46 protein-coding genes and 2 pseudogenes are annotated in these 49365 nt (G+C 67.6%); 25 read left to right on the forward strand and 23 right to left on the reverse strand.

Going from position 1 to position 49365, the window contains the following annotated elements:
- Positions 1-32: 32 nt before the first annotated feature.
- The 4 genes from ACLBYD_RS21840 to ACLBYD_RS21855 form a co-directional block, all read right to left on the reverse strand.
- The gene (locus ACLBYD_RS21840; protein WP_447818087.1) at positions 33-836 is read right to left on the reverse strand and encodes an SDR family NAD(P)-dependent oxidoreductase; all 804 of its coding nucleotides are present in this window, start codon (positions 834-836) and stop codon (positions 33-35) included.
- A 314-nt stretch (positions 837-1150) separates the two neighbouring features.
- Positions 1151-2374, reverse strand: a complete 1224-nt coding sequence (locus ACLBYD_RS21845) for a Rieske 2Fe-2S domain-containing protein (RefSeq protein ID WP_447818088.1) — start codon at positions 2372-2374, stop codon at positions 1151-1153.
- A gap of 167 nt (positions 2375-2541) precedes the next feature.
- A complete protein-coding gene (locus ACLBYD_RS21850; protein ID WP_447818089.1) occupies positions 2542-4221 on the reverse strand; it encodes an AMP-binding protein in 1680 nt (559 codons plus the stop codon).
- Positions 4222-4247: 26 nt separating this feature from the next.
- Complete coding sequence (locus tag ACLBYD_RS21855) at positions 4248-5057, reverse strand: MaoC/PaaZ C-terminal domain-containing protein (protein WP_447818090.1); 810 nt, start codon at positions 5055-5057, stop codon at positions 4248-4250.
- Positions 5058-5293: 236 nt separating this feature from the next.
- On the opposite strand from ACLBYD_RS21855, the gene ACLBYD_RS21860 reads away from it, so the two are divergent.
- Positions 5294-6973, forward strand: a complete 1680-nt coding sequence (locus ACLBYD_RS21860; protein ID WP_447818091.1) for a class I adenylate-forming enzyme family protein — start codon at positions 5294-5296, stop codon at positions 6971-6973.
- 72 nt (positions 6974-7045) lie between these two features.
- Here the strand turns inward: ACLBYD_RS21860 and ACLBYD_RS21865 are convergent, their stop codons facing one another.
- Positions 7046-8263 carry an acetyl-CoA C-acetyltransferase gene (locus ACLBYD_RS21865; RefSeq protein ID WP_006550414.1) on the reverse strand — a complete coding sequence of 406 codons (1218 nt, stop codon included), beginning with the start codon at positions 8261-8263 and terminating at the stop codon, positions 7046-7048.
- A gap of 124 nt (positions 8264-8387) precedes the next feature.
- Here ACLBYD_RS21865 and echA20 point away from each other — a divergent pair.
- From echA20 to ipdC, 4 genes and pseudogenes are all read left to right on the forward strand, one after another.
- Positions 8388-9153, forward strand: a pseudogene (echA20, locus tag ACLBYD_RS21870) ((7aS)-7a-methyl-1,5-dioxo-2,3,5,6,7,7a-hexahydro-1H-indene-carboxyl-CoA hydrolase).
- 30 nt (positions 9154-9183) lie between these two features.
- Positions 9184-10062 (forward strand): cholesterol ring-cleaving hydrolase subunit IpdA, encoded by an 879-nt coding sequence (gene ipdA / locus ACLBYD_RS21875; RefSeq protein WP_183070638.1) that lies wholly within the window; start codon positions 9184-9186, stop codon positions 10060-10062.
- Positions 10059-10817 carry a cholesterol ring-cleaving hydrolase subunit IpdB gene (ipdB, locus tag ACLBYD_RS21880; protein ID WP_447818092.1) on the forward strand — a complete coding sequence of 253 codons (759 nt, stop codon included), beginning with the start codon at positions 10059-10061 and terminating at the stop codon, positions 10815-10817. The genes ipdA and ipdB overlap by 4 nt, the downstream gene beginning before the upstream one ends.
- Positions 10814-11893 (forward strand): (3aS,4S,5R,7aS)-5-hydroxy-7a-methyl-1-oxo-octahydro-1H-indene-4-carboxyl-CoA dehydrogenase, encoded by a 1080-nt coding sequence (ipdC, locus tag ACLBYD_RS21885; RefSeq protein WP_447818093.1) that lies wholly within the window; start codon positions 10814-10816, stop codon positions 11891-11893. The genes ipdB and ipdC overlap by 4 nt, the downstream gene beginning before the upstream one ends.
- A 91-nt stretch (positions 11894-11984) precedes the next feature.
- Here the strand turns inward: ipdC and ACLBYD_RS21890 are convergent, their stop codons facing one another.
- A complete protein-coding gene (locus ACLBYD_RS21890) occupies positions 11985-12902 on the reverse strand; it encodes a TIGR03564 family F420-dependent LLM class oxidoreductase (RefSeq protein WP_447818094.1) in 918 nt (305 codons plus the stop codon).
- 90 nt (positions 12903-12992) lie between these two features.
- On the opposite strand from ACLBYD_RS21890, the gene ACLBYD_RS21895 reads away from it, so the two are divergent.
- From ACLBYD_RS21895 to ACLBYD_RS21910, 4 genes are all read left to right on the forward strand, one after another.
- The gene (locus ACLBYD_RS21895; RefSeq protein ID WP_447818095.1) at positions 12993-13826 is read left to right on the forward strand and encodes a TauD/TfdA dioxygenase family protein; all 834 of its coding nucleotides are present in this window, start codon (positions 12993-12995) and stop codon (positions 13824-13826) included.
- The gene (locus ACLBYD_RS21900; protein ID WP_447818096.1) at positions 13823-14380 is read left to right on the forward strand and encodes a nuclear transport factor 2 family protein; all 558 of its coding nucleotides are present in this window, start codon (positions 13823-13825) and stop codon (positions 14378-14380) included. Before ACLBYD_RS21895 ends, ACLBYD_RS21900 begins: the two co-directional genes overlap by 4 nt.
- A gap of 38 nt (positions 14381-14418) precedes the next feature.
- Positions 14419-15999 carry an ABC transporter substrate-binding protein gene (locus ACLBYD_RS21905; RefSeq protein ID WP_447818097.1) on the forward strand — a complete coding sequence of 527 codons (1581 nt, stop codon included), beginning with the start codon at positions 14419-14421 and terminating at the stop codon, positions 15997-15999.
- A 185-nt stretch (positions 16000-16184) separates the two neighbouring features.
- Positions 16185-18152 (forward strand): CocE/NonD family hydrolase, encoded by a 1968-nt coding sequence (locus ACLBYD_RS21910; RefSeq protein ID WP_447818128.1) that lies wholly within the window; start codon positions 16185-16187, stop codon positions 18150-18152.
- An 8-nt stretch (positions 18153-18160) separates the two neighbouring features.
- On the opposite strand, the gene ACLBYD_RS21915 is transcribed toward ACLBYD_RS21910, so the two are convergent.
- The 3 genes and pseudogenes from ACLBYD_RS21915 to ACLBYD_RS21925 all read right to left on the reverse strand — a co-directional run bounded on the left by ACLBYD_RS21915 (position 18161) and on the right by ACLBYD_RS21925 (position 20990).
- Positions 18161-19093 carry a DUF5996 family protein gene (locus tag ACLBYD_RS21915; RefSeq protein WP_447818129.1) on the reverse strand — a complete coding sequence of 311 codons (933 nt, stop codon included), beginning with the start codon at positions 19091-19093 and terminating at the stop codon, positions 18161-18163.
- 100 nt (positions 19094-19193) lie between these two features.
- A pseudogene (locus ACLBYD_RS21920) lies at positions 19194-19893 on the reverse strand (ABC transporter ATP-binding protein).
- 29 nt (positions 19894-19922) lie between these two features.
- Positions 19923-20990 carry an ABC transporter permease gene (locus tag ACLBYD_RS21925; RefSeq protein ID WP_447818098.1) on the reverse strand — a complete coding sequence of 356 codons (1068 nt, stop codon included), beginning with the start codon at positions 20988-20990 and terminating at the stop codon, positions 19923-19925.
- A gap of 126 nt (positions 20991-21116) precedes the next feature.
- Here ACLBYD_RS21925 and ACLBYD_RS21930 point away from each other — a divergent pair, with 126 nt between their 5' ends.
- Positions 21117-22331, forward strand: a complete 1215-nt coding sequence (locus ACLBYD_RS21930; RefSeq protein WP_447818099.1) for a sensor histidine kinase — start codon at positions 21117-21119, stop codon at positions 22329-22331.
- Positions 22328-22954 carry a response regulator gene (locus ACLBYD_RS21935; RefSeq protein ID WP_447818100.1) on the forward strand — a complete coding sequence of 209 codons (627 nt, stop codon included), beginning with the start codon at positions 22328-22330 and terminating at the stop codon, positions 22952-22954. Before ACLBYD_RS21930 ends, ACLBYD_RS21935 begins: the two co-directional genes overlap by 4 nt.
- Before the next feature lie 18 nt (positions 22955-22972).
- Here ACLBYD_RS21935 and ACLBYD_RS21940 read toward each other — a convergent pair whose 3' ends face one another.
- Genes ACLBYD_RS21940 through ACLBYD_RS21950 form a run of 3 tightly spaced genes read right to left on the reverse strand, consistent with a single transcriptional unit; the run spans position 22973 to position 26250 of the window.
- A complete protein-coding gene (locus ACLBYD_RS21940; RefSeq protein ID WP_447818101.1) occupies positions 22973-23746 on the reverse strand; it encodes a crotonase/enoyl-CoA hydratase family protein in 774 nt (257 codons plus the stop codon).
- Positions 23747-23761: 15 nt separating this feature from the next.
- Positions 23762-23944, reverse strand: a complete 183-nt coding sequence (locus tag ACLBYD_RS21945) for a YbdD/YjiX family protein (RefSeq protein WP_016694713.1) — start codon at positions 23942-23944, stop codon at positions 23762-23764.
- Positions 23941-26250, reverse strand: coding sequence for a carbon starvation CstA family protein (locus ACLBYD_RS21950; protein WP_447818102.1), 2310 nt, complete (start codon positions 26248-26250; stop codon positions 23941-23943). Before ACLBYD_RS21950 ends, ACLBYD_RS21945 begins: the two co-directional genes overlap by 4 nt.
- A gap of 211 nt (positions 26251-26461) precedes the next feature.
- On the opposite strand from ACLBYD_RS21950, the gene ACLBYD_RS21955 reads away from it, so the two are divergent.
- Together ACLBYD_RS21955 and ACLBYD_RS21960 are read left to right on the forward strand one after the other, a co-directional pair.
- Positions 26462-27118, forward strand: a complete 657-nt coding sequence (locus ACLBYD_RS21955; RefSeq protein WP_447818103.1) for a TetR/AcrR family transcriptional regulator — start codon at positions 26462-26464, stop codon at positions 27116-27118.
- 29 nt (positions 27119-27147) lie between these two features.
- Positions 27148-28350: a hemerythrin domain-containing protein gene (locus ACLBYD_RS21960; RefSeq protein ID WP_447818104.1), complete on the forward strand. Its 1203-nt coding sequence runs from the start codon at positions 27148-27150 to the stop codon at positions 28348-28350.
- 16 nt (positions 28351-28366) lie between these two features.
- Here ACLBYD_RS21960 and ACLBYD_RS21965 read toward each other — a convergent pair whose 3' ends face one another.
- From ACLBYD_RS21965 to ACLBYD_RS21985, 5 genes are all read right to left on the reverse strand, one after another.
- Complete coding sequence (locus ACLBYD_RS21965) at positions 28367-28636, reverse strand: DUF2277 domain-containing protein (protein ID WP_447818105.1); 270 nt, start codon at positions 28634-28636, stop codon at positions 28367-28369.
- A 132-nt stretch (positions 28637-28768) separates the two neighbouring features.
- On the reverse strand, positions 28769-29917 hold the full coding sequence (locus tag ACLBYD_RS21970) for an acetyl-CoA C-acetyltransferase (RefSeq protein WP_447818106.1): 1149 nt from the start codon (positions 29915-29917) through the stop codon (positions 28769-28771).
- A gap of 9 nt (positions 29918-29926) precedes the next feature.
- On the reverse strand, positions 29927-30538 hold the full coding sequence (locus ACLBYD_RS21975) for a TetR/AcrR family transcriptional regulator (protein ID WP_447818107.1): 612 nt from the start codon (positions 30536-30538) through the stop codon (positions 29927-29929).
- Between the two features lie 33 nt (positions 30539-30571).
- Positions 30572-31387, reverse strand: a complete 816-nt coding sequence (locus ACLBYD_RS21980; RefSeq protein ID WP_447818108.1) for an SDR family oxidoreductase — start codon at positions 31385-31387, stop codon at positions 30572-30574.
- A complete protein-coding gene (locus ACLBYD_RS21985; RefSeq protein ID WP_447818109.1) occupies positions 31384-32592 on the reverse strand; it encodes an acyl-CoA dehydrogenase family protein in 1209 nt (402 codons plus the stop codon). Before ACLBYD_RS21985 ends, ACLBYD_RS21980 begins: the two co-directional genes overlap by 4 nt.
- Positions 32593-32636: 44 nt before the next feature.
- On the opposite strand from ACLBYD_RS21985, the gene ACLBYD_RS21990 reads away from it, so the two are divergent.
- The 8 genes from ACLBYD_RS21990 to ACLBYD_RS22025 all read left to right on the forward strand — a co-directional run bounded on the left by ACLBYD_RS21990 (position 32637) and on the right by ACLBYD_RS22025 (position 40618).
- Positions 32637-34184: a FadD3 family acyl-CoA ligase gene (locus ACLBYD_RS21990; protein ID WP_447818110.1), complete on the forward strand. Its 1548-nt coding sequence runs from the start codon at positions 32637-32639 to the stop codon at positions 34182-34184.
- The gene (locus ACLBYD_RS21995) at positions 34181-35050 is read left to right on the forward strand and encodes an enoyl-CoA hydratase (protein ID WP_447818111.1); all 870 of its coding nucleotides are present in this window, start codon (positions 34181-34183) and stop codon (positions 35048-35050) included. The genes ACLBYD_RS21990 and ACLBYD_RS21995 overlap by 4 nt, the downstream gene beginning before the upstream one ends.
- Complete coding sequence (locus tag ACLBYD_RS22000; RefSeq protein ID WP_447818112.1) at positions 35050-36210, forward strand: acyl-CoA dehydrogenase family protein; 1161 nt, start codon at positions 35050-35052, stop codon at positions 36208-36210. Before ACLBYD_RS21995 ends, ACLBYD_RS22000 begins: the two co-directional genes overlap by 1 nt.
- Entirely contained in the window at positions 36207-37178 is a 972-nt protein-coding gene (locus tag ACLBYD_RS22005; protein ID WP_447818113.1) for an acyl-CoA dehydrogenase family protein, read from the forward strand. Before ACLBYD_RS22000 ends, ACLBYD_RS22005 begins: the two co-directional genes overlap by 4 nt.
- Complete coding sequence (locus ACLBYD_RS22010) at positions 37175-38224, forward strand: acyl-CoA dehydrogenase family protein (RefSeq protein WP_447818114.1); 1050 nt, start codon at positions 37175-37177, stop codon at positions 38222-38224. The genes ACLBYD_RS22005 and ACLBYD_RS22010 overlap by 4 nt, the downstream gene beginning before the upstream one ends.
- Before the next feature lie 38 nt (positions 38225-38262).
- Complete coding sequence (locus ACLBYD_RS22015; RefSeq protein WP_447818115.1) at positions 38263-38841, forward strand: AAA family ATPase; 579 nt, start codon at positions 38263-38265, stop codon at positions 38839-38841.
- 93 nt (positions 38842-38934) lie between these two features.
- A complete protein-coding gene (locus tag ACLBYD_RS22020) occupies positions 38935-39810 on the forward strand; it encodes an aldo/keto reductase (protein WP_033096902.1) in 876 nt (291 codons plus the stop codon).
- 70 nt (positions 39811-39880) lie between these two features.
- Complete coding sequence (locus tag ACLBYD_RS22025; RefSeq protein ID WP_447818116.1) at positions 39881-40618, forward strand: acetoacetate decarboxylase family protein; 738 nt, start codon at positions 39881-39883, stop codon at positions 40616-40618.
- Positions 40619-40631: 13 nt separating this feature from the next.
- Here the strand turns inward: ACLBYD_RS22025 and ACLBYD_RS22030 are convergent, their stop codons facing one another.
- Complete coding sequence (locus ACLBYD_RS22030; protein WP_447818117.1) at positions 40632-41255, reverse strand: hypothetical protein; 624 nt, start codon at positions 41253-41255, stop codon at positions 40632-40634.
- Between the two features lie 82 nt (positions 41256-41337).
- On the opposite strand from ACLBYD_RS22030, the gene ACLBYD_RS22035 reads away from it, so the two are divergent.
- Positions 41338-41943, forward strand: coding sequence for a TetR/AcrR family transcriptional regulator (locus ACLBYD_RS22035; protein WP_447818118.1), 606 nt, complete (start codon positions 41338-41340; stop codon positions 41941-41943).
- A 6-nt stretch (positions 41944-41949) separates the two neighbouring features.
- On the opposite strand, the gene ACLBYD_RS22040 is transcribed toward ACLBYD_RS22035, so the two are convergent.
- Genes ACLBYD_RS22040 through ACLBYD_RS22050 form a run of 3 tightly spaced genes read right to left on the reverse strand, consistent with a single transcriptional unit; the run spans position 41950 to position 44113 of the window.
- Positions 41950-42645: a GntR family transcriptional regulator gene (locus tag ACLBYD_RS22040; protein ID WP_447818119.1), complete on the reverse strand. Its 696-nt coding sequence runs from the start codon at positions 42643-42645 to the stop codon at positions 41950-41952.
- The gene (locus tag ACLBYD_RS22045; protein ID WP_447818120.1) at positions 42632-43372 is read right to left on the reverse strand and encodes a maleate cis-trans isomerase family protein; all 741 of its coding nucleotides are present in this window, start codon (positions 43370-43372) and stop codon (positions 42632-42634) included. Before ACLBYD_RS22045 ends, ACLBYD_RS22040 begins: the two co-directional genes overlap by 14 nt.
- A complete protein-coding gene (locus tag ACLBYD_RS22050) occupies positions 43373-44113 on the reverse strand; it encodes a maleate cis-trans isomerase family protein (RefSeq protein ID WP_447818121.1) in 741 nt (246 codons plus the stop codon).
- Positions 44114-44253: 140 nt separating this feature from the next.
- Here ACLBYD_RS22050 and ACLBYD_RS22055 point away from each other — a divergent pair, with 140 nt between their 5' ends.
- Both ACLBYD_RS22055 and ACLBYD_RS22060 read left to right on the forward strand, forming a co-directional pair.
- Positions 44254-45168, forward strand: coding sequence for a D-2-hydroxyacid dehydrogenase (locus ACLBYD_RS22055; protein ID WP_447818130.1), 915 nt, complete (start codon positions 44254-44256; stop codon positions 45166-45168).
- Between the two features lie 32 nt (positions 45169-45200).
- Positions 45201-46571 (forward strand): amidase, encoded by a 1371-nt coding sequence (locus ACLBYD_RS22060; protein ID WP_447818122.1) that lies wholly within the window; start codon positions 45201-45203, stop codon positions 46569-46571.
- Positions 46572-46640: 69 nt separating this feature from the next.
- On the opposite strand, the gene ACLBYD_RS22065 is transcribed toward ACLBYD_RS22060, so the two are convergent.
- Both ACLBYD_RS22065 and ACLBYD_RS22070 read right to left on the reverse strand, forming a co-directional pair.
- Positions 46641-47135 (reverse strand): DUF3830 family protein, encoded by a 495-nt coding sequence (locus ACLBYD_RS22065; protein ID WP_016694735.1) that lies wholly within the window; start codon positions 47133-47135, stop codon positions 46641-46643.
- A 22-nt stretch (positions 47136-47157) separates the two neighbouring features.
- Positions 47158-48399: an aspartate aminotransferase family protein gene (locus ACLBYD_RS22070; protein WP_447818123.1), complete on the reverse strand. Its 1242-nt coding sequence runs from the start codon at positions 48397-48399 to the stop codon at positions 47158-47160.
- A 181-nt stretch (positions 48400-48580) separates the two neighbouring features.
- On the opposite strand from ACLBYD_RS22070, the gene ACLBYD_RS22075 reads away from it, so the two are divergent.
- A partial coding sequence (locus ACLBYD_RS22075) for a PRC-barrel domain-containing protein (RefSeq protein ID WP_447818124.1) occupies positions 48581-49365 on the forward strand: 785 nt, incomplete at its 3' end.

A 49365-nucleotide genomic window follows, 5' to 3' on the forward strand; every position in this document is an offset into this window, starting at 1 on the left:
GCACCCGGGGACGAGTAGGTGGGATCTGCGGATCAGCGGTTCAGCAGGGCCCGCATCGCTGCTGCCGCGCCCTCGACGAGCTTGTTCCGCGGGAAGCCACTGCGCTTGACCGCAGCTTCGTAGTTGCCGCCGGCGACCCACACCGGGCCGTCCTGGAGGTGCTCGAGACCCTCACGTGCGACGTCCTCCGGCTCGGCGACGAGCATCCCCGGGATGTCGAAGTTCAGGCCCGCGCGCACCATCGCCGGGGTGCGGGTGACACCGAGTACGAGTTCGACCACGTGCACGCCGTGCGGTGCGAGCTCGAGCCACAGACTTTCGGCGAAGACGCGGCTGAACGCCTTCGAGGCCGCGTAGATGCTCTGGTGTTCAGCACCCATGTAGCCGGAGAGCGACCCGAGCAGCATGATGCCGCCGCGCCCGCGCTCTTTCATCGGTCCACCGAACAGGTGCGACAACTCGATCTGCCGGTGGACGTTGAGTTCGATCACGCCGCGGAACCCGTCGAGGTCGCCGGTGACGAACTCGTGGCCGTAGCTGTTCGCGCCGGCGTTGAAGATGAACAGGCCGACCTCGATGTCCTCGGTCGCCTTGCGGATCTCTTCCACGGCATCGTCGTCGAGCAGATCCAGCGCGAGGGTGCGCACCTGCACGCCGTTGCTCCGTGCCTTGTCCGCCGTCTCCTCCAACGGGCCCGGCTTACGCGCGATGAGCACGAGATCGAAACCCGCGCGGCTCAATTCGTCGGCGAATGCCGCGCCGACGCCTTCGGAGCCCCCGGCGACGACGGCCCACGGGCCGTAGTACGAGCGGTCGAGATCGAGGGTTTCGGTCATCACTGGTCCTTCGGGAGGTAGTCGGAAGCTGAAGAGGTCACTGCACGATGGGGGCTCGGATCGGGGTGTCGTCGAAGACCTCGATGACTCCCGAGGCGGCCGCCTTGGCGATCGCGGCGTCGAGGTGCGTGCACGACATCCGGGGCGCACCGGGGCGGNGCGCCCGTCGTCGTCCCGGACGACGGGACAACGACGGTGCGCGTCGGTGTTCCACTGGATGGACGTGTGCTCCCAGCTGTTCTTCTGGACGAGCACCTGCGCGGCGCATTCGCCGCACCGCAACGGTTCCATCCGGTTCTGCATGTTCTTCGCTCCTACCCCGCCGTGGTGGGCTGCTGCGCGCTGCCCGGCTGCTCCGCAGCGCCGCTGCCAGACTGCTCCGCAGCGCCGGCCTGTTCTTCGAGGGCGGCGTTGCGGGCGATGTTCTCCTCGACCTCCTTCATCCACGCGGCCACCGGACGGGTGGTGTCCATCTCGAACTCGAAGCGGTCGGTCATCGCCGGCTCGACGTCCTCGACGTCGACGTAGAACTGCTCGTACCAGCGTCGCAGCTGGTAGACGGGGCCGTCCTCCTCGCACAGGAGCGGGTTGTCGATGCGGGTCTTGTTCCGCCAGATCTCGATGTCCTGTTCGAAGCCCTTCGCGATGAAGTTCCCGAACTGCTGGGCGGTCTGCAGGGCCTGCTCGCCTTCGAGGCGATCGGACTTCTTGACGATCATGCCGTACATCAGGACGAACTTGTCCTGGGAGACCGGGTAGTGGCAGTTGATGAGGACCGACTCGACGTCGTAACCCTCGTACTGGTAGACGAGATCGTCGATCATGAAGGACGGTCCGAAGTAGCTCGCGTCGGAGCGGCTTCCGAGCATCTTCGGCTGTCCGTCCGCGTGCGGACGAGCGTCCATACGAGCCTGACCACGCATGAACTGGCTGGCCACGTGGCCTTCGAAGACGTTCTTGAAGTAGACCGGGAAGGAGTAGTGCACGTAGAAGAAGTGCGCCATGTCGACGATGTTGTCGATGATCTCCCGGCAGTTCGTGTCGACCTCGGTGGTGTACCAGACCCAGTCGGTCCACTCGTCGCTCGTCGCACCTTCGATGCGCGGGATGGTCACGTCGGCCGGCGGCGGGTTCCCTTGCGGGTCGTGCCACACGAAGAGCATGCCGTCCTGATCGAGGGTGTGCCATGCGCGGGTCTTCGCGATCGGAGGAACTCGCCGCGCATACGGGATGTTCTTGCAGCGACCGTTGCCGCCCCAGCGCCAATCGTGGAAGGGACACGCGATCTCGTCGCCCTTGACGGTGCCCCGGCTGAGGTCCCCGCCCATGTGCCGGCAGTACGCGTCGAGGATCTTGATCTCGTCGTTGCTGTCGGCCCACACCACGAGCTTGGTCCCGAAGGCCTCGATCGAGTGCGGCTTGCCGTCCTTGAAGTCCTTCGACAGGCCGAGGCAGTGCCAGCCCCGGGCGAAGCGGGCGGGAGCCGACCCGGCGACGATCTCGCGGATCTCGGATTGTTCGGAAGTGCCGATGCTCACGGTCGTCCGTCCTTTCGGGAGGGAAGCGTTGAGGAGGTCAGGCGGCGGAGTCCGCTGGAGCATTCCGTCGCGATACGACCGAAACGCTAGGTGATCGGTATCACCCCTGATGAGGACATCTCACTGGTCGAGACCTTCCGATGTCGTGAGACCGGGCCGGACCGCGATCATGCAACCGGCGCAGGTTCGGTGGTCGGCAACAGGGCCGCCCGGCCGTTGGCCACGAACTCCCGCTCGATGCGCGTGCGTTCCGCGTCGTCGAGCAGGACGTACTCGGAGGTCCGTCCGACACGCACGTAGACCGTGTCGGGGGTGCTCCACGCAACCGCCCGCAGCGGGGCCTTGTTCACCTTGTTGCTGCCCGTCAGCGGGATCTGCGCGGTGACGCGCACGAATCGCGGCCACCACTTGTCTCCCATGTCGGGCTGCTCGGCGAGGGTCGCCCCGAACACCGCCGGGTCGAACTCCGCGCCGGGCTCGAGTTCGACGGCGCACATGACCTGATCCCCGGTCGTGGGATCGGGCACGGCGAAGACCGGGGCGGACAGGATGCCCGGCACCCGCAGGATGATGCGCTCGACGGGAGTGGCGGAGAAGTTCTCGCTGTCGACGCGAAGCCAGTCGGAGGATCTTCCGGCGAAGTAGAAGAAGCCGTTCTCGTCGCGGTACCCGAGGTCCCCCGACCAGAAGTCGTCGCCCTTGACCCGATCGGCCATCGCCTCGGGATTCTTGTAGTAGCCCTCGAAGGTGTGGGCGGCACCGCACGCGACGATCTGTCCGACGGCGTCACTGTTGAGGAGGCGACCGGTCTCGTCGAAACGGGCGCGGGGGCACTCCTGCCCGGTGTCCTCGTCGAGGATCCGGACATCGACGCCTCCGACGGCGACCCCGAGCGATCCGGTCGGGGTGTCGGGGGTGCGGTTGATGCGGAAGACGCCTTCGCTCATCCCGTAGCCTTCGACGACCGTGCAGCCGAAGCGTTCGGAAAAGCGGGCCACGTCGGCTTCGGATGCCTCGGTGCCGAACGCGAGTTCGAGGGTGCTCGCGCGGTCGCGGGGGTCTTCCGGCCGGCTGAGGATGTACGACAGGGCCCGGCCCACGTAGTTGACGAAAGTGGCGCCGTAGCGGTGGATGTCGTCGGAGAACCGGCTCGCGGAGAACCTCCGGATCAGGCAGACGGTCGCGCCGGCCCGCATGGCCGTGCCGAGGTTGAGCATGAGTGCGTTTCCGTGGAAGAGCGGCATGCACAGATAGGCGACCGAATCCTCGCGCATGCCAACACGTTCGGTGAGCGTACCGAGGAGGCGCGCGAGCCGGCCCTGGCCGACGATCACGGCCTTCGGAGCGCCGGTGGAACCGGAACTGAACAGCAACAATGCGATGTCGTCGGTGGACGGGATCGTCTCCGGCAGATCCGCGCCGCGGAACGGCGCGAGGAACTCCGCGTAGCGATCGCCGTCGATGTCGAGGATGCGGTCGGCCGGCAGTCCGTGGCCGGTGTCCTCGAGCAGATGGGCGAGGCGGGATTCGGTGACGACGAGGTCGATGTCCGCGTGCGCGATGTCGCGGGCGATCTCGGGGCCGCTGCGGCTGGCGTTGATGCCCACGACGGCTGCTCCGGCCAGGGCACCGGCGCCCATCCAGAAGACGAAGTCCGGGACGTTCTCGAGCAGCACCCCGATGTGGCGCTGCCGATCTGCGGGAGCAGGCACGGTCGCGACGATCGCGGCGGCACGATCGGCGCTTTCCTGAACCACCTCGCCCCAGGTCCACTGCTGGTCCTCGAAACGCAACCCTACCTTCGGGTCACCGTGACGAGCGCGCACTACTTCTGCGAACGTGTCCAAGTCTTTCCTCCAGACGGTTGTGGCGATCAAGCAAAAACGGCGCGACCGCCGGACAGGACGGCGCCGGTCGCCGTGACGACGTCGAACCGGACGTCCACTGCGTCACCCCAGGCGCGGACCTGTGCCGCATCACCGGGGAAGACGGGGGCCGCGAACCGCCCGAACAACGTCTTCAGGTCGGCGGGGTGCGCCCCGAGCATGTCGGCCAGAGGCAGGGTCGCGGCCGCCAGCGTGCACAGGCCGTGCAGGATGGGGCGGGGTTGCCCGATTCGCGCTGCAGCCTCGGGATCGATGTGGATGTGGTGCCGGTCGCCGGTCAGCCGGTAAAGCGCCGCCTGGTCGGCGCGGGTGGCGAGCGTGCCGACCACGTCGGCATCCCCCTCCGGTGCGGACGGCGCCGACGGTCCGCGCTCGCCGCCGAAACCTCCCGCTCCCGGTGCGAACAACGACCACGTCGCGACGAAGAACTCGCTCTCGACGACGACCTCGAAGACCGCTGCCCGGCCCTTGTCCCAGACCTCACCGACGCGCGCCGACATCGCGATCTCCCCGGAGCGTGGCAACGGTGCGAGCACCTCGAGGCTCTGGGAACCGTGGAGCGCGGTGGCCGTGTCGAAGGCACCGAGCGCACCGAGCGCATCCGGTGCCCACTGGGCCAGCGTCAGGGCGAACGTCGGCAACACCCGCAGCCGGTCCTCGAACACGAGATCGAGGTCCGCCGCGCCGGCGCCCACCGCGAGCGCGTACAGGATCGCGTCCCGCTCGTCGTAGCGGATCGTGCGGGCACCCAGGTCGTGGCCTCGCCACTGCGCGGGCGTCGACGTCGTTGCGGTCATTCGTCTTCGGTCCTTTCTCACAGGGGCGCCGGGCGGCGGCCCGACGGAGACAGGACCTCGCTTTTCCACAGACGCCCAGGTCACAGGCTAGGGAGAGCGATGGTGACCGTCACCGCCCGTCCCACTCACCGGTACATTCGGAGTCGGGGTGACCCGTCGTGAGATTCTGGCGGTACGCACTCGATGGAGGAGGGGACGTTCGTGAAGCGTGCAGGGGCACCGGTGGGATACAGGCGATGACCATCCCCTCCGATCCCTCCCATTTCCTCGATCAGCTGGTATCGCGACTCACCGGTCCGGGCGGCGAGTTCGAGATCGTCGTGCAGGACGTCCTGGGCACCGAGATGCCCGTCATGCGCAGACGCGACGTCGCCGTGGCGGATCTGCTCTCGCAGTCCCTCGCCTGGGGCGACCGCGAGTATCTGGTCACGACCGATCAGCGGATCACCTTCGCCCGGAACGCGCGCATGTCGTACGCCCTCGCCGCGGCGCTCCACGAGCGGTACGGGGTGGGCGTGGGCGACCGGGTCGCGATCCTGTCGGCGAACCGGCCCGAGTGGGTCACCGCCTTCTGGGCGACGCAGGCCCTCGGTGCGATCTCGGTGGGCCTGAACGCGTGGTGGGTGCAACCGGAACTCGAATTCGGTATCCGTCATTCGCGGCCCCGGGTGCTCTTCGTCGACGGTCCGCGTGCTGCGGCCGTGGCCGGCATCGACCGTGCGCAGACGGTGGTGCTGTCGATCGAGGAGGATCTGCCGCGCCTCATCGCCGAATTCGACGGCGCGCAGCCGCCGCCCCCGAGGGTCGCCGAGGACGATCCGGCCGTCCTCCTGTACACCTCGGGCACGAGCGGGGATCCGAAGGGTGCGTTGCACTCGCAGCGGAATCTGCTGGCAGTGGTCGACTACCACCGGTACCTCGACGCGATCGCGACGATCTGGACGGGGGCCGCGTACGAGCGGTCGGTGCCGTCGGATTCGCGGTACCTGCTGACGTCGTCGCTGTTCCACATCACGAGCCTGCACAACACGATCGTTCCGCGCCTGGCGACCGGCAGCACCGTGGTGATGAACCAGGGCTGGTTCGGTGTGCGTCCGGTGCTCGAGCTCATCGAGGCGGAGCAGGTGACGCACTGGATGGCCGTGCCGTCGATGGCGGCGCGGATGCTCGAGGACGAGGATCTCGACCGCTACGACCTGACCTCCCTGAACCGCTTCACGTTGTCCTCGGAGCCGTCGACGCCGGAGTTCAAACAGCGCCTGCGCGAAGGGCTCCCGTTCGGCAAGCACGCGATGGTCGACAGTTACACCATCACCGAGTGCAGCACGTCGATCGCCGTGGCCTCCGCCGCGGAACTCGAAGAGTATCCGGGCACGGTGGGGGCACCGATCATCACGGTGAGCCTGGAGATCCGGGACCGGACGGGCGCATGGCTCCCCGACGGCCAGGTGGGCGAGGTGTGTGTGCGCAGCCCGTTCGTCATGTTGGGCTATTGGGACGACGAGGCCGCGACGGCCGAGGCGATCACTCCCGACCGCTGGTTGCGCACAGGAGATTTCGGCGTCGTCGAGAACGGCCGGTTGCGATTGGTGGGCAGGCGGGCCGATCTCATCGAACAGAACGGCGAGAGCGTCTACCCCTCGGAGGTCGAGGGCGTGCTGTCGCAGCACCCCGCAGTGCGCGAGTGCATGGTCACCGGCGCGCCGCACCCCGAGTGGGGGCAGGAGGTCGCCGCGGTGGTCGTGCTCGCCGAAGGCCGTTCGGTCACCGCCGAGGAACTGACGACTTTCGCCTCCGAGCGGCTCGCGTACTTCAAGGTACCGACGCAGTGGACGCTGACCCGTGAGATGTTGCCGCGCAACGCGACCGGGAAGATCATCCGCAAGGGCTGGCGCGACACGTCCGGACCCTGGTAGCCGCACGCATCCCCCTCACGCGCGCCGCCGGGTGGACCGGACCGGAGTCCGGCCCACCCGAACGGAATTCGCTCAGCTCAACCGCTCGAGCACCATCGCCATGCCCTGGCCGCCGCCGACGCACATCGTCTCGACGCCGAACTGCTTGTCGTGGGTCTGCAGGTTGTTGATGAGTGTCGCGGTGATGCGGGCACCGGTCATGCCGAAGGGGTGACCGAGGGCGATCGCGCCACCGGAGACGTTGAGCTTGTCCTCGTCGATCTTCAGCTCACGCGCCGAGCCGAGCACCTGCACGGCGAACGCCTCGTTGATCTCGAACAGGTCGATGTCGTCGATGCCCATGTTCGCGTTGGCGAGAGCCTTGCGGGTCGCGTCGATCGGTCCGAGGCCCATGATCTCCGGCGACAGGCCCGAGACACCGGTGGAGACGATGCGCGCGAGCGGGGTCAGCCCGAGTTCCTTCGCCTTCGTGTCGGACATGATCACCAGAGCGGCCGCACCGTCGTTGAGCGGGCACGCGTTGCCGGCGGTCACCGTGCCGTCCGGGCGGAAGACCGGCTTGAGCTGACTGACGGCCTCGTAGTTGGTGCCCGGACGCGGACCGTCGTCGGTGCTGACGACCGTGCCGTCGGCGAGGGTCACCGGGGTGATCTCCCGCTCGAAGAAGCCGCTCTTGATGGCTTCCTCGGCGCGGTTGTGCGAGCGCACTCCCCAGCGGTCCTGGTCCTCGCGCGAGATGCCGGTGTGGGACGCGACGTTCTCGGCGGTCTGTCCCATCGCGACGTAGACGTCGGGGAGCAGGCCCTCGGTGCGCGGGTCGGTCCACGGCACTCCGCCTTCGGCGAGCTTGGCGGTACGCGCCTGGGCGTCGTCGAACAGCGGGTTCTTGGTGTCGGGCAGGCCGTCGGCGTTGCCGGTCACGAAGCTCGACACCGATTCGACGCCGGCGGAGACGAACACGTCGCCCTCGCCGGCCTTGATGGCGTGCAGCGCCATGCGGGTGGTCTGCAGCGACGACGAGCAGTACCGGTTGACGGTCACGCCGGGAAGGAAGTCGTAGCCGAGCTGCACCGCGACCACGCGGGCGATGTTGAAGCCGGACTGTCCGGCGGGCTGGCCGCAGCCGAGCATGAGGTCGTCGATCTCGGTGGGATCGAGATCGGGGACCTTCGCGAGCGCTGCGGCGACCATCTGGGTCGCCAGGTCGTCCGGGCGGATCGACGCGAGCGAGCCCTTGCGTGCTCGCCCGATCGGCGACCGTACTGCGGACACGATTACTGCTTCGGGCATCTTCTCTCCTCGATGATCGGTCGTACTTCGACCCTACGGCCCTTCGACCCTCTGGGTCCGGCGGCTATCCTGTGCTAACTTACCAAGCAATCGCTTGGTTTGGTACAGACGTTAGGAACATGCCATGGGCATCACCTCGACCTCCGACAGCGCCGGTATCACCACGGTCACCGTCGACTTCCCGCCCGTGAACGCTCTCCCCTCACAGGCCTGGTTCGACCTGGCCGAGGCCGTGACCACGGCCGGGCGCAGTCTCGACACCCACGCGGTGATCCTGCGCGCCGAGGGCAGAGGCTTCAACGCGGGTGTGGACATCAAGGAAATGCAGGCCACCGAAGGGTTCGACGCCCTGATCGCCGCCAACCACGGGTGTGCCGCGGCATTCGCCGCCGTCTACGACTGCGAGGTACCGGTGATCGTCGCCGTCAACGGCTTCTGCGTCGGAGGCGGCATCGGCCTCGTCGGCAACGCGGACGTCATCGTCGCCTCCGNCCGACGACGCCGTCTTCGGCCTGCCCGAGGTCGACCGCGGTGCACTCGGCGCCGCAACGCATCTCGCGCGCCTCGTCCCCCAGCACATGATGCGCACCCTCTACTACACGGCGCAGAACGTCACCGCGCAGCAGCTCGAGCACTTCGGCTCGGTGTACAAGGTCGTGCCGCGCAGCGAACTCGACGCCACCGCACGCGAGGTCGCCGAGATGATCGCCGCGAAGGACACCCGCGTCATCCGCCGTGCGAAGGAAGCCATCAACCGCATCGACCCCGTCGACGTGAAGACGAGCTACCGCCTCGAGCAGGGTTTCACCTTCGAGCTGAATCTCGCCGGCATCGCCGACGAGCACCGCGACGAGTTCGTCGCAACAGGAAAGCCGCGCAGCAACAGCTGACGCCTCACACCACCAGGAGTTCGGAACACCATGCGTGACAAGAGAATGTCGCTCGACGACGTGGTCGGCGAGCTGCGCAGCGGAATGACCATCGGCCTCGGTGGCTGGGGGTCGCGCCGCAAGCCCATGGCCCTCGTGCGGGCGATCCTCCGCTCGGACGTGAAGGATCTGACCGTCGTCACCTACGGCGGCCCCGATCTGGGTCTGCTGTGCTCGGCGGGCAAGGTGAAGAAGGCCTACTACGGATTCGTCTCGCTCGACTCGGCACCGTTCTACGATCCGTGGTTCGCCAAGGCCCGTACGGGCGGCGAGATCGTCGCCCGCGAGATGGACGAGGGCATGATCAAGTGCGGCCTGGAGGCTGCCGCGGCACGCCTGCCGTTCCTGCCCATCCGCGCAGGCCTGGGCTCGGCCGTCGTCGACTTCTGGGAAGGCGAACTGAAGACCGTCACCTCGCCGTATCCCGGTCCGGACGGCACCGAGACCCTCATCGCCATGCCGGCGCTGAACCTCGACGCGGCGTTCGTGCACCTCAACATCGGCGACAAGCACGGCAACGCCGGCTACCAGGGTGTCGACCCGTACTTCGACGACCTCTACTGCATGGCCGCCGAACGACGCTACGTCTCGGTCGAGAAGATCGTCGAGACCGAGCAGCTCGTGAAAGAGGTTCCACTCCAGCAGCTCCTACTCAACCGCATGATGGTCGACGGGATCGTCGAAGCACCGAACGGGGCGCACTTCACCCTCGCGGGCGACAGCTACGGCCGCGACGAGAAGTTCCAGCGCCACTACGCCGAGTCCGCCAAGGACCCCGAGGCATGGCAGGCATTCGTCGACCGCTTCCTCTCGGGCAGCGAGGACGACTACCAGGCCGCAGTCCAGAAGTTCGCACAGGAGCAGGCATGACCACCACCGAGACCGTGACCCGCGCCGAGTACTGCGCGATCGCATGCGCCGACATCTTCTCGGGTGCCGGCGAGATCATGGCGAGCCCGATGGCGACACTGCCGCAGATCGGTGCACGCCTGGCCAAGCTCACCACCGAGCCCGACCTGCTGATCACCGACGGTGAAGCACTCATCCTCGCCGACGTCCCGGCCCTCGGCGCGAAGGCACCGATCGAAGGCTGGATGCCGTTCCGCAAGGTGTTCGACGTCGTCGCGTCGGGTCGCCGTCACGTCGTGATGGGTGCCAACCAGATCGACCGGTACGGCAATCAGAACCTGTCGGCCTTCGGTCCGCTCCAGCAGCCGACGCGCCAGATGTTCGGTGTGCGCGGCGCTCCCGGCAACACGATCAACCACGCGACCAGCTACTGGGTCGGCAAGCACTCCTCGCGCGTGTTCGTCGACACGGTCGACATCGTCTCGGGTGTCGGATACGACAAGGTCGATCCCGAGAACCCGGCGTACCGCTTCCTGGACATCGCGCGGGTCATCACCAACCTCGGTGTCTTCGACTTCGGCGGCCCCGGCCACAGCTTCCGGGCGCTCTCGTTGCACCCGGGTGTCGAGGCCGTGACCGTCGCCGAGAACACCTCCTTCGAGGTCGCCGGCCTCGACGAGGCCGGCATGACCCGCGAACCCACCGCCGAGGAACTGCGTCTGATCCGAGAGGTGATCGACCCCAAGGGACTCCGCGACCGTGAGGTCGCACTGTGAGCACCCTGCGCACGGCACTGACGGAGCTCGTGGGCATCGAGCACCCCATCGTCCAGACGGGCATGGGCTGGGTGTCCGGCCCGCGGCTCACCGCCGCGACGTCGAACGCCGGTGGTCTCGGCATCCTCGCGTCGGCGACGATGACCTATCCCGAGCTCGAAGCAGCGGTCGCGAAGACGAAGTCGCTGACCGACAAGCCGTTCGGCGTCAACATCCGCGCCGACGCCTCGGACGCCGGTGAGCGCATCGACCTGCTGATCCGCGAGAAGGTGAAGGTAGCGTCGTTCGCCCTCGCACCGAAGAGGGAGCTGATCGCCGAGCTCAAGGATCACGGCATCGTCGTGATCCCGTCGATCGGTGCTGCCAAGCACGCCGTGAAGGTCGCCTCGTGGGGCGCCGACGCGGTGATCGTGCAGGGCGGCGAGGGCGGTGGCCACACCGGTCCCGTCGCGACGACCCTGCTGCTGCCGAGCGTCCTCGACGCCGTCGACATCCCCGTCGTCGCCGCCGGTGGCTTCTTCGACGGTCGCGGTCTGGCCGCCGCGCTGTCCTACGGCGCGGCCGGCATCGCGATGGGCACTCGGTTCCTGCTCACGAGCGACAGTGCCGTTCCCGATTCGGTGAAGCAGCAGTACCTTTCGCGGGGACTGCAGGACACCACGGTGTCACTCAAGGTCGACGGCATGCCGCACCGGGTCCTGAACACCGACCTGGTGAACAGCCTCGAGAAGTCCACCTACGCGAAGGGACTGCTCGCGGCCGCGCGGAACGCGACGAAGTTCAAGTCGATGACGGGCATGAAGTGGTCGACCATCGTCAAGGACGGCCTCGCCATGAAGAAGGCGAGCGACCGCACCTGGCAGCAGATCATCATGGCCGCCAACACCCCCATGCTCCTCAAGGCCGGCCTGGTGGAGGGCAACACCGCCGCCGGTGTGCTCGCCTCCGGTCAGGTCGTGGGCATGCTCGACGACCTGCCGAGCTGCCAGGAGCTGATCGACCGCATCGTCGCCGAGGCAGTCGAGCGCATCGATGCCCTCTCCGCCCTGCGCGATCAGGGGCGTCCCGCCGCCTGATTCCGATTCCGAGCAGATCGAGACCGGTGTTGTTGTCGAGTTTCCGCGAGAAATCGACAACAACACCGGTCTCGGTCGGTTCCGACGACCGCTATTCGGTGGTGAGCGCACTCAGGAAAGTGCGGGTGCGGCGGAGCGACGCACGCGGATCGTCGCCGACAGGGAAGATTGCCGCCCAGACGTCGGTGACGCCCGCATCGAGCAAACCCTGCAGCTGCCGGCGCACCGACTCCTCGTCGCCGACGATCGCGATGTCCGCCGGGGTACTCGCGCCCGCCTCCTCCAGGACCCGTCGATAGCTGGGCATCCCCGCGTAGGACGTGGCGGTCGCGGCGACCGCATCACGCGCGGCGTCCGCGTCGTCGTGGACCGCGACGGGCAGTCCCGCCACGATGCGCGGCTCCGGCCGGCCCGCCCGCGCGGCGGCCGCATTGATCGCGGGGGCGATCCGCGATTCGATCACCTTCGGCGCCGCCATCCACAGGACCGTCCCGTCGGCGTACTCCCCCGCGACCCGCAGCATCCGCGGCGACATGGCGGACAACAGAACGGGCACCTCGTGCGCAACGGAGACCATCCGTCCCGCACTGTGGGTGGACCAGTCCTCTCCCTGGAAGTCGACCTCCTCACCGCGCAGGAGAGCCGTGACGATCCGGATGTATTCCTCGGTGTTCTGTCCCGGGGTGTCGTACGACAGTCCGTAGACGTCCCGGACCAGGCTCTCGTGCGACGGTCCCAACCCGAGTGTGAATCCCGGCCGGCCCATGGCCTCGGCGACGGCCGCGGCGCGGTTCGCCTGCAGTAATGGGTGGCAGGGGTAGGTCTGGAGCACGGCGGTGCCGAGCTCGATCGATCCTGTCTCCCGACCGGCCACCGCGAGAGCCGCCAGCGGGTCGCCCGCGACGGTGCTCGCGAACCACAGGGACGTGAATCCCTCGGCCTCCGCCTTCTGTGCCTGCTTCACGATCCTGTCCGTGGACGACGCTCCGCCCGTGAGCCCGATTCGCATCGAACACCTCCGCAATCGCATTCCCATTCAACGTTGAGAACAGTACTCTCCCAGAAAGAGAGTATTACTTCCTGGACAGAGGAGACCACCGTGTTTGCCGATACCAAGCCGATCTCCGCAAAGATCGGCGTCGAGATCTCCGGCGTCGACGGGCGCTCCCTCAACCATTCACGCGTGGCCGAGCGATGCCGTGAACTCCTCGACGAATACGGTGTCGTCGTCTTCCACGAAACCGGCATCGCCGATGCCGATCTCGTGGCGTTGAGCAGGATGCTCGGCGAGGTCGTCGTCCCTCCGGTGGGTGGCCATCAGGATCATCCCGAGGTATCGGCCATCAGCCTCGACCCGGCCGAGACCGTGCTCGCGTCGTACAACCAGGGCACCTTCCACTGGCATATCGACGGTGCCACCGACGAGATCCCCCAGAAGGGAACTCTGCTCACGGCGCTCCGGGTGTCGGACGAAGGTGGCGACACCGAATTCGCGAACACCTATGCGGCGTACGAGGCACTGTCCGACCGGGACAAAGCGGAGTTCGAGAACCTTCGCGTCGTCCACAGCTTCGCGAACGCACAGCGGCTCGCGAACCCGGACCCGACCGAAAGGCAGGAAGCAGCCTGGGCGCGAGTTCCCGAGCGCGATCATCCGCTCGTGTGGACCCGACGCAACGGCCGCAAGTCGCTGCTGATCGGTGCGACCGCATCCCATGTGGTGGGGTGGCCGGAGGAGAAGGGACAACGCCTCGTCGCCCGGCTTCTCGCCTGGTCCACACAACCGCGCTTCTCGCTCCGGCACCATTGGCGTCCGGGCGATCTGGTGCTGTGGGACAACACCGGCATGCTGCATCGAGCAGTCCCCTACTCCCCCACGTCTCCTCGGTTGATGCACCGGACCACGCTTGTCGGTGAAGAGGCAGTCGCGTGAGCGGCCTCGACGCCCTCCAACGCGACGTCCGGTACCTCCTCGACCGCACCGCCATCCTCGACTGCATCGCAGCACATGCTCGCGGATGCGACCGGCACGACGCCGACCTGCTCTGCAGCACCTACCACGACGACGGGATCGACGAGCACGGCACGACCGTCAACAGCGGTCCGGACTACGCGCAGTGGGCGAACACCGTGCACGCCGCCACCTCACGGGCACACACCCACAACGTCACCACCCACCTCTGCGAGATCGACGGCGACACCGCCCACTGCGAGAGCTATGTGCTCGTCGGCCTGCTGGGACCGGACGCGCGCACGGTCCAGCTGATGAGCGGGCGGTACATCGACCGGCTCGAGAAGCGCGACGGCACGTGGCGGATCGCAGTCCGCAGATCCACCGTCGAATGGAGCGCGGCCGCCGACGCCTCGATCCTGGCGTCGCCGTACTTCCTCCGTCAGGGCTTCCCGACGGGCACGCGGGACACCGACGACCTGTCCTATCGACGCCCCCTGCTCGCGGACACGCCGGCACCCGCCCGGTGGGCGTAGGCGAACTGTTCGGTTCTCGGATCACAGGAAGGACCCATATGATTCGACGCAGATCGTCGTACCTCGCGCTCGTCGCGTTGTGCTCGGCTTTGTTCCTCATCACTGCCTGCGGAGGCTCCGGTGCGGGCTCGGGCTCCGCCGCGGCCGAGCCCGTCGGCGACCCGGTGGTCGGCGGATCCGCACGGCTCGTCCAGGTCCGCGAACCCGTCAGTCTCGACCCGGCGGTCCTCGCCAACAACTGGGTCGGGCAGGCAATGCTGGGCAACGCATTGTTCGGAACGCTGATGGTCGACGACCCAGCGACCCTCGAGGTGGAGCACAAACTCGCCACGGACTTCTCGACCGCCGACGGCGGCGCCACGTTCACCCTGACGCTCCGGCCGGACCTCGTCTTCTCGGACGGAACTCCGCTCGATGCGGAGGCGGTGGCATTCAACTGGAACCGGCATCGGGACCCGACGGTCGCGTCGAATGCGCTCGCACAGGCGTCGCAGATCGCGTCGACCGAAGTCGTGGACGGGACCACCCTGACGATCACCATGCGCTCGCCGAATCCCCACTTCGCGCACGCGATCACGTCGAGTTCTCTGAACTGGATCGCCTCCCCCACCGCAATTGCGAAGGGCCCGGAGGCGTTCAATGCCGAACCTATCGGCGCCGGCCCCTTCGTCCTGACCGAGTGGGCACGCCAGGATCGTATGGAACTCGAACGGAATCCGGACTACTGGGATGCACCGCGACCGTACCTGGACAACATCACGTTGATCACCGTCAGCGACGTCAACCAACGCACGAACGTGCTCGCCAGTGGCGCCGTGGATCTGGTCGCGGAGTCGAGCTGGTCGGCGTTGACACGAGCGGAGCAGGCCGGGCTTCCGACGCAGATCGTCCCGGAAGGCGGCGGGCAGTACATCGCCCTCAACGTCCGCCGGGCACCGTTCGACGACGTCCGAGCGCGAAAGGCCGTGGCCGCCGCGGTGCAGCTCGAGGGCATCAACAGCGCGGTCTTCGAAGGCAACGGCGAAGTGCCGGGCACCCTGTTCCAGGAGTCGTCGCCGTTCTTCGCGGACATACCGCTGCAACAGCACGATCCCGAGGAGGCACAGCGTCTCTTCCACGAACTCGCAACCGAGGGCAAGCCGGTGAAGGTCACCTTCCTCGCCACCTCTCTCGTCGAGATCCGAACGGTGGCCGAGACGGTTCAGGCGCAACTCGCTGCCTACGACAATGTCGACGTCGACGTCGAAGTACTCGACTACGCGGCCTTCATGCCGCGATACGCAGCGCGCGATTTCGACGCGACCATCTGGTCGGCCGACGTGCAGGAACCACACACCACACTGTGGCACCAGTTCCATTCGGGGTCGTCGGGAAATGTCGCAGGCATCGCCGACCCCGAACTGGATGCTGCCCTCGAGGCCGGCCGACTGGCGACCTCACCGGACGACCGGGTCGAGGCGTACACGACGGTCCAGCAGCGACTCGCCGACCTCGACGTCGGCATCTGGTACGTGCGGGCGGCACCTTCGGTGATCCATAGTTCCGACATCCACGGAGTACGGATGTACGCGCTGGGTTCTCCCCTGCCGGAGGAACTCTGGTCGGTCGAATCCGGATAGTCCCGCGCACGCGAAACCGGCGTTGTGTCGAACTTTCACGAAAAACGACGACAACGTCGGTTCCGATTCGACTGACTACGCTCGTTGACGGATCCGCCGACCTCGCGTTACCGTGCGCGGAACTGTTTTACCGCAGGCATGGGGGCCCGGTGAGATCACGTACGGTCGCATTCGTCGTGGCGGCAATGGCCGCCTGCACCATCACATCCGCAGGACTGGCGACCGCCGATCCCACCGGTGGCGCCTCCGGCGCCTCCTGGCAGAGCGTCGTCGACGCTCCCGACGCCTATCCGAACACGGCAGTCGAATGGGACGTGCCCATCACGATGAGCGACGGGACGATGCTCCGCGCCAACGTCTTCCGTCCCGCACACGCCGACGGCACCCCGATCGACGAACCCACCCCGGTCGTCCTCGGTCTCACGCCGTACACGAAACTGCTGTCGACGCTGGCGTCGGTGGCGATGGAGGACCCGCAGTTCGCCCCGCTCGTGGACGAACTCGGATCCGTCCTGAACTTCGGCGCCCCCTTCGACGGCATCACCGAACTCGCCGCCCCGGCATCGCAACTCGGCCGCGCCTTCGGACTCAACCGCGATCTCGTGCAGAACGGGTACACGCAGGTGATCGTCGACGTGCGGGGCACCGGTTTCTCCCACGGACAGTGGGACGTCCTCGGTCCGCGCGAGCAGCAGGACACCGTCGAGGTCATCGACTGGGCGGCGAAGCAGCCGTGGTCGAACGGACGCGTCGGAACGACCGGCGTCTCCTATTCGGCGATCAACCAGATCCAGGCCGCCGGCCTGCGGCCCGAGGCACTCGACGCGGTCTTCGCCGTCGAACCCGGCAACGACCTGCTGCGCGACATCGTGGGCACCGGCGGCGCCGTGGGCGTGGGATTCATGCCCGCCTGGCTCGGTCTCGTCAACGGGCTCAAGTGGGTTCCCGACATGGAAGCCCTCCTCCAGGGCCGGTTCGACGCGCAGTGGTTGCGCGACAGGCTCGCCGACCCCGCCACGAAGATCCCCGAACTCTTCGAGGTCCTCACGGCACCCAGCATCGACGGTGTCTCCCCCGACGCCCTCGCGGTCGCGCAGGACGGCCCGTTCTACCAGGAACGGCAGGCCCGACTCGAGTCGATCGAGGTGCCCACCTTCGTGTTCGGCAACTGGCACGACATCTTCGCCAACAGCGAGCCCGACATCTACAACCGGATTCCCGTCGAACCCGGCCGCAAGCAACTGGTGATGGGCGACGGCTACCACGCGATCCTCGGGACCGGATTCGGCACACCGGGACACCCGCCGAACATCACGGCACTCCAGCACGCGTGGTTCGACCGCTGGCTCGAGGACATCGACAACGGTATCGACGAGTACGGCCCGGTCACCCTGCTACAGCAGGGCGGAGGTTGGGTCACGAACGACGAGTTCCCACGCAGCACCGTCGACCACGAGAAGCTCTTCCTGTCGGCGGCTCCGAGTGGCACGGCCGGGCACGCTCTCCACGACGGCACGCTCGCGACGTCGGCGCCCGAAACCGCGCAACGACTCACCGTCGCCCCGGGACTGCGCGGCTTCTGTTCCCGTGAGGCTGCACAGGGCACCGCCGGCATCGCGGTGCTGCTGGGTGCCGGATGCACGAAGGACGCCCGGTTCAACGAGGCCGAGGCCCTCACCTTCACCAGCGGGCCGGTCGCCGAACCGACCGTGCTGTCGGGGCCGGTCAACGTGCACCTCGAGACCGTCCTCGACGCCACCGACGGATTCTGGTCGGTCTCCGTGAACGACGTGGCTCCGGACGGACGGTCCACCGTGCTCACCACCGGTTCCCTCGTCTCGTCGCTGCGGGCGATCGACGATTCGAAGAGCACGTTCACCGCCGACGGCGACTACGCGCGAGCGCATCCGGTGTTGACCCTCGAGTCCCGGCAGCCGATCGTCCCGGGGCAACCGACGGCCCTCGACATCAGCACGCTGCCGACCGAGGCGGTCCTGCAACCGGGTCACCACATCCGCGTGGACGTCTACGCCGCGAGCGTCCCGCGCTCGCTGCCGCTCGGCCCGATGCTGGTCGAGAGCGGATTGAGACCGCAGCACCTCGAACTCAACTCCACCGCACCGAGTTTCGTGACGATCCCCGTGGTGCGGTAGGAGTCACATCAGCCGGCGCCGGATCGCTCCAGATTGCCCCGATCCCACGCACCGAGCCGGGCGGCCGCGTCGTAGGTGCTGCGCAGGAACTGGAGCAGTTCCGCGTCGGGATCGGCCGCGGTCCGCACCGCCTCGTAAGGCAGCACGAACTCTCCCAGCTCAGCGGCATAGAGGGCGGCGTCCGGGCGCACCGGAGACTGAGCGAAGCCTTCGAGTGCAGGGTAGACGTACGAATAGAACGCCCCCTCGTCCCCACCGCCCGGCCAGAATCCACAGCTGCTGAGCTCGTGAGAGTATGCCTCCGTCATCACTTCGTCGGGGCAGTTCGGGATTCCCCCGGGATGGGGCGGAGCAGCGCGTCCGGAGAATCGGGTGCATGCGAGGTCCATCGCACCCCAGAAGAAGTGCACCGGACTGACCTTGCCGAGGAAGTCTGCTCGGAACCGGAGCAGGACACGGTGCGCCTGCACGAGTTGCCGCCAGAAGAGATGAGCCGCCTCGGGGTCGTACGAATCATGTTCACGGTCCTGTGCGAAGGGGATCGCCGGATCCACCTCGTTGGGTGTGCCCTGGATCCGGGTCGTGATACCCAGCTCGTCCAGAGCTCCGAAAGTGCGGGTGTAGAACTCCGCCACCGGTTGTGCGATGAGAGGCACCGAACGGCTGCGACCGTCGCTCGCACGGATGTGCAGGCGGTGCTCGAAGAAGTCGAACTCCATGTCGAAGACGGCATGCCCATAGGGAATCGACGAGGTGCCCAGCCCACGCGGCGTGACGTACAGCGTCGTCTGCCACCAGTGGTTGACCATCGGTGTATGGGCCATGCGGATCTTGCCGACGATCTGCAACCACATGTGAAGGGTGTCCCGGGTGTCGGTCCATTCCGCTGTGCGCAGACTCGGCCACGCGTCACCGGACACAGGTGCTGGGTCGTTCACGATGCCTCCCGCGGTCCGGAAATCGACCCTACTCCGCCGAAGCCCGGGCCATGGCCCGGTCAGGAAGATTCCCGATACCGCGTGCCAACAGTTCGCCGCTGTGTCAGCGAATTGCGCTCGGCACGGAGCCAGGCAGGGGTATCAGTGTCCCGTTGCGCACGGCACAGGCGCGGTCGACGAGAGTCAGCCGGCTCAGGTCGTGAGTGACCATCACGATCGCCACATCCCGATCCCGGCTCAGATCGGCGAGCAGGGCCACGACCTCGCGGCTGCGGTTCTCGTCGAGGGCCGAGGTGGGCTCGTCGACGAGCAACACCGAGGGGTCGTTCATCAGGCCTCGCGCGATGGCAACCCGTTGCCGTTGACCTCCCGACAGTTGGTGGGGACGCCGGTCCACGTGCCCGTCGAGACCCAATGAACACAACAGGTCCGTGGCACGGGCACGACTCTCGCGGACCGAGTCGCCGGCGAGATGGGACATCATCTGCAGTTGTTCGACTGCGGTCAACGAGGGCAGCAGGTTCGACTTGCTGGAACACGAATCCGAGCTTCTCGCGTCGCATGGTCGTGCGCTCGTCACGGTCCAGTCCCGTCATGTCGCTGCCGTCGATAACGACACGACCCGAATCGGGGGTGATGAGCAGGCCGGCGACAGCGAGCAGGCTCGATTTGCCGGACCCGGACGGACCGGTCACAGCCACGAATTCGCCGCGTCGGACCTCGAAATTCACGTCGTCGAGGACGCGTCGATGCCCGTCACCGTCGGGATAGCCGAGGACGATGTTGCGTAAGCAGATACTCATGTCGAAGTCCTTCGTTCTCGGTAGATGACTCATCGAGCGGCTGCAAGGGCAGCGAGCGGGTCGACCTTGGCGATACGGACCAGGGAAGCGGCCGCGCCGATCATGCCCGTCGCAACGAGGGCGAGGAACGGAACCACGGTGGTGGACATCGTGAGCGAGAACGGAACCGACTGCGAGGCTGCCGTTCCGAGACCGGCTGCGGCCAGGGTTCCAAGTCCGGATCCGAGTACCAACACGATCGAGCTCTGCCCGAGTGCGTCCTGGAGCAGGTAGCGGGTAGAGGCACCGACAGCCTTGAGCACAGCGAGGTCCTGGCCGCGCTGGATGGTCCATACCGTGAAGAAGGCTCCGACGACCAAGGCGCTGACGATCATCAGCATCGTCTGCATCAACAGCAGCGATCCACGCTCGGAGGTGTACGACCCGATCGCGTTCAGCGCGCCACGGCCGTCGATGACGGCCGTCCCGGTCGCCTCACCGACAGAATCGGCGTCGAACCCTGCGGAGGTCCGCAATGCAACGACGGTGCCGTCACTGCCACCGGCCGACGGCAGTGACATCCATGCGTCGTGGTCCATCCAGACCACGGGCTGATGACTGTAGAACGAGTCGTCGACCAGAGCGGTGATGGTGAATACCTTTCCGCTCATCAGAATCCGTGTTCCGTTCGTCCATCCGTTGTCATTGGCGAGGTCGGCGTCCACGGCTACTGAGCCGGCACCGAGCACGACCGGAGCGGCGAAAGAATGCCCGTCGACGCCGAACGCAGAAGCGGCAACTTCTCGACCGTCGACGCTGATCCGAGCGGGTGCCACCCCGATGATCGACGCAGCATCGACACCGTCGGCCTCCGCAAGTTCCGCATACTGCCGCGTCGTCACGGTCGACTCGGCGAACGAGACCGAGCGGCCATCGGGGGGAGCACCGAATGCGAAGTGGTCGGCGCCGATGTTCTCGATCGCAGCGATAGACCGATTACCCAGTCCGGAGGTCAGCCCCGACAGCGTGACCACCATCAGCGAAATGAGGAACAGGGCCGAGGTCATCAGCGTAAAGCGACCTTTGGCGAACCGGAGATCACGGAAAGCGAGGAACATGCATCTCAGCGTCGTGCAAGGAAACATTGCCGGCATCGCGCATTGGTTGGGTTCGCTGATCCATCGAAAGTTGGAGATCTTCGATCGGTGCGGTCGACGGCATAGTGCGGTATTAGAGTGGGCGAAATGCGGAATTCCGATGGGTCTCACTCGGGCGGGGCCGTGCCGGTGCTACGCGCCATGCAATTCGGCGCCCATCTGCTGTTCTTCCTGCTCCTCGCGGTGGGTGTCGTGCGCACGGTTACCGACAGTGCTCATCCCGTTCCGATCGTCGCGCTCGCTGTCGTGGTAGCGGGGTGGTATCTCTTCGGGATCTGGTTCGCGCGGCGTGAGGGCTTCGAGAACGGGGAGCCGGTACAGCGCCGATCGGGGCAGATCTGGTTCGCGGCGCTCGGGCTGGGCTGGTTGGCTCTCGTGGTGGCGGATGTCAACTTCGTCTGGCTGGCGTTCGCCCTGTTTTTCCTGTGCTTTCCCCTGTTCTCCACTCCGGTCGCGTTGACGGTGACGATCATGCTGACCGCGATAGCGATCGCAGCGACGCTGCGGCACGGCACCACGAACACGGTTGCCTCGATTCTCGGACCGGTGTTCGGGGCGGCAGCCGCCGCCGGAATGGCCGTCGTCTACCAACAGTTGGTGCGGCAGTCCGCGCAGCGACAGCAGTTGGTGGACGAACTCACCGAGGCGCACCGAGAGTTGCTCGGGGCGCAGGACGAATTGGTCGCGCTGCAACGGGAAGCGGGCGCACTGACCGAACGTTCCCGCCTCGCGCGTGACATCCACGACACTCTGGCGCAGGGATTTTCGTCCATTCTGCTGCTCTCTCGAGCCGGGCAGCGCGCTCCCGACAATTCCGCGGCGGTCTTCGCGCAGATCGCGGACACCGCGCAGCAGAATCTGATCGAGGCCCGCCGGGTGGTCGACGCGCTCGCGCCGGTTGCGCTCGAGTCCGCACCGCTCGAATCCGCGTTGCGGCGCCTGCTCGACCAACTCGAGCAGCAGACCGGGATCACCGGTGACCTGCTCACCGACAGCGATCCGATCCCGCTGGTGACGGACTTCGACGTCGCCTTGCTCCGCGTCGCCCAGAGTGCTCTCGCCAACGTGCGGTTGCATTCGCGGGCGCGTCGGGTACGGGTGACATTGAGCTACGCATCCGACGAAGTACGGCTCGATATCGTCGACGACGGTATCGGCTTCGATCAACGTCAGGACGGTGGATTCGGCTTACGGTCGATGCGGGAACGACTGGCCGAACTGGGTGGCACACTCGTCGTGGAATCGGCACCCGGAGACGGAACCGCGGTTGCCGCAACCCTTCCGATCGGGCGGGCCGCATGAGTGCGGTACGTGTACTGCTCGTCGACGATCACCCGGTGGTACGGGCGGGACTACGCGCGTTGCTGGCGTCGCACGATGACATCATGGTGGTGGCCGAAGCATCGTCGGGTGAGGAAGCCGTGGCCTCGGCTTCGGCCGCGAAACCCGATGTGGTGCTGATGGATCTGCGTCTGGGATCGGGGATCGACGGGGCGCAGGCGACCGCCCGGATCCTGACTGCGGCCGATCCGCCGAGGGTCGTCGTACTCACCACCTACGACACGGACGCGGACATTCTGCGCGCGGTCGAAGCCGGTGCGGCGGGCTACCTCCTCAAGGACACCGACCCGAAAGTGCTGATCGAATCGGTGTTCGCGGCGGCCCGTGGGGAGACCGTCCTGGACCCGGACGTGGCCCAGCGCCTTTACCGCCGCATGCAGCAGCCCCGCGCCGACCTCAGCGCCCGCGAAATCGAAGTGCTGTCGCTGGTCGCCGAAGGGCTGTCCAATCGCGCGATCGCCAAACAGCTCTTCGTCAGCGAGGCAACCGTGAAATCCCATCTGGTGCACTCGTTCACCAAATTGGACGTGGATAATCGCACCGCCGCAGTGGTCGCGGCGCGCGAGCGGGGCCTGATCGCGTGATCGGTGTCGAGGATCGGGTCAGGAGAACGAACCGTGTCTGCCCTCCCCGGACGCGAACCGCGCTGCCCCTCCGACCGTGTCGCTTCCAACGGACTCCATGCCGAGGGCGAATTCGAATCCGAGCGCCTCGGATTCGGAGCGGCCGAACTGTTCGTAGACCGAGCGGCGGTCGTTGCGCATGCAGGTCTGTGGGAAGACTGTGATCTCCCGGGCCATGCGTTCGGCGGCGTCGCGCGTCGCTCCGGGTTCGACCACGCGGTTGGCCAGGCCGAATTCGCGTGCTTCCGCCGCACCGACGGGCCGGCCCGTCAGGATCATGTCCATGGCCCGACTCGTGCCGATCAGGCGCGGCAGCCGAACGGTGCCGCCGTCGATCAACGGTACCCCCCACCGGCGGCAGAAGACACCGAACACCGCGTCGGAGGAGACGACGCGCAGATCACACCAGATCGCCAGTTCGAGTCCACCGGCAACCGCGTAGCCTTCCACCGCCGCGATCACCGGTTTGGAGAGCACGAGGCGCGTCGGTCCCATCGGGCCGTCGCCGTCCGCACCGAGAACGTTCTGCCGGTCGGTACCGATCGATGTGAGATCCGCTCCTGCACAGAAGTTTCCACCGTCTCCGTGGAGGACAGAGATATCGGCGGCAGGGTCGGCGTCGAATGCCCTGAACGCGTCGGCCAGTTCGGCGGCCATCGGACCGTCGACCGCGTTCCGGCGCTCGGGACGGGCCATGATCACGGTCGTTACCCGATCGCGCGTCTCGACGCGGATCGATTCGTACGGCGTCATGCCCGACCTCCCCGCTCAACAGCATCGGCTTCCCGGGTTCGCGTCGGCCGCGGCGTGCCGCTCCCGCCAGTAGTCGCGTTCGCTCAGCGGTGGTCGATCCGGATGCTGCCGGCGGTGCAGTTCGACGTACCGCGCGTAGTCGTGGTCGCCCATGACGGCACCGATCCACCACCACGCACGACGCAGTACGGCGATCACGACCCGTCTCCGTCCTTGTGATGCGAGGCATGGGTGTGCGCGGCTCCCGGGGCCCGGACCTTGCCCGAGGCGATCAGCTCGTCCCACTCCTTCTGCAGTTCCCGCTCGGCCGGTGTGGGCACGAAACCGGCGGGCGCGAAGATCTTCGACGGGACGTCGGGTGTCTCGGTGGTGGGCATACCTCCGGCGCGGATCGATCTGATGCACACCACCACCCCGGCCGCGACGACGATCAGCACGAGGCTCGCGAACACGATCGACAGGGTGCCCTGGATGAACGTGTTGCGGATGACAGCGTCGATCTCGTCGACCGTCCTCGCCGAACCGAATGTGGTTGCGCCGGAGTTCTTCGCGTCGACGAAAGCCCGGTGCTGGGCCCAGTACCCCACCGCGCGGTCGCCGGAGAAGATCTTCTGCCACGACGCCGTCATGGTCACGATCAGATCCCACACCAACGGCACACCGGGGATCCACGCCCACTTCACCAGACCCTTCTTCACGACGATGGTGAGCACGACCGTCAGGGCGATCGCGGCGAGCAACTGGTTGGCGATGCCGAACAGCGGGAACAGAGTGTTGATGCCACCGAGTGGGTCGGTGACGCCCATCAGCAGGATCGCACCCCACAGGCCGACGACCACTGCGGAGCACAACCACGCACCGGGACGCCAGGACGGATCCTTGAAGCGACGGGCGGGACCGCCGAAGTTGCCGAGCGAATCCGAGAGCATGAACCGCGCGACACGCGTTCCTGCGTCGACGGTGGTGAGGATGAACAGCGCCTCGAACATGATCGCGAAGTGGTACCAGAACGATTTGAGGCTGTCGCCGCCGAACAGATCGCTGAGCACCTGCGACATGCCGAACGCGAGCGTCGGGGCACCACCGGTACGGGAGATGATCGACTCCTCCCCCACACCCTCCGCGGCGGCGGAGATCTGCTCGGGAGTGATGTCCGGCGATCCCAGGCCGAGTCCGTTGACGTAGGCGGCGGCGGTCTCCGGGGTGCCGCCGGTGAGGGCGGCCGGTGCGTTGAGCGTGAAGTACAGGTGCTGGTCGATGATGCAGGCGGTGACCAGCGCCATGATCGCGACGAACGACTCGGTGAGCATACCGCCGTAGCCGATCAGCCGCGTCTGCTTCTCCTTCTCGAGCAGTTTCGGGGTGGTGCCCGAGGAGATGAGCGCGTGGAATCCCGACAGTGCGCCACACGCGATGGTGATGAACAGGAACGGGAACAGCGACCCCGCGAAGGCCGGGCCGTCACCGTCGATGGCGAACGACGTGACGTCGGGCATCTCCAGGGCCGGACGCGCGACGAGGATGCCGATGGCCAGCAGCACGATGGTGCCGACCTTCATGAAGGTCGACAGATAGTCGCGCGGGGCGAGCAGCAACCACACCGGCAGCACCGACGCGGCGAATCCGTAGGCGATCATCAGCCACGAGATCGTCACCGGGGAGAGGGTGAACCAGTCGGCGCCCCAGTCGGTCTCGGCGACCCAGCCACCCGCGATGATCGCGACGAGCAGCAGAACGACGCCGATCAGCGACACCTCCGCGACCTTGCCGGGTCGCAGGTAGCGCAGATAGACGCCCATGAACAGTGCGATGGGAATGGTCATCGCGATGGAGAACAGGCCCCACGGGCTGTCGGCGAGCGCGTTCACGACCACCAATGCCAGCACCGCGATCAGGATGATCATGATGACGAAGACCGCGATGAGCGCCGCGACGCCACCGATCGGTCCGAGTTCCTCGCGGGCCATCTGGCCGAGGCTGCGTCCGCGGCGGCGCGAGGAGATCCACAGGACGAGGAAGTCCTGGACCGCACCGGCGAAGACGACACCGACGATGATCCAGATCGTGCCGGGTAGATAACCCATCTGCGCGGCGAGCACCGGGCCGACGAGCGGGCCGGCGCCGGCGATGGCGGCGAAGTGGTGGCCGAACAACACCCGACGGTCCGTCGGCATGTAGTCCTTGCCGTTCTCGAGTTCCTCGGCAGGTGTCGCACGGTCGTCGCGCGGCTGCACTATCTTGCGCTCGATGAACTTCGCATAGAAGCGGTAGGCGACGAGATAGGTGCACACCGCGGCGATGACGAACCAGACCGCGTTGATCTCCTCACCGCGCACCAGCGCGATGATCGACCACGCGACCGCACCCAGGATCGCAAGTACGAGGAAGACGATGCGTGCGGTGGGTGAGATCGGTGTCCGGTCGACGACACCGACCGGTGGAAGATCGGGGTCGGTCCGCAGGTATTCGACTTCGCTCGTCCTCGACGCCGGATCGACGGCCATATCGGCTCCTCACCAGGACCGTCGCGAATACGCATACCGCCCGTGACGGTCCTCGACAACGTGCACGCTGCTGACCAACGTGACGCTACCCGACCCGACCCGTCCGCCGACGGGACTTGCATGTCTCGATACACCGTCTCCGAGTACGGAAATATCCGAAAATGACCTGAACGCCATTGTATTGAAAACGTGAGCGTTCTACGCTTGTCGTATGGCGACGGTGAAGTACGATCCGCCGGCTCCGGGTGGGTCCGGAACCCGTAGATACCGCTCGCCACGACGGCAGATGCAAGCGGCGCAGACACGAGCTGCCGCACTCGACGCCGCCGCCCGATTGTTCGCCGAACGCGGGTGGACGGGGACCTCGATGCGCGACGTTGCGCGGGCCGCCGAGGTCTCGGTCGAAACCCTCTACGGGGCATTCGGATCCAAGGCCCAGCTGTTGAAGTCGGCTGCGGAGGTCGCGATCGTCGGCGACGACGTGCAGAAGGCCCTGGCCGAACGGCCCGCGTACAGGGCGATCGGAGAAGGACCCACCGTCGGCGTTCGCATCGAGGCGGCCGCGCACATGGTGGCCGCGATCAACGAGCGCCTCCACCCGTTGGCGGCGGCACTCCGTCACGGAGCCACGACCGATCCCGTACTGGCGGATGTGGTTGCGGATCTTGAAGCACAGCGCAGGAGCTCGGTCACCGATGCCGCGGAGATGATCACCGGCCGCCGGCCCGATCCCGAACAGGTCGACGAACTGTGGGTCCAGACCGACGACCAGGTCTACGCGCTGTTCGTCCACCACTGCGGTTGGAGCCGTGCCCGCTACGAGGCATGGCTGGTCGACCGCACAGGACACATCCTCGACCCCGTGTGACACGCGGGCGTCGCCCTCTGGAGTACGTCATGACAACCCCTACGCTCCCCGGCGCCGACACTCGGATCATGCGCATCGTGCACTCCGCCCTGCGCCGCGATCTCACCCGCGCCACGGCAACACTGACCACAGAACCCGGGTCCGATCGGACCCGGCGTGTCGCGCTCGCGGATCACCTCGTGTGGATGATGCATTTCCTGCATCTGCACCACAGTGGAGAGGACGGTGCACTGTGGCCCCTCGTCCGTGTGGAGAACCCGGCGGCCGGTGCACTGCTCGACGAAATGGACGCGGACCACGTGCGCATCGCCCCCGAGGTCGAACGGGTAACCGCGGCGGCCACCGACTACCGCACGCGTCCCGGTGCCCGAGACGATCTCCTCCGGTCCATCGCCGCCCTCGAAGAGGTACTGCTACCCCACCTTCGGCGTGAGGAATCGGAGATGATGCCGGTCGTCGCTCGAACGTTGACCGCCCGCCAGTGGGACGAGGTGGAGCAGCGTGTGTTCATCGCGTCGAAAACCAAGAAGGAGTTGGGAATCGAAGCCCACTGGCTTATCGACGGCGTGGATCGCGAGGACTACGACGTCGTCGTCGGCAAGGTCGATCCCGCCGCCCGGTTCGTCCTGCTCCATGCCTTCCGGTGGTCCTACCTGCGGGCATGTGCCGCCCGGTGGGGCGCCGACCTCGACGTCGGTCCTCGGATCCCGCGCTCCTTCCGCACCGAGGGCGCGGTCGAACTGTGGATCGATGCCCCGGCCGAGAAGCTGTACGACACGGTCGCCGACGTCACCCGAATCGGCGACCGCAGCCCCGAATGCCGCAGTTGCGCATGGCTTCCGGGCCGGACCCCGGGGGCCGTGGGATCGCGGTTCCGCGGGCGCAACCGTGCACATCACATGCACTGGTCGCGGGTATGCGAGGTGACCACCGCCGAGCGGGGCCGGGTGTTCGAGTTCCGCACCGTCTCCGACCGGCGCAACCCGCTGTACCACGACTCGACGACCTGGTCGTACACCTTCACGACGGACGGCGACGGAACGCGGGTGACGCACGCCTACCGGATCCATACGCTGCCCTATCGGCCTCTCCTGGCGCTCTACTCCCGCATCCAACCCCAGCACCGCGACATGCGGCCGCAGATGCAGCAGAACCTGGAGTCGCTGCAGCGGCAGCTCGTCGTCGGACCGTCCGGCGGTACCTCACCGGAAGGGATACGACGCTCCGCGTAGACGAGTGCGTCGCGTGTCAGCCGCGTGCGGCGATCCTGGCTTGCACCTCGGGCCGACGCAGCGGCGGCACCGTCGGCGGTGGCTGCCGCCGCTCGGGAAGAGACTCGAGCAATCTCATGGTCGTCGCGGTGACCTCGGCGACGGCCTGCTCGAACGGCTCCCGGGTGGTGTCGGAGAGTTTGTGGATCCCGCTGACCTTACGGACGTACTGCCGCGCGGCCGCTTCGATCTCCTCGGCGGTCGCAGCCGGCTCGAGCCCGCGCAGCTCCGTGATGTTCCGGCACATGCTTCGAGGGTAGACGTCACCCCGGTGCCGGACCATACAGTGCCGAACCAGACATCCGCGCGCCCGCTGTCCATCCGCTACGGCAATTGCTGCAGCGGACGACGAACGGGCGCGCGGATGTGAAGGAGCAGATCAGACGCGTTCGATGATGGTCACGTTGGCGGTGCCGCCACCCTCGCAGATGGTGAGCAGGCCGTAGCGACCACCGGTGCGCTCGAGCTCGTTGAGCAGCGTCGCCATCAGCTTGGTGCCGGTCGCGCCGAGCGGGTGGCCGAGGGCGATCGCGCCGCCGTTGACGTTGACCTTCGACGGGTCGGCGCCGATCTCCTTGATCCACGCCAGGACGACGGGCGCGAAGGCCTCGTTGATCTCGATGAGGTCGATGTCGTCGATCGTCAGGCCGGCCTTCTCGAGGGCGTACTGCGTGGCGGGGATCGGGGCGGTGAGCATGAAGATCGGGTCGTCGCCGCGGGCGCTGAGGTGGTGGATGCGCGCGCGGGGCTTCAGGCCGTACTTCTTCACGGCCTCGTCGGAGGCGAGCAGCACCGCGGATGCGCCGTCGGAGATCTGGCTGGCGACGGCGGCGGTCAGACGACCACCCTCGACGAGGGTCTGCAGCGACGCCATCTTCTCGAGGCTGGTCTCGCGCGGGCCTTCGTCGACGGTGGCGTCACCGAAGGGGACGATCTCGTTCTCGAAGCGTCCCTCGGCGATGGCGGCCTTGGCGCGCTCGTGGCTCTGCAACGCCCACTTCTCGAGTTCCTCGCGGCTGAGGTCCCACTTCTCGGCGATCATCTCGGCGCCCTTGAACTGCGACACCTCGTCGCTGCCGTAGCGCTCGGTCCAGCCGGTCGACCCGCCGAAGGGGGTGTCGAAGCCGTACTGCTGCCCGACGATCATGGCCGCGGAGATCGGGATCTGCGACATGTTCTGGACACCGCCGGCGATGATGAGATCGGCGGTGTCGCTCAGGATCGCCTGCGCGCCGAAGTGCAGCGCCTGCTGGCTCGACCCGCACTGACGGTCGACGGTCACGCCGGGCACGTGCTGCGGGTAACCGGCGGCCAGCCACGACGTGCGAGCGATGTTGCCGGCCTGGCCGCCGATGGCGTCGACGCAACCGAACACCACGTCGTCGACGTCGGCGGGGTCGATGCCCGTGCGCTCGACGAGCGCCTTGATCACGTGCGCGCCCAGGTCGGCCGGGTGCACGTCCGCGAGCCCACCCTTCTTCTTGCCGATGGGGGTGCGCACCGCGTCGACGATGTAGGCCTCGGTCATGATGTCTCCTTAGGAAGAATTCTGGTTCGACAGTCCGTCGAGAACGATGGAAAGGTATTGCTGGGCAACCTGATCGATGCTGAGGGAGCCTCCGGGCCGGTACCAGCGCACGGCCACCCACACGGTGTCGCGCAGGAACCGGAAGACGAGTTCGACGTCGACGTCGGGCCGGAACGAACCGTCGGCGACGCCGCGTTCGATCACGCCTACCCACAGGTCGCGGAACTCGGTGTTGAGTTCGCCGATGTAGGCGAAGCGGTCGCCCTCGAGATGTTTGGCCTCACCCTGGTAGATCGCCACCGCGGCGTGCGACCGGTCGATCGCTTCGTAGGAGGTCGTCACGAGCGCGGCGAGGGTGTCGCGGGACGGCAGTCCGGACGCGACGATCTTGCGGTACCGATCGAAGAGGTCGTCGAGGAACGCGCGCAGGATCTCGTCGACCATCGACTCCTTCGAGTCGAAATGGTGGTACAGGCTGCCGGAGAGGATCCCGGCGGCATCGGCGATGTCGCGCACGGTGGTCGCCCGGACGCCGCGCGAGGCGAACAGCTCGGCAGCGATGTCGAGCAGTTCGGCGCGGCGCCCGGACTTACCGCTGTTGTCGTCACGAGCAGGAGTCATGGAGACATCCTTTCAAGCCGACGGACGGTGACGTCATGCGCGTTGGGAGGAGACCGACACGACCTCGCCGGTCAGATAGGTCGTGTAGTCGCTGGCGAGCATCGCGATGGTCGCCGCGACCTCCCAGACCTCGGCGGCGCGGCCGTAGGCCTCACCGGCGGCCAGGTTGTCGAGCAGTTCCTCGCTGGTGACCTTCGCGAGGAAGGGGTGTCGGGCGATGGACGGGGCGACGGCGTTGATGCGCACGCCGTACTCGGCGGCCTCGATCGCGGAGCAGCGGGTCAGGGCCATGACGCCGGCCTTCGCCGCCGCGTAGTGCGCCTGCGAGTGCTGGGCGCGCCAGCCGAGCACCGACGCGTTGTTGACGAGCACGCCGTTGTGGTCGACCGAGCGGAAGTAGCGCAGCGCGGCGCGGGTCGCACGAAAGGTGCTGGTGAGGGTGATGTCGAGGACGCGATCCCACTCCTCGTCGGTCATCTCGACGACGGGCGTTTCCCCACCGAGTCCGGCGTTGTTGACGAGCACGTCGATGCGCCCGAGCCGGTCGGCGGCGCCGGTGATGAGAGCGTCGACCTGTTCGGTGGACGACACGTCGCACACGATCGTCGCGACCTGCTGTTCGGGGAACTCGGCCGCGAGCTTCTCCGCGGACTCGCCGAGCCGGCGCTCGTGGAAGTCGGAGACGAGCACGTCGGCGCCCTCGAGCAGCGCGCGACGCGCGGTGGCGAATCCGATGCCGGTGCCGGCGGCGGCGGTGACCACGACCTTCTTGTCGCGGAGCAGGCCGTGGCCGGGGGTCTCGACCGGCGGGGTCGCGAGCGGGAATGCGGGACGGGGTGTTGCGGTCACGGACGTGCCTCCCGGGGAAGGCCGAGCACGCGCTCGGCGATGATGTTGCGCTGGATCTCGTTGGATCCGCCGTAGATGGTGTCGGCGCGGGTGAACAGGAACAGCCGCTGTCGTTCCGCGAGCTCGAGATGTTCGGGATCGGTGATGTCGGAGGGATTTCCGGCATGGTCGTGATCGGGGCCGACGAGCGACGACGATCCCTGCACGTCCATGGCGAGCTGACCCAGGTCGCGATGCCAGTTCGCCCACAGCAGTTTCGCGACCGAGGCCTGACCCGGGTCGGCGTCGCCGAGGGTGCGCAGGGCGTGGGCACGCATGACCCGCAGTCCGATCCGCGCGCGGGCGATGCGTTCGCGGAGGTGCGGATCGTCGATCGCACCGTTGCTCTCGGCGACGGAGACGATGCCGTCGAGTTCGCGGGCGAAGCCGATCTGCTGCCCGAGGGTGGAGACGCCGCGTTCGAAGGTCAGCAGACCCATCGCGACCTTCCACCCGTCGCCGGGGGCACCGACGACGAGGTCGGCGTCGGTGACGGCGTCGTCGAAGAAGACCTCGTTGAACTCGGAGGTGCCCGTGAGCTGCTGAATGGGCCGCACCGTGACGCCGGGCTGGTCGAGGGGCACGAGCAGGAAGCTCAGGCCGTGATGGCGGGTCGAACCGGGTTCCGTCCGCGCGACGACGAAGGCCCATTGTGCGACGTGTGCGAGCGACGTCCAGACCTTCTGACCGTTGATCACCCACTTGTCGCCCTCGAGGCGGGCGGTGGTGGAGACGTTGGCGAGGTCGGAGCCGGCTCCCGGTTCCGAGTAGCCCTGCGCCCACAGTTCGGTGACGTTACGGATCCCGGGCAGGAAGCGCTGCTTCTGCTCCTCGGTCCCGAATGCGATGAGGGTGGGGCCGAGCAGTTCCTCACCGAGGTGGTTGACGCGCGCGGGCGCGTTCGCCTTCGCGTACTCCTCGTGGAAGATCACGCGCTGATCCATGCTCGCGCCGCGCCCGCCGTACTCGGTGGGCCAGCCGATGCAGGTCCATCCGGCAGCGGCCAGATGCCGGTCCCACGCGAGTCGCTGTTCGAAGAACTCGTGTTCGCTTCCGGGTCCGCCCTTGCCCCTGAGCTCGGCGAATTCGCCGGTCAGGTTGTCTTCGAGCCACTGCCGAACGGTGGCTGCGAACTCCGCATTTTCCTGGCTCTCGCTCTCGTACACATCCGTACGATAACCTACCAAGCAATTGCTAGGTAGGGAGCTCTGTGAACACACGACCGAGAACCACTCCGGCCGCACTCGTACGTGCCGCCGACACCTGGCCGGACCTGCTCGCGATCGCCGACGGCGACACCCGGCTGACCTTCGCACAACTGCGCGACCACGTCCGCGATTTCGCCGCGGCGCTCGTCGCCCGCGGCGTCGAACGCGGTGCCCACGTCGTCATCTGGTCGCCCAACACGTTCCACTGGGTGATCGCGGCCCTGGGCACGCACTGGGCCGGCGGTGTCGTCGTACCCCTCAACACCCGCTACACCGGAAGCGAGGCCGCCGACGTCGTCGAGCGCGTCCGCCCCGAGGCCCTCGTCGTGGTCGGCGAGTTCCTCGGCAGCGACCGGTACACCGAACTGAGCAAGGCCGCGCCGGAACTGTCGATCCCGACGACCGTGCGGGTCCCGCTGGGCGGGAACGACGCGCCGACCGACGGGGTCGTCGAGTGGGCGGACTTCCTGTCCTCCGCCACCGACGCCGCCCGCACCGAAGCCGACGCGCGCGCCGCGGCCGTGACCCCCGACGACGTCTCCGACATCCTGTTCACCTCGGGCACGACCGGCCGCAGCAAGGGCGTGCTCAGCGCCCACCGTCAGTGCATCGGTGTCGCGCAGGCGTGGGCTGAGTGCGCCGAACTGACGATCGACGACAACTACCTGATCATCAACCCGTTCTTCCACAGCTTCGGGTACAAGGCCGGCTTCGTCGCCGCACTGCTCGAGGGCTCCACCGTCATCCCCCTGGCGACCTTCGACGTGGAGAAGGTCATGGCGATGGTCGCGGCCGAGCGCATCAGCGTGCTCCCGGGCGCCCCGACGATCTACCAGTCCATCCTCGACCACCCGCGTCGCGGCGAGTACGACCTGAGCAACCTGCGCATCGCCGTCACCGGCGCCGCACCCGTGCCCGTCTCCCTCGTCGAGCGCATGCAGAACGAACTGAGCTTCGATGCGGTGCTCACCGCCTACGGGCAGACCGAGGCGGTCGTCGCGACGATGTGCCGTACCGACGACGATCCCGTCACCGTCTCCACCTCGTCCGGACGCGCCACCGCGGAGTTCGAGGTGCGCATCGGCGACAAGGGCGAGATCCTGCTGCGCGGCCCGAACGTCATGCTCGGTTATCTCGACGACCCCGAGGCGACCGCCAAGACCGTCGACGAGGACGGGTGGCTGCACACCGGCGACGTCGGAACCCTCGACGAGCGCGGTTATCTCGACATCACCGACCGCCTCAAGGACATGTACATCAGCGGCGGGTTCAACGTCTATCCGGCGGAGGTCGAAGCGGCACTGCTGCGCCTGCCGGGAGTCCACGAGGTCGCGGTGATCGGTGTCCCCGACGAGCGCATGGGTGAGGTCGGCCGGGCGTTCGTGGTCCCGCTGGACGGACATCCGCTCACCGAGGACGACGTGATCGCGTATGCCCGAGAGAAACTCGCCAACTTCAAAGCGCCGCGATCGGTTCGGTTCGTCGATGCGCTACCCCGAAACCCGTCCGGCAAGGTACTGAAGAACGTTCTGCGTGAGGAGAAGTCATGACCGTCCCGTTCGAGCCCGATGTCGTCACCTACGAGGTGCGCGACGGCGTCGCGATCGTCACTCTCAACCGACCCGACTACCGCAACGCCCAGAACTCGGTCATGACCTACGCGCTCGACGCCGCCTTCGAGAGGGCCGTCGAGGACAACGAGGTCAAGGTGATCGTGCTGGCCGGCAACGGCAAGCACTTCTCCGCCGGCCACGATCTGGGCACCCCGGGTCGCGACCACCACGTCCACTACGACAACAAGGCCGTGATGTGGTGGGACCACGTCGACAAGCCCGGTGGCGACCAGCGCTACGCCCGTGAGATGGAGGTCTACCTGGGGATGTGCCGCCGCTGGCGCGAGATCCCCAAGCCCACCATCGCGTCGGTGCAGGGCGCCTGCATCGCCGGCGGTCTCATGCTGGCGTGGGTGTGCGACCTGATCGTCGCGTCCGAAGACGCCTTCTTCTCCGATCCCGTGGTGCGCATGGGCATCCCGGGTGTCGAGTACTTCGCGCACCCGTGGATCCTCGGAACGCGCTTCGCGAAGGAGATCCTCTACACCGGTGACCGTTTCAGCGCCCAGCGCGCCTACGAGGTGGGCATGGTCAGCCGCGTCGTGCCGCGTGAGCAGCTCGAGTCCGAGACCCTCGCCCTCGCCGCCCGCATCGCGGAGATGCCACGCTTCGGTCTCGCGCTCACCAAGCGCGCCGTCAACCAGTGCGAGGACCAGATGGGCATGCGCAACGGCATGGACTCGGTCTTCGGCCTGCACCACTTCGCGCACGCGCACAACGCCGAGGTCGGCGCCGACTCGCTCGGCGGCATGAACGCCAAGTCGATGGCCGCGAGCGCCCGTCCGGTGGAAGGAGCGAAGTAGTGGATCTGCAGCTCGACGACGCCACCCTCGCGTTCCGCGACGAGGTACGCGCCTTCCTCGCCGAGAACGTCCCCAAGACGCCGCCGAAGTCGATGGACACGGCCGAGGGCTTCGAAGAACACCGGCAGTGGGAACGGACCCTCGCCGATGCACGCCTGTCGGTCGTCTCCTGGCCCGAGGAACTCGGCGGCCGCGACGCGACCCTCGAGCAGTGGGTCGTGTTCGAGGAGGAGTACTACCGCGCCGGTGCGCCCGGCCGGGTGAGCCAGAACGGCATCTTCCTGCTCGCCCCCACCCTGTTCGAGCATGCCCACCCCGAGCAGCTCGCCCGCATCATGCCGCGCATGGCCCGGGCCGACGACATCTGGGCCCAGGCCTGGTCGGAACCCGAGTCCGGCTCCGACCTCGCGTCGCTGCGCTCGACCGCCACGAAGGTCGACGGCGGCTGGCTGCTCAACGGCCAGAAGACGTGGAGCTCGCGGGCGTCCTATGCGGACATGGGCTTCGGTCTGTTCCGCTCCGACCCGGAGGCCCAGCGGCACAAGGGCATCACCTACTTCATGTTCGACCTGCGGGCCGAGGGCGTCACCGTGCGACCGATCCCGCAGCTCGACGGTGAGCCGGGCTTCGCGGAGATCTTCCTCGAGGACGTCTTCGTCCCCGACGACCCGGAGCGTCCCGGTGAGTCCGGTGTGATCGGTGCGGTGAACGAGGGATGGCGGGTCGCGATGAGCACCGCCTCCAACGAGCGCGGTCTGTCGCTGCGTGCGCCGGGTCGATTCCTGGCGGCCACCGACCGGCTGCTGCGCGCCTACGGCGAGTCCGATCTCCACGGCGACACCGCGCTGCGCAACCGCGTCGCCGACGCGTGGATCGGGGCGCGCGCCTACGAGCTGTCGACCTGGGCGACCGTCACGCGCCTGACCGCGGGCGGACAGCTCGGCGCCGAATCGTCGATCAACAAGGTGTTCTGGTCCGAGTGGGACATCGCCGCGCACGAGACGGCGCTCGACCTGCAGGGTGCGGACGCCGAACTCGTCGACGGCTGGACCGACGGTTATCTGTTCTCGCTGTCGGGCCCGATCTACGCCGGTACCAACGAAATCCAGAAGAACGTCATCGCCGAGCGGCTGCTCGGCCTTCCGAGGGGTGATCGATGAGATTCGCACTCGACGAGTCCCATGAGGACTTCGCGTCCAGTATCGACGCCCTGCTCACCAAGTCGGACATGCCGCAGGTGATCCGTGCGTGGAACAGCGGCGACACGGCACCGGGTCTGCAGGTGTGGGAGCGACTGGCCGAGACCGGCGTCAACGGTCTGCTCGTCGCCGAGGAGCACGACGGCCTCGGGGCCGACGCGGTCGATCTCGTCGTCGCCGTCGAACAGCTCGGTCGCCACGCCGTGCCCGGCCCGGTGGTCGAAACCGTCGCGGTGGCACCGGTTCTGCTCGCCTCCGTGGCACCCGAGCGTCTCGGTCCTCTTGCCGCCGGATCGCTCGCCACCGTCGCGATGCTCCCCCACGCGCCGTACGCGGTCGACGCGCACGTCGCCGACCTCGCGCTGCACGTCGCCGACGGCACCGTCTCGATCGGCACCGCCGGAGACACGCGCGAGTCGGTCGACCGGTCGCGCACGCTCGCCTCGCTCACCGTCGGCGAGTCGCTCGGATCCACAGATACCGCTGCGGCTTTCGACATCGGTGTCCTCGCGTCTGCAGCTCAGCTCCAGGGCCTGGGCCGGACCCTGCTCGACACCACCGTCGAGTACGCGCAGCAGCGCAAGCAGTTCGGTCGCGCGATCGGCTCCTTCCAGGCGGTCAAGCACCATCTCGCCGAGGTGGCGGTCGCGCTGGAGATGGCACGTCCGCTGCTGCACGGTGCGGCCATCGCCGTCCGCGACGAGCTGTCCACCGCGTCCCGGGACGTCTCGGCGGCCAAGGTCGCGTGCGGCGACGCCGCCTATCTCGCCGCGCGCACGGCACTGCAGGTGCACGGCGCGATCGGCTACACCCAGGAATACGATCTGTCGCTGTGGATCACGAAGGTCCGCGCGCTCGTCACCGCGTGGGGCACCCCCGACGAGCACCGGGCACGCGTGGTCGCGGCACTCGAGAGCGAGGCGTCGTGACGTTCGAGACGGAAGAGCGTGCCGCACTACGGGACTCGGTGCGCACCCTGCTCGCCAAGCACTCCGATTCGGCTGCCGTCCGGCGCGCGATCACGACCGGCAGCGGGTACGACGACGAACTGTGGACGATGCTCGTCGAGCAGGTGGGGGTCGCGGCCCTCGCCGTTCCCGAGGAATACGACGGTGTGGGCGCCTCGTGGGTCGAGACCCACGTGGTGCTCGAGGAACTCGGCCGCACGCTCACGCCGTCGCCGTTCCTGGGGTCGGCGGTGCTCGCGGCGCAGACCGTGCTGCTGTCCGGTGATGCCGACGCGGCGGCGCGTCTGCTCCCCGGCATCGCGGCCGGCGAGGTCGTCGCGGTGTGCTGGGCGTCGGCCGCCGGCTGGCAGCGTCCCGGCGTGAGCGCCGAGGGCGACGTGCTGACCGGAACCGCGCACTACGTGCTCGGCGGCGACATCGCGTCCACCCTGCTCGTGCTCGCCGCCGACGGTGACACGGTCGGCCTGTTCGAGGTCGATCCGGAGACCGACGGGGTGTCGCGGCGCCGCGTGCCCACGATGGATCCCACGCGTTCCCTCGCGGAGGTGTCGTTCTCGGCGGTGACCGGTCGTCGCCTGTCGTCGTCCGACGATCTCGTCGACCGGTTGCGGGCGTCCGCGGCGATCGCCCTGTCGGCCGAGCAGGTGGGTGCCGCGCAGGCCGTGCTCGACCTGACCGTCGACTACGCGAAGAACCGCAAACAGTTCGGTCGCGCGATCGGGTCGTTCCAGGCGCTCAAGCACCGCATGGCCGACATGTACGCGCTCGTGGAGACGGCGCGGTCGATGTCGTATGCGGCTGCGTTGTCTCAGGATCCGCAGGACGCGTACGCAGCGAAGATCTACTGTTCGGAGGCCTTCCAGCAGGTCGCCTCGGAGGCCGTGCAGTTGCACGGCGGGATCGCGATCACCTGGGAGCACGACGCGCAGTTGTTCTTCAAGCGGGCGCACGGCAGCGCCCAGTTGTTCGGGCAACCGCGCGAATACCTGAGCGCGGTCTCCGCCTGAGCAATATCGTCGGCGGCGATCCCTGCGAAAGATCGGTGATGCGCCTCCTCGATTCCTCGGTTCCGCTCCCCGTTCGTCCCCGCCGCGTCCTCGTGGCGGGGACGTCCGGTTCCGGCAAGACGACCCTCGCCGCGAGGATCGGGGAGATCCTCGACCTTCCGCACGTCGAGATCGACGGGCTCCATCACGGTCCGAACTGGACGCCGCGTCCGTCCTTCCGCGACGACGTCGAGGAGTTCACCGCGCAGTCTCGCTGGGTGACGGAGTGGCAGTACACCGCGGTGCGGCCGCTGCTCGTCGAGCGCGCCGACCTGATGGTGTGGCTCGACCTGCCGCGGAGCACGGTGATGCGCCAGGTGGTGTGGCGGACGCTGCGACGCCGGGTGCGCCGGGAAGAACTGTGGAACGGCAACATCGAACCGCCCCTGCACACCTTCTTCCGCGATCGCGACCACATCGTGCGCTGGGCGTGGCGCACCCACGGCGGATATCGCGACCGCGTCCTCACCGCGCTCACACAGCGTCCCGATCTGCCGGTCGTACGGCTGACGAGCCGCCGGGAGGTCGATGCGTGGGCGGCGCTGCTCGCGTCCCGTCCCCCGAGGTCCGGCGGATGAACTCGACGCCCGCCTCGACGCCCGCGGGCCGGAGAGCACCTGATCGTCCGGGATTCCTCGCGCCCGCCGCGGCGGCTCGCTAACGTCGGAGAGATGACACCTCCCACGATCACGCTGAATTCCGGAACGACGATCCCGCAGCTGGGCCTGGGAGTCTGGCAGGCCACCAACGACGAGACCGAACATGCGGTCCGATACGCGATCGACGAGGCCGGTTACCGGCACATCGACACGGCCGCGGCCTACGGCAACGAGGAAGGCGTCGGGCGCGCGCTCGCCGCGTCGTCGGTGCCGCGCGAGGACATCTTCGTCACCACCAAGTTGTGGAACTCCGATCAGGGTTACGAGCCGGCGCTGAAGGCCTTCGACACGAGCCTGAAGAAGCTGGGCACCGAGTACGTCGACCTGTACCTGATCCACTGGCCGTTGCAGGACCGCGAGCGGATCCTGCGCACCTGGGACGCCCTCGAGAAGATCGCCGAGTCCGGGCGTGCGAAGGCGGTCGGAGTGTGCAACTTCGAACCGCACCACCTGCAGTTGCTGGTCGATCGCGGCGGGCTGCTTCCGGCGGTGGATCAGGTGGAGTTGCATCCGCACCTGTCGCAGCAGGAGATCCGCCGGTTCGCGTCCGAACACGGCATCGCCGTGGAGTCGTGGAGCCCGCTCGGGGGCACGAGCAACTCGGGCTGGGGTCCGAACTCGAAGCCGAACACCCTGCTCGTCGACCCGATCGTCACCCGCATCGCCGACCGTCACAGCAAGTCGGCCGCGCAGGTGCTCATCCGCTGGCATCTGCAGAACGGGCTGATCGTCATCCCGAAGTCGGTGCACGAGCAGCGCATCTCCCAGAACATCGACGTCTTCGACTTCGAACTCGACGAGCTCGACCTCAGCGAACTCGACACGCTCGACGACGGCACGCGGGTGGGCGCGCATCCCGACGAGATGAACATAGGCGCCCCCTCCTGATCCCTTCCCTCCGAAACTGGAACGTGTTCTCATTGTCGGGGTACGCACGTCCGATTTCCGGAAGGCAGCGATGAGCGAGACGACGACGCATCTGGTGCTGGGCAAACCGGTCACGATGCCCGTGCAGGTCCGAACGGCCACGGCGTTCATGGGGATGTTCTCGGTTCCCGTGCGCCCCGCGCAGGAACTCGTCGCCCACACCGGGCTCGAGATCCTGCAGTACCGCCCGGGCCACGGGATCTGCACGCTCGTCTTCGTGGACTACGTCGACGGGGATCTCGGCCCGTACAACGAGTTCGGGGTGTGCTTCCTCGTCCGCAACCATCGCAACCGCGGCGACGGCATCGTCGGCGACTGGCGGAGCCTGGTCGGCGGGCAGGCCGGTGCGCTCATCCACCACCTGCCCGTCGACGGCGACTTCACTCTCGCGGCGGGACGCGGCATCTGGGGTTTCCCGAAGACCCTCGCCGACTTCGACGCCGACCACGACAGCAGCACCAAGCACGGTTCGGTCTCCGCCGACGGAGCGCTGATCGCCGAACTGGCGGTGGCGCCCGGATTTCCGGTGCCGGGCAAGGGTCTTGCGGCCTCGCTCGCCGCCTACTCGCACATCGACAACGTCACCCGCTGCACGACCTGGGAGATGAATCCGAGCGGCGTGCGCACCCGGCTCGGCGGCGCGACCCTGCGGTTGGGGACGCATCCGATCGCCGACGAACTGCGGTCGCTCGGTCTGCCGCGACGCGCACTGGCCTCGTCGTCGATCCCCGATCTGCGGATGACCTTCGGCGACGCGACCGTCGTCTGAGACTCTCCCGGACTCAGGAGAGCGCGCCCGAGACGGCGAGGACGATCACCGCGACACCCAGCAGGGTGTCGAGCACACCGCAGAACTCCGCGAGCGAGCGGGCGACCACGGTGTTCCGGCGGAAATGAACGTAGTCCCACGCGGCGTGACCGAGCAGTCCGAGCCCGACGATCACGCCCGCCGGGACGGGGGTGACCGTCACCGCGGCCACCGCGACGGCACCGAAACCCAGCATGGCCACGGTCGACGGCCCGACGAGCATCGCCCGGCCGGCCGGGGTGCGCGCGAGTCCGTAGACGGCGCCGGCGGCACCGAGCGCGACCATCACCACGGTGATCTCGACCGGCACCCCGAACGCGACGACGGCGACCTTGCCGACGCCGATCAGCGCGACGGCGCCGAGGAACAGCGGCCAGGCCGCGCTGCGACGACCCAGCACGGCGGCACCGAGATAGACCAGTGCCGCGCCGGTGAGGATCGCCGGGAAGTCGGTGCCTCCGTCCGCGAGGACGAACGCGGCGAGGGCGACTGCGACGAGGCTCGGCCACCGGCGCAGCACCCCTCGTAGCAGCGCCTTCGGGTCGATGCCGGTCGCAGGTCGATCGACGGGGACGATGGTGATGTCGGAGCTCGTCATGAGGATCCGCCTAAGTTGAACAGTGATGTTCGAGTTGGTGTCAGCGTAACCTGAACATCAGTGTTCGACAAGAGGAGGATCCGTGACCACCCACGAGACATCCCGGCGTCCCGAATCGCTTCGCACCAGGAAACGTGCGGACGCCGAGCGGAACATCGAGGCGATCCTCCACGCCGCGCGCATCGCACTGAGTCGTGATCCCGACGCGAGCATCGGGGAGATCGCCAAGGCCGCCGGCGTCGGGCGTGTCACCCTCTACGGCCACTTCCCCACTCGCGCAGAACTCGTCACCGCCGTGGTGCAGCGCGCGCTCGCCGAGGCGGAACAGACCGTGGACCGGATCGACCTCACGGGCGACCCCCGCGACGCCCTGCATCGCCTCATCGCGGGTTCGTGGTCGCTGACCGCCGACGCGGGGGCACTGCTCGCGGCCGCCGAACAAGCACTTCCCGCCGAGGACGTACGCGCCGCACACGACGGCCTGCTCGCCCGCGCGACCGCCCTCATCGAGCGCGGTCGCGCCGAAGGGGCGTTCCGCACCGACCTGTCGTCGTCCTGGCTGGCGTCGGTCCTGCACAGCCTGGTCCATTGTGCCGCAACCGAAGTCGTGGCAGGACGGTTGTCGGCGGAGGACGCCGCCGACTACATCGCCGCAACGGCCCTGTCGTCGTTCACCCCGCCCGGCTGAGCGGTATCAGCCGGACGCGATCACGCCGTCGCCGTTCTGACGCTCGCGGAGCCGGGTGACCGTGTCGTGCAGGTGCTCGTCGAGCAGACGCCGCACCTCCTCCCGGTCGGCGGTGCGGATCGCCTCCCGCAGCACGACGTGCTCGTCCACCTGCACGTGCAGGTCGGGATAGGTGGTCTGCAACGCGCCGAGGCACATCCGCGTCTCGACGAGCAGCGTGCGGGCCGCCCGCACGAGCCGCGGACTGTCGGCACTGGCCACGAGGATCTCGTGGAAACGTCGGTCGCCGTCCGAGACACCGGTGGCGTCCTCGCGTTCGGCGGCGGTGCGCATCTCCTCGATCGCCGGTTCGAGGGCCTTCCACGTCTGTTCGCGACGGCCGTCCAGCACCAGGTCGAGGGCACCGCCCTCGATGACCCAGCGGCTGCGGTAGATGTCGACGACGTCGTCGAAGGTGAGCTCGGTGACGAAGATGCCCCGGTTGCGGATGCTGTAGAGCAGACCTTCGGACAGCAACCGCTGCATGGCTTCTCGCAGTGGGCCCCGGGAGACCTGGAAGTGCGCCGCGAGTTCGGCCTCCCCCAGCTGTTCCCCGGGACCGAGCGCACCCCGGACGATGGCCGACCGGATCTGTTCGGCGATGAGCTCGGCCGTGGACGGCCGGGTGACAGGACGTAGATCTTCCAGATCACCGAGCACCATGATCGGTATCCTCCTCGAACAGTGAGCCCAGCTCCGGGCATTCCACTGTATATCCGGCGAGTTCCAGGCCGTGCCACACGGTGACCTGGTTGGCGGTCAGCACCGGCTTGCCGGTCTCCTTCCCGAGTTCCCGCATGATCCGCAGCGTGTGCATCGCGGTGTCGGGGACGAGGACCGCCTGTGCGTCGGGATGATCGTTGGTCCTCACGAATTCGAGGACGACCTCGTCGGTCAGGGTGCCGACCTCGGCGGCGGTGTCGATGCCGGCGTCGGCGAGCGAGACGACGTCGACACCGGCGTCCGCGAGGAAGGCGACGAACAGTTCGGCGACGTCCCGCGGATAACTCGCCGCCACGGCCACCCGGCCGACTCCGAGCGCCCGAAGTGCGGCGACGAACGCGATGCTCGTGCTCGTCGTGGGCACGCCTCCCGCGTCCCGGGAGAGCTGCTCGACCTGGGTGCGTGCCCCTTCGGGTCCGTACACGAAGCTGCCCGACGTGCACGCCCACACGAGGGCGTCGAGGGGCTCGTCCGCGAACTGCGCCGCTCCCCCGGCGAGCTTGGCCGGGCTCCCGAGGTCGAGGAGTTCGGGAACGGCGTGCAGATCGGTTCCGTAGATGTGGGCGACGGGCAGATTCACCCCCAGGAGTTCGGCGGCGAACGGGTAGTCGTCCTCGGCGGCATGATCCGGGTAGACGATCCCGACGGTCGGACGGTCACGATGCATTCAGAACACTCCTCTCAACCACTTCCCCGGTCCTGTCATGGGCAGCTTCATCCGTCCCAGGCACGCCCAGATGGTGAGCTGGTTGGCCGTGAGGACCGGCTTGCCGAGTTCCCGTTCGAGCGGCGCGATCAGGTCGTAGGTCGGCAGGTTGGTGCAACTGACGAAGATCGCCTGGGCGTCCGGGGTGTCGGCCCCGATGATGTGCTCGGCGATGGTGCGGTAGTTGACCTTCCAGATGCCGCCGCCGAGCCCGAGATGTGACGACCGGACGACCTCGGTTCCGGCCTCCTTCAGGAAGTCGTGCAGCAGGTCGGTGAGTTCCCGGTCGTAGGGAGTGATCACCGAGATGCGGGTGAGGTCGAGTTTGCGGAGGGCTTCGAGCAGCGCTCCGGAGGTCGTGACCGCGCACGATGCGCCCGCCTCGCAGATCGCGTCGCACAGGGCCTTCTCGTAGGCCACCCCGTTGACGAAACTGCCCGAGGTACACAGATAGGCAACGACTTCCGGTTCCACCGACAGCACGTCGCGGGTCGCGACCATCAGGTGCCGTCGGTCGGACACCAGCTCGGCCATGGCACGGCTGACCGGCACCGGCTCGTAAGGGGTTCGAGCGAGGTGCAGGGTGACCTCGAGCGGCGCCCATCGCCACAGTTCTCGTTCCAGGGCGAGATCGAAGGGTGCGATCACACCGATGCCCCGCTGAGCCAGAGGACCTTCGAATTCGGGAATGTTCAGTTCCATACGGTCCCTCGGCTTCGTCAAGAGTTCCCTCAGCCTTGAGGATTGTTGACAATAATACGAGGCGCTCATACGGTGTCAACGTGGATGCCCAGCCGGTCGTTGCAGTGCTTCATGCCGAAGCCGTGCCGGATCGTGCGTGGATGGCCCCGGTGGCCGAACACGCCACGGTGCGCTATACCGACGCCTCCGGCCTGGCCGACGCGCTCGACGGCGCCGACATCCTCTTCGCGTACGACTTCCTCACCGACGCGCTACCCGCAGCCTGGCACGCCGCAGCGTCCCTGAAGTGGATCCATGTCGCCGCGGCCGGGGTCGACGCCCTCATGTTCCCCGAGCTGCGCGACAGCGACGTGGTCGTCACCAACTCCCGCGGAGTCTTCGACGGGGCGATCGCCGAATACGTGCTCGCCCAGATACTCTCCTTCGCCAAGGACATCCCCGAATCCCTGCGGCTCCAGCACGAGCACATCTGGAAGCACCGGGAGTCCGAACGCATCGCCGGTCGCTCCGTGCTCGTCGTCGGCACCGGTCCGATCGGTCGCGCGATCGCGCGCCTGCTCTCCGCCGTGGGAATGACGGTCCAGGGCTCGGGCCGGCGCTCTCGCGACGACGACCCCGATTTCGACACCGTCACCGCGACCGCCGATCTTCCGGCCGCCCTGGCCGACGTCGATTTCGTCGTCGTGGCCGCACCTCTCACGGATCAGACCCGGCACCTCTTCGACGCCCGGATGTTCGCCGCGATGAAGCCGCAGGCCCGCTTCGTCAACGTCGGGCGCGGCGAACTCGTGCGCACCGACGACCTGGTCGAGGCGCTGCGGTCGGGCACGATTGCCGGCGCAGCGCTCGACGTGCTCGACGTCGAGCCGCTCCCCGACGGCCATCCGCTCTGGGACATGCCGAACGTCTCGATCACCCCGCACAATTCGGGGGATTTCGTGGGCTGGCGCGACGCGCTGGTGGACGTCTTCGTCGACAACTTCCACCGCCACCGCAGTGGCGAACCTCTTCGGAACGTGGTGGACAAGAAGCTGGGTTACGTGCCCGGCGCGTGAGAGTCGGCATCGTCCGACGAGAAGGAGGCACGATGAAGCCCACAGACATGACCGCCGTCGAACTCGTGTCGGCGTTCTCCTCGGGCGAGCTGTCTCCCGTCGAGGTGACGCGAGACGTGCTCGATCGGATCGCGGCGCACGATCGCGAGATCAACTCGTTCTGCCTCGTCGACGAGGAGAAGGCCCTCGACCAGGCGCGCAGGTCCGAGGAACGGTGGCGGACCGGCTATTCGAAGGGCCTGCTCGACGGGGTTCCCATCTCGATCAAGGACGTCTTCCTCACCGACGGATGGCCGACCCTGCGGGGCTCGCAGGCCATCGACGAGAACCAGGACTGGAACGTCGACAGCCCGGTCGCGGCCCGGCTGCGCGAGGACGGAATGGTGTTGGTGGGCAAGACCACCACTCCGGAGATCGCGTGGAAGGCGGTGACCGATTCGGCCCTGTACGGGGTGACCACGAATCCCGTCGATACGACGAAGACCGCCGGTGGCTCGTCCGGTGGCAGCGCGGCGGCGGTCGCGGCCGGCTTCGGTCCGTGCTCCGTCGGCACCGACGGTGGGGGCAGCATCCGCATCCCCGCATCGTTCTGCGGCGTCGTCGGATTCAAGCCCACCCACGGCCGGATCCCGATCTTCCCCGCCAGCCCGTTCGGGCCGCTCGCGCACGCCGGGCCGATCACCCGGACGGTCGAGGACGCGACGCTGCTCACCGACATCCTCGCGCTGCCCGACCCCCGGGACCCGACTGCCCTCGCGCCGCCCCTGACGACCTTCCGCGGCGGCCTCAACCGCGAGGTGGTGGGAATGGACGTCGCCTACTCCAAGACCCTCGGCTACGTCGACGTGGACCCCGAGGTAGGTGAGATCGTCGACCGGGCGGTCCGCGTCCTCGACGAGGCCGGACTGCGCGTGACCGCCGCCGACCCCGGTTTCACCGATCCGCTCGAGGCCTTCGAGAACCTCTGGGCGGCAGGCGCCGCCACGATGTTGAAGACCTTCCCCGAGGGTACGCGGGACAAGGTGGATCCCGGCCTCGGACGCGTGTGGTCCCACGGCGAACAACTCGGTGCCGTGGACTATCTCGAGGCCCGCGCGGTCGCGGCGGCGGTCGGCATCACGATGGGGATCTTCCACCAGAAGTACAACGTGCTGATCACCCCGACGATGCCGATCCCCGCCTTCGAGGCCGGCCACGACGTGCCGCCGGGTTCGTCGCTGACCTCGTGGCCGCAGTGGACCCCGTTCACCTATCCCTTCAATCTCACGCAGCAGCCGGCCATCAGCATCCCCGTGGGCACCACTTCGGCGGGTCTGCCCGTGGGTCTGCAGATCGTCGGCCCGCGGCACTCGGACGACCTGTTGCTCGCCGTCGCGCGGTTCGCCGAGTACGCGTTGAGCTGAGACGGGAAGAGCGCCACGAGAAACGGCACCGCGCGGAGTACGTGGTGCCGTTTCCCGTGCAGTGACCGTCTATGCCCGTGCGAAGCTCAGCGTCTCCCCCACGACCCCCTGGATCCACAGGTCGTTGCACGCGACGGCGAGTTCGGGCAGTCCCTCCTCGATGGTCGCGAAGACGTTGCCCGGCACCCATCCCACATCGCCGTTGAGCAACAGATTGTTCCGGCCGTAGAACAACGCGAGGTCGGTCGCTCCCTGCTGCGCGTGGGCCTGCGATCCGGGTTCGTAACCGTATGCGGGATTACCGATCTCCCACGGTTCGAAGTCGAACAGGCACACATCCCCCGGGATCGGCGTCACCGTCGGGTTCTCCCGGTGCGGTGCCGCGGTGATCCTCGGGACGAGGGTGTAGAGCTCGTTGCGGGCGTACTTGGCGTGGAACGCCGAACCGCTCTGCGGCAGGGCGTCCCACACCGCCGCGCAGGTGAGCGGCGCCTCGTCGTCGAGAAGCCGTGCTCTGCACGTGATGTCGCGCTTGTCGAGAGTGATCGTGATGTATCGGGCCACGCGGACTCCCTCGTTCGACGGATTATCGGACCTCGGCGAGGACCTCGGACCAGATCCCGAGCGCATCCTCGATCTGCTGGGCGGTGACGATCAACGGCGGGATCATGCGCACCACGTTCATGTGTGCACCGCAGGTCAACAGCAGCAAACCCTTCTGAGCGGCGAGTTGTTGCGCTGCGGTCGCCCGTTCCCGGTCGGGTGCTCCGTCCGTGGTGAACTCGAGGCCCACCATGAGACCGAGGCCGCGCACGTCGCCGATGGCGTCGGTCGTGTTCTCCCGTGCGCCGGAGAGCAGTTCACGCCCGCGCGCGGCGGCGTTGTCGACGAGCCCCTCCTTCTCGATCACGTCGAGAGTGGCCACGGCCGCCGCGCACGAGACCGCATTCGCCCCGTACGTGCCGCCCTGCGATCCCGGACGGGCGCGTTCCATGAGTTCCTCGGAGGCGGCGATACCCGACAGCGGGAAACCGCTCGCGAGGCCCTTGGCGATGGTGATGATGTCGGGCCGCACGTCGAAGTGCTGATGGCCGAAGAACTTTCCGGTCCGCCCGAATCCGGTCTGGATCTCGTCGAAGACGAGCAGGATGCCGTGTTCGTCGGCCCGCTGCCGCAGTCCCTGGAAGAACCTGGTGTTGCCGGGGACGTAACCGCCCTCGCCCAGGACCGGTTCGACGACGAAGGCCGCGATCTCGTCCGGCGCCACGAGGGTCGCGAACAGATAGTCCAGTTCCTGCAGGGCGAAATCGGTCGCTTCCTCCTCCGACCAGCCGTAGCGATAGGCCGTGGGGAAGGGAGCGACGTGTACACCACCCATGAGCGGCGAGAACCCTGCGGAGAAACGGGTTCCCGAGGTCGTCATCGTGGCGGCGGCGACGGTACGGCCGTGGAAACCGCCGTGGAAGACGACGATTCCGGGTCGCCCTGTCGCCTGGCGGGCCAGACGCAGCGCCGCCTCGACGGCCTCGCTGCCCGAATTGGCGAAGAACAGCGAGTCGAGCCCTTCGGGCAGCACCGTGCCCAGACGTTCGGTGAGTTCGAGCAGGGGCCGGTGCATCACGGTCGTGTACTGCCCGTGGATGAGCGAGCCGATCTGCCGGCGGGCGGCCTCGACGACGTGCGGGTGACAGTGACCGGTACTCGTGACGCCGATACCGGCGGTGAAATCGAGATACCGACGTCCGTCGGTGCCGTGGATGTAGCACCCCTCGGCGTGGTCGACGGTGACGGGCGTTGCCTGCAGCAGGCGGGGTGAAAGACGGGTCATGACGATCCCTCCGAACAGCCGAGGGCGCAAACCCTCGTGCCGGTTGTCGGATTGTTGACAATATGGATAACACGCGGGGATGGTCGACGCAACGGCGAGCGGTGTAACGGCAGCGTTTCGTCACTCGCACCGGAGGGCATCCGCACAGCAGGAAGCCGCATCGCCCACGGATGAGGACATCATGATCAGCAACAACGACATCGACACCCTCGCTCGCGCCACCGCGTACGGACCGGACGGCGACAAGCTCGGACGCGTCGGAGAGGTCTACCTGGACAACGACACGGGCCGACCCGCCTGGATCACCGTCGTCACGGGTTTGTTCGGAACGCGCCGGCACTTCGCCCCCATCGATGAAGCCGTGCTCGACAGCACCGGAGTGCGCCTGCCCTTCGACAAGGACACGATCACCGGCGCCCCGAACATCGACGAGAACGGTGAGCTGACCCCGCTCGAGGAGGACGAGCTGTACCGCTACTACCGCCGGTTCGGGGACACCCCTGCAGGGGGTGGATCCACCGGCGATCAGGGCGGATTCACGGACGATCGGGCCGGGTTCACCGACGACCGGAGCGGCCTCGGCGAGCGAAGCGCAGCCGGTGGTGGTCTCGTCGGTGGCGCGGCCGGCGGACCGGGAGGCACCGGGACGCCACACACCGGCGAGACGTACGGCACCACCACACCGGCGGGAACCGGGCATTCACCGACGCCACCCGACGTCGCGCGTGAGGAGATCGCCGGCAACTACCGGCCGAGCGAGGGTCAGCGGGACGAATCGCTCGAGCACTCGATGCCGGGGCATACCGCGTCGACGCCGTCCACACCGTCCGGGACCGCGGACTCATCCACACCGTCCGGGACCGCGGACTCGTCCACACCGTCCGGCACGGCGCAATCGGCGGCGGACACCGCCCGCCATGCGGCTCCCGGCAGCGGCAGCGGCAGCGGCAGCGGCAGCGGCAGCGG

It is taken from the genome of Rhodococcus sp. C26F (assembly GCF_053345925.1).

What these genes read in the sequence shown, in the direction of transcription:
- ACLBYD_RS21840 (WP_447818087.1), bottom strand. Translation starts at nt 836, where the DNA reads ATGACCGAAACCCTCGATCTCGACCGCTCGTACTACGGCCCGTGGGCC.
- ACLBYD_RS21855 (WP_447818090.1), bottom strand. Translation starts at nt 5,057, where the DNA reads ATGACCGCAACGACGTCGACGCCCGCGCAGTGGCGAGGCCACGACCTG.
- ACLBYD_RS21860 (WP_447818091.1), top strand. Translation starts at nt 5,294, where the DNA reads ATGACCATCCCCTCCGATCCCTCCCATTTCCTCGATCAGCTGGTATCG.
- ACLBYD_RS21865 (WP_006550414.1), bottom strand. Translation starts at nt 8,263, where the DNA reads ATGCCCGAAGCAGTAATCGTGTCCGCAGTACGGTCGCCGATCGGGCGA.
- ipdA (WP_183070638.1), top strand. Translation starts at nt 9,184, where the DNA reads ATGCGTGACAAGAGAATGTCGCTCGACGACGTGGTCGGCGAGCTGCGC.
- ipdB (WP_447818092.1), top strand. Translation starts at nt 10,059, where the DNA reads ATGACCACCACCGAGACCGTGACCCGCGCCGAGTACTGCGCGATCGCA.
- ACLBYD_RS21890 (WP_447818094.1), bottom strand. Translation starts at nt 12,902, where the DNA reads ATGCGAATCGGGCTCACGGGCGGAGCGTCGTCCACGGACAGGATCGTG.
- ACLBYD_RS21905 (WP_447818097.1), top strand. Translation starts at nt 14,419, where the DNA reads ATGATTCGACGCAGATCGTCGTACCTCGCGCTCGTCGCGTTGTGCTCG.
- ACLBYD_RS21910 (WP_447818128.1), top strand. Translation starts at nt 16,185, where the DNA reads ATGGCCGCCTGCACCATCACATCCGCAGGACTGGCGACCGCCGATCCC.
- ACLBYD_RS21925 (WP_447818098.1), bottom strand. Translation starts at nt 20,990, where the DNA reads ATGTTCCTCGCTTTCCGTGATCTCCGGTTCGCCAAAGGTCGCTTTACG.
- ACLBYD_RS21930 (WP_447818099.1), top strand. Translation starts at nt 21,117, where the DNA reads ATGCGGAATTCCGATGGGTCTCACTCGGGCGGGGCCGTGCCGGTGCTA.
- ACLBYD_RS21935 (WP_447818100.1), top strand. Translation starts at nt 22,328, where the DNA reads ATGAGTGCGGTACGTGTACTGCTCGTCGACGATCACCCGGTGGTACGG.
- ACLBYD_RS21940 (WP_447818101.1), bottom strand. Translation starts at nt 23,746, where the DNA reads ATGACGCCGTACGAATCGATCCGCGTCGAGACGCGCGATCGGGTAACG.
- ACLBYD_RS21950 (WP_447818102.1), bottom strand. Translation starts at nt 26,250, where the DNA reads ATGGCCGTCGATCCGGCGTCGAGGACGAGCGAAGTCGAATACCTGCGG.
- ACLBYD_RS21955 (WP_447818103.1), top strand. Translation starts at nt 26,462, where the DNA reads ATGGCGACGGTGAAGTACGATCCGCCGGCTCCGGGTGGGTCCGGAACC.
- ACLBYD_RS21960 (WP_447818104.1), top strand. Translation starts at nt 27,148, where the DNA reads ATGACAACCCCTACGCTCCCCGGCGCCGACACTCGGATCATGCGCATC.
- ACLBYD_RS21965 (WP_447818105.1), bottom strand. Translation starts at nt 28,636, where the DNA reads ATGTGCCGGAACATCACGGAGCTGCGCGGGCTCGAGCCGGCTGCGACC.
- ACLBYD_RS21970 (WP_447818106.1), bottom strand. Translation starts at nt 29,917, where the DNA reads ATGACCGAGGCCTACATCGTCGACGCGGTGCGCACCCCCATCGGCAAG.
- ACLBYD_RS21975 (WP_447818107.1), bottom strand. Translation starts at nt 30,538, where the DNA reads ATGACTCCTGCTCGTGACGACAACAGCGGTAAGTCCGGGCGCCGCGCC.
- ACLBYD_RS21995 (WP_447818111.1), top strand. Translation starts at nt 34,181, where the DNA reads ATGACCGTCCCGTTCGAGCCCGATGTCGTCACCTACGAGGTGCGCGAC.
- ACLBYD_RS22005 (WP_447818113.1), top strand. Translation starts at nt 36,207, where the DNA reads ATGAGATTCGCACTCGACGAGTCCCATGAGGACTTCGCGTCCAGTATC.
- ACLBYD_RS22015 (WP_447818115.1), top strand. Translation starts at nt 38,263, where the DNA reads ATGCGCCTCCTCGATTCCTCGGTTCCGCTCCCCGTTCGTCCCCGCCGC.
- ACLBYD_RS22020 (WP_033096902.1), top strand. Translation starts at nt 38,935, where the DNA reads ATGACACCTCCCACGATCACGCTGAATTCCGGAACGACGATCCCGCAG.
- ACLBYD_RS22025 (WP_447818116.1), top strand. Translation starts at nt 39,881, where the DNA reads ATGAGCGAGACGACGACGCATCTGGTGCTGGGCAAACCGGTCACGATG.
- ACLBYD_RS22030 (WP_447818117.1), bottom strand. Translation starts at nt 41,255, where the DNA reads ATGACGAGCTCCGACATCACCATCGTCCCCGTCGATCGACCTGCGACC.
- ACLBYD_RS22040 (WP_447818119.1), bottom strand. Translation starts at nt 42,645, where the DNA reads ATGGTGCTCGGTGATCTGGAAGATCTACGTCCTGTCACCCGGCCGTCC.
- ACLBYD_RS22045 (WP_447818120.1), bottom strand. Translation starts at nt 43,372, where the DNA reads ATGCATCGTGACCGTCCGACCGTCGGGATCGTCTACCCGGATCATGCC.
- ACLBYD_RS22050 (WP_447818121.1), bottom strand. Translation starts at nt 44,113, where the DNA reads ATGGAACTGAACATTCCCGAATTCGAAGGTCCTCTGGCTCAGCGGGGC.
- ACLBYD_RS22055 (WP_447818130.1), top strand. Translation starts at nt 44,254, where the DNA reads ATGGCCCCGGTGGCCGAACACGCCACGGTGCGCTATACCGACGCCTCC.
- ACLBYD_RS22060 (WP_447818122.1), top strand. Translation starts at nt 45,201, where the DNA reads ATGAAGCCCACAGACATGACCGCCGTCGAACTCGTGTCGGCGTTCTCC.
- ACLBYD_RS22070 (WP_447818123.1), bottom strand. Translation starts at nt 48,399, where the DNA reads ATGACCCGTCTTTCACCCCGCCTGCTGCAGGCAACGCCCGTCACCGTC.